The following is a 57,671-nucleotide window of genomic DNA, read 5'->3' as shown; positions in this document are numbered from 1 at the left end:
GACCCGCTGCGCCTGGCCGACCTGGTGGCCTATGGCTCGATGACGGCCGACATGGCCGAGGTGCTGCAAGGACTGGGCAAGGCCAAGGTCAACATCGTCATCTCCGGCGGCACCGGCTCCGGCAAGACCACCATGCTGAACGTGATCTCCGGCTTCATCAGCCCATCGGAACGCATCGTCACCATCGAGGACGCGGCCGAGCTGCAACTGCAACAGCCGCATGTGGTGCGGCTGGAAACGCGCCCGCCCAACATCGAGGGCAAGGGCGAGGTCACCCAGCGCGCGCTGGTGCGCAACGCGCTGCGCATGCGGCCCGACCGCATCATCCTCGGCGAGGTGCGCGGCGCCGAAGCGCTCGACATGCTGGGCGCCATGAACACCGGCCACGAAGGCTCGATGGCCACCATCCACGCCAACACCCCGCGCGACGGCCTGACGCGGCTGGAGAACATGGTGTCGATGGCTGCCGCCAGCCTGCCCACCAAGGCCATGCGCCAGCAGATCAGCAGCGCGGTCGGCGTCGTGATTCAGGTCTCGCGCCTGACCGACGGCAAGCGCAAGGTGATGTCGATCCAGGAAGTCACCGGCATGGAGGGCGAGATCATCACCATGCAGGAAATCTTCGCCTTCAAGCAGACCGGCCTGGCCGACGACGGCAAGGTGCTGGGCCACCACACCGCCACCGGCATCCGCCCGCGCTTCATCGAACGGCTGCGCAACTTCGGCGTCAACATCGGCTCCACCGTGTTCGACCCGTCGGGATACTGATCATGGACCTGCGGCTGCTGCTGTTCAGCATCCTGATCTTCGCCGCCGTGGCGCTGGCGGTGTGGGGCGCCTACACCGGTTGGAACAACGCGCGCGGCCCCGAGGCCGAACGCATCGCGCGCCGCCTGCGCAACGCCATCGGCGACAGCGGCAGCGAGCTGGCGGTGTCCATCACCAAGGAACGCACGCTGGCGCACGATCCCGGCATGCAGCAGCTGCTGACACAACTGCCCGGCATCCAGAAGCTGGACCGGCTGCTGCTGCAAACCGGGCGCGGCATGAACGCGGCCCAGCTGGTGGCGCTGATGGCCGGCTGCCTGCTGATCGGCTTCATTGTCGCCAGCTCGCTGCGGCTGCCGTGGTTCGGCCGTTTGATGCTGGCCTGCGTGACGGCCTCGCTGCCGGTGTTCGAAGCCATGCGCGCCAAGCGCAAGCGCATCCTGCGCATCGAATCGCTGCTGCCCGACGCGCTCGACATGATGGGCCGCGCCATGCGCGCCGGCCACGCCTTCCCCACCGCGCTGAAAATGGTGGGCGAGGAAATCCCCGATCCGCTGGGGGCGGAGTTCCGCATCGTGTTCGATGAAGTGAACTTCGGCGTCTCCATGCCGGACGCGCTGATGAACCTCGCCTTGCGCGTGCCCAGCACCGACCTGCGCTACTTCGTGATCGCGGTGCTGATCCAGCGCGAGACCGGCGGCAACCTGACCGACCTGCTGGCCTCTATCAGCGCCATCATCCGCGACCGCCTCAAGCTGCTGGGCCAGGTGAAGGTGATGTCGGCCGAGGGCCGCATGTCGGCCTGGGTGCTGGGCCTGATGCCGTTCGCGGTGGGCGGGCTGGTGTCGGTGGTGAATCCCGGCTCGCTGGAAGTGCTGTTCACCGATCCGGGCGGACGCAAGATGCTGACCGTGGCGGCGGTGCTGATGGTGATCGGCATGCTGATGATACGCCGCATCACCACCATCCGGATCTGAGGAGGCGGCGGCCATGACCATCATACAAATCATGTTCCTGCTGGTGGTGTTCATCGCCGTGTTTGCGGGCGTGGTGCTGGCGGTGCGCCTGTTCACCGTCAACCCGGTCAAGGACCGGCTGGAAGCGCTGCACGACCGCAGCCAGGTCACGCGCAAGAGCGCCGTGTGGATCGAGGCCATCGTCAACCTGGCCGCGCCGCTGGCGAAACTGTCGCTGCCGACCGAAGGCTGGGAAAACTCGCCGGTGCGCATGCGCTTCATCAACGCCGGCTGGCGCACGCCGTCGACGCCGGCGCTGTTCTTCGCCGGGAAAACCGGGCTGGCGGTGCTGCTGCCGCTGATCGTGTTCCTCTACCTGAGCAGCAAGGCCGTGGCCACCGACGGCAACGTCAAGCTGTTCTGGATGGTGGTGGCCGGCGGCCTCGGTTACTACCTGCCCAACGTGGTGCTGAATCACGTGGTGAAAACGCGCCAGCGCGACATCTTCGAATCCTTCCCCGACGCGCTCGACCTGATGACGGTGTGCGTGGAGGCCGGCCTGGCCATGGACGCCGCCCTGGCCCGCGTGGCCAACGAGATCGGCCTGAAAAGCGTGGTGCTGGCCGAGGAGATGCAGCTGGTGACGCTGGAACTGCGCGCCGGCAGCGCCAAGGACAAGGCCCTGCGCAACCTGGCCCTGCGCACCGGCGTCGAGGACGTCGACGCATTGGTCACCATGCTGATCCAGGCCGACCGCTTCGGCACCAGCATCGCCGACTCGCTGCGGGTGCAATCGGAACAGCTGCGCACCAAGCGCCGCCAGCGCGCCGAGGAGCACGCGGCCAAGATCTCGCTCAAGCTGCTGTTCCCGCTGATCTTCTTCATCTTCCCCAGCCTGCTGGTGGTGCTGCTGGGCCCGGCGATGCTGAACCTGTACCGCAACCTGCTGCCCGCCATGGCCGGCACCAATTAACAGGAGACGACATGACCTTGCGTTATTTGCTGGCCCTGATGTGCGCACTGCTGCTGGCTGCCTGCGGTGGCGGCGGCAGCGGCGGCGGTTGCACCGCCATCGATCCGAACCGCGACAGCAGCCTGCCCGGCTGCCCGACCACCACCACGCCCAGCACCAAGCCGACGCTGACCATGACCGTCACCGACGCCAGCGGCGCCGCCGTCACCACGCTGGCGCCGGGCGGCAGCGCCGTCGTCACCGCCACGCTGGTGGACGCCAACAACAAGGCGGTGCCGAACAACGCCGTCACCTTCAGCAGCACCGACAAAAACGCCGTGTTCTCCTCGGCCGGCGGCACCGCCGTCACCGACGGCAACGGCAAGGCCACCATCACCCTCAGCGCCAGCGCCGCCAGCGCGGCCGGCGGCTACGCGGTCACCGCCAACGCCACCCTGAGCGGCAACGCGCTGACCGTCAGCGCCAGCTACAACGTCAGCTCGCCGCCACCGGCCGCCGCCAGCCAGCTGGTGTTCGTGTCGGCGCTGCCGCAGACCATCGCGCTGAAAGGCACGGGCGGCGCCGGCCGCCAGGAAACCGCCACCGTCACCTTCAAGGTGATGGACAACAGCGGCAACGCGGTGGCCGGCCAGCAGGTCAACTTCGCGCTCAACACCAGCGCCGGCGGCATCACCCTCAGCCCGGCCAGCGCGACCAGCAACTCGGCCGGGGTGGTCACCACCAGCGTCTCGTCGGGCACCATCAACACGCCGGTGCGCGTCAGCGCCACGCTCGGCGGCGGCGGCATCGGCACCCTGTCCGACCAGTTGGTGGTGTCGACCGGCGTGCCGGAGCAGAACAGCTTCTCGCTGAGCGCCGTGATCCGCAACGTCGAAGGCGGCCAGTACAACGGCTGCACCGCGCCCACCGGCACCCTGATCAGCGCTCGCCTGGCCGACCACTTCCACAACCCGGCGCCGGACGGCATCGCGGTCAGCTTCACGGCCGAAGGCGGCAGCGTCGATGCTTCCTGCCTGACCGGCCTGACGCAAACCACCCAGCCCGATGGCACGGTGGTCACCACCAAGGGCACGCCGGGTGAATGCTCGGTGCGCTTCTGCCCCGGCAACCCGCGCCCGGCCGACGGCCGCGTCACCGTGCTGGCGTACGCGCTGGGCGAGGAAAGCTTCGTCGACAGCAATGGCAACAACCGCTACGACGCCGGCGAACCGTACACCGATCTGGGCGACCCGTTCCGCAACGACCGCGCCGTCACCGACGCCAACGCCAACGGCATCGATGACATGTATGCCAGCGGCAGCGCGGCGCGCGTGGCCGGCGAGCAGTACATCGATTCCAACAACAACGGCAGCTGGGACCTGAGCGGCAATGGCGTCTACAACGGCGTGCTGCAAAGCGCCGGCGCCGGCGGCAGCGCCAACACCGTGCATGTGCGGCAGTCGCTGGTGATGGTGCTGTCCAACAGCACGCCGGCGGTCAGCCTGCTGGAAAGCGCCAGCCCCACCGGCGGCACCCTGACGCTGGAAGCGTGCAGCAACGGCACGCCCTTCGTCAACACGCCGCGCACCTACCACTTCGCCATCCGCGACAACAACCCGACCGTGTTCGCCAGCAACCGCATGGCGCTGTATCCGGGCGATCCGCTGTGGCGCTACGACCGGCCCGGCAACCCGCTGCCGGCCGGCACCCAGATCCTGTTCACCGCCTCCAACGGCCTGCTGCAAAGCAGCGCCACCGTGACCGTGCCCAACACCGGCGCGGCCGATTCCAGCGCCTGGGTGTATGCCGTCACCATGGCCAGCGACGCCACCCAGACCGCCACTTACGTGTGCAGCAATGTCAGCAGCTCCGGCGTGCTGAACATCACCGTGACCACGCCCAACGGCACCATCACGCAATTCACCTTCCCGGTGTCTGACTGATGAACCAGCCGCCCGTCCCCTACGCCGACGGCCGCCTGCATGCGCGGCCGGACGTGCTGCGGCTGATGGACCACCAGCGCCAGCCGCCGCTGGAAGCGGGCACCCATCAGCTGTCGTTCGGCGACGGCCGCAAGGCGCTGCTGCACGTGCCGCCGGACGCCAACGCCGAGGGCCGCCGCCTGCACCTGCTGTTGCTGCTGCACGGCGCCGGCGGCCGGCATGGCGGCGGCGATCACATCGCGCTGGGTCACGCGGTGCGCCATGGCGCGCTGCTGCTGGTCCCGGACGCGCAGGACAGCAGCTGGGACTTCCTGCGCGGCGGCTTCGGCGCCGACCTGGCCTTCATCGACCGCACGCTGCTGTGGACCATGCAGCGCTATGAAGTGGACGAGCAGGCCATGGCGATCGCCGGCTTTTCGGACGGTGCCTCGTACGCGCTGTCGGTGGGGCTGATGAACGGCCATCTGTTCAGCGACATCCTGGCGTTCTCGCCGGGCTTCATGGCGCCGCTGCGGCGCGAGGGCCTGCCGCGCATCTTCGTCTCGCACGGCAAGGATGACCGGGTGTTGCCGGTGGCGCGCGGCGCGGCCATCGCGCAGCGTCTGGCGCAGGAAGGCTATGAGGTGGCGTACCAGGAATTCGACGGCGCCCACATCGTCTCGCCGGCGATCGCGCGCGCGGCGCTGCACCGGCTGGAAGAGTAGCTTACTCGGGCTGCGCCACGCACACGCGGTTGCGGCCTTCCGACTTGGCCACGTACAGCGCCTTGTCGGCCGCCTCCACCAGCATGCCGGCCAGGTGCACGCCGCGCTTGGGCGAGATGGTGGCCACGCCGGCGCTCAGGGTCACATGGGCCAGCGGGCTGCCGCTGTGCGGCATCTGCATGTGCGCCACCGCCTGGCGGATGCGCTCGGCCACCGCCTGCGCGCCCGTGACGTCGGTGTTCGGCAGCAGGATGCCGATCTCCTCGCCGCCATAGCGCGCCGTCAGGTCGCCCGGCCGCTTGGGCGTGAGCGCGCGTATCAGCTTGCTGACGGTGCGCAGCACCTCGTCGCCGGCGCTGTGGCCATACACGTCGTTGTACTGCTTGAAGTAGTCGACGTCGATCATGATGAACGCCAGCGTGTCCTCGTGCCGGGTGGCGCGGCTGAACTCATTGCCCAGCGTGACGTCGAACTGGCGCCGGTTGGCCAGCCCGGTCAGGCCGTCCTGCATGGCTTGCCGCTCCAGCGTGCGGTTGGCGCTTTCCAGCGCGTCGCGCGCCTTGCGCAGCTCGGCCTCGGCCAGCGCGCGCAGCTTGATCTGGTCCACCAGCCGCTTGCCGAAAAAGCCGATCAGCGCCGCCAGCACCACCACCCCGATCGAACGAGTGAAGGTATCGCGGCGCCAGCGCTCCAGCATCTCCTCGCGCGAAATGCCGGCCGTGACAAACAGCGGATAGTGCTCCAGCGGCCGGAAACTGTGCAACCGTATTTCGCCGTCGTGCAGAGACTGGAAAAAGGCGCTGCCGGCGCGCGCGCCGCCGGCCTGCCGCGCGTAATGGCGATACAGCTCGCTGTCGCGCATGCTGCTGCCGACCCGTTCGGCGTCAAACGGCTTGCGCAGCATCAGCACGCCGTTGTTGCCGACCAGCGCCACGGCGCCGCGCGCGCCGACGTCAAAGCTCTGGTAAAAACGGCGGAAATAATCGATGTCCAGGGTGGCCAGCACCACGCCGCCGAAGCTGCCGTCGGCCTTGTTCAGGCGGCGCGACACCGGCATGATCCACTTGCCGGTGTCGCGGCTGATCACCGGGTCGCCCACGTGCGGACCGCGCTCGGGATGGGTGCGGTGATAGATGAAGTATTCGCGGTCGGCGTTGTTGTAGGACTGGCTGAGCACGCCGCGCGAGTTGACGATCCAGCGGCCGTTTTCATCGTACACATACAGCCCCACCAGCTGTGGCAGATTTGCCACCTGCGCCGTCATCTGCCGTTGCACGCGCGCCAGCGCCGGCGCGGCCTGGCCATCGGTCTCGATGCGTTCGACCAGATCGGTCAGCGCGGTGTCGGCCGCCTTGATGGTGTCGTCGGCCTGCTGCGCCATGGCGCGCGCCACGTTGGCGCCCAGCCGTTCCATCTCCAGCAGCTGGAAGCCGCGCGCATTCAGGCTGCGCCAGACGTCGACCCCGACCAGCGACAGACAGACCACGCTGACGAACACCGTGGCCCAGAAAGTAATGGAAAATCGCTTAGACATAGGCGCGCGCAGGAGATGGCACTCCTGACGTTATACCGCAAAAATGGTGCCCCGTGGAACTAGCCCTGCGCCAGCATCGGTTGCAGCTTTTGCCACGCCAGCTCCGGCGTCAGCTTGACCATGCAGTCCTGGTGGCCGAGCGGGCATTCGCGCTGCTTGCACGGCGCGCAATCGAGGCGCAGCGAAATCGACGCCGCCAGGTCGGAAAACGGCGGCGCGTGATCGGGATCGGTGGGGCCGTACAGCGCCAGCACCGGGCGGTTCAGCGCCGAGGCGATGTGCAGCAGGCCGGAATCGTTGGCCACCACCGCCGCCGCGCGCGCGATCAGGGCGATCGCTTCCGGCAGGCTGGTGGCGCCGGCCAGGTTGAACACCGCAGCGCCCGCATTTGCCCCAGCTTGCAAGGCCGCCGCCACCTCGGCGCAAGCCTCCTGGTCCTTGGGCGAACCCAGCAACGCGATCTGGGTCGATGGGTCGCGCGCCAACACTGCCTGCGCCAGGCCGGCGAAGTGGCGCGCCGGCCAGCGCTTGGCGCCGCCGAATTCCGCGCCCGGCGCCATCGCCACCAGCGGCCGCGCCGGGTCGATGGCGTGGCGCGCCTGCACCGCCGCGATCTGCGCCGGCGTGGCCATCAGGCGCGGACGCGGCAAGGCCGCGCGCAGGCCCGGCCCCTGCACCGTCACCGGCGGCCTGGCCAGCGCCGCGTAGAACGGCACCATGGGGCGCGGCGGCAGCTCGTCGTGGTGCATCACATTGATCATGCCGTAGCGGCTTTCGCCCTTGTAGCCGACGCGTTTCCTGATGCCGGCCAGCCACGGGATCAAGGCGTACTTGATGGTGTTGGGCAGCACGTAGGCGTCGGCGTAGCCGCGCTTGCGCAGCAGGCGGGCGAACTTCCAGCGCTGACGCAGTTGCAGGGCGCCGTGGCGGAACGGCGTTTCCAGCACCTCGTCCACCTCCGCCACCTGCTTCCACACCGACGACACGCCGGGCGGCGCCAGCACGTCGATGGGGCGCTCCGGATGGGCCGCGCGCAGCAATTGCAGCAGCGGCTGCGCCATCACGGCGTCGCCGATCCAGTTGGGGGAAATAATCAGGGTGCGCAGTGCATTCAACGGGCTTCCTCCTTCGCATTCAGGCACAGTCCCGCCAACAGGAACAGCATCATCGCGTAAAACATATTGCTGCGCACCGACCAGAAGATCACTTCCGTCAGGCCGAAGCTAAAGTAACTCAGGACCAGCAGCATGCCGGCCAGCGCCGGCGCGCGGGCGCCGCCGCCACGGTGCATCTGGGCGCGGAAAAACAGGAACGGCATCAGCAAGGTGGCGCCCCAGGCCACCAGCCCGGCCACGCCGCCAAACACCGTGGCCTGCAGGATATCGTTGTGGAAGTGCTCGAACTCCAGCACATACGGATGGACCCGGCCGGACTTGACCAGCTCCTGCATCTCCGCCTTCACGGTCGGGATGGAGGCGCCCAGCAGCGGATGGCGCTCGATCAGTTGCAGCGCGCTGCGCCACAGCTCCAGCCGGATGCCGACGCTGGTGTAGCTCGGGCCGCCGCTGAAATACTGCTGCACGTCGCTGATGCCCTCGTCGATGCGCTCGCGGGCGCCGGTCTGCGGAATAAAGTAGGTGCTCACCAGCAAGGCCAGCGCCAGCAGCGCCAGCCCCTTGCGCAGGCGGCCGCGCAGCACATGGCCGTAGCGCACCAGCAGCACCACGGAAAACAGGATGGCGACCCAGCCGCCGCGGGTGCCGCTGGCGATCGAGCCGGTCAGGCCGGCCAGCGCGCCCAGGCCGGGCCAGATGGCGGCGCGGCCGGCGAAGTCCAGCGTGCCGGCCAGGCACATCAGGGCCATGCACAGCATGATGTCGCCAAAGGTGATCGAGTTGATCAGGCCGCCCGGGCGCTCCACCCCCATGCCCCAGCGCTGGTAGGCGATGAACACGGCGCCGGCCACGGCGCCGGCGATCAGGCCCCACCACAGCGCCTTGCGGCTGGGACGGCAGGCCAGCACGGTCAGCATCACGGTGGAGGCGGCCAGCATGCGGAACGGTTTTTCCAGGTCGCGCAGGCGGCCGTCGCCGCTGAGCAGGCCCAGGAACAGGGCCAGCAACAGCACCGCGCCAAACGCTATCAATACCCCGCGAATCTCAGTAAGATGGCGCAACAGCTCAGGCCAGCCCCGGCGGTGGTAGACCACGGCGGTGATCAGGAAGGCGAAGCTGCACAGGCCAACCCCCGGGCGGGTGATCAGCAGCAGGAAGGGGAAGGCAAAAATCAGGCTGTGGATAAAGACAGTGCTGGCGGTGGACTGGGCTGAGGTATTATTCATTCATATTATCGTTTATTGCAAAAAAGCAATCTGCTACAGCTCGCTATGCCACCCGTCCTTATTTCCGTCGTCATTACCACCTACAACCGGCCGGATGCCTTGAGCGCCGTGGTCGAAGCCTGCTTCTCCCAGGACGATCACCGGTTCGAAATCATTATCGCTGATGACGGCTCCGGCCACAACACGCAGCAGGCCGTGGCCGCGCTGGCGGCCCGTTCGCCGGTGCCGCTGCGCCATGTCTGGCAGGAAGACCTGGGCTTCCGCGCGGCCCGCGCGCGCAACCTCGGCACGCTCGACGCCCGGGGCGACTACATCGTCTTCCTCGACGGCGATTGCGTGCCGCAGCGCAATTTTATCAGCCAGCACCGCAAACTGGCGCAGCGCGGCCACCTGGTGCAGGGCAGCCGCATCCTGCTGAACCAGCCCGCCACCGCGCGCGTGCTGGGCCAGCGCATCGACTTGCAGGCGCTGGGTGCCGCCGACAAGCTGGCCTGGCGCCGCCGGGGCGACCTCAACAAAGTGCTGCCGCTGCTGTTCACCCTGCCGGACGTGGGCCGCACCAGCAAGCGCTTCACCTGGCGCCGCATCAAGAGCTGCAACCTGGCCGTGTGGCGCGCCGACCTGGAGCTGGTCAACGGCTTCGACGAAAGCTTCCTCGGCTGGGGCCACGAGGATTCCGACCTGGTGGTGCGCCTGTTCAACGCCGGGGTGATGCGCAAGGATGGCGCCTACGCCACCGAGGTGCTGCACCTGTGGCACCAGGAAAACGCGCGCGACCAGGAAACCAGCAACCGCGCCACCGTGCTCCAGCGCGCGGCCGACCGCACCGTGCTGGCGGTGAAAGGATTGCGCGCATGAAGCCGCATCACCCCGACGCCCCGCTGCTGAGCATCCTGGTGCCCGGCTACAACGTCGAGCGCTTCATCACCGACTGCCTGGAGCACATCGTCGCCCAGATGGGGGGCCAGCACGAACTGATCGTGGTGGACGACGGCTCCACCGACGGCACCGTGGCGCGCGTGCAGGCGGTGCGGGCGGCCCATCCGCGCCTGCAGATCCGGCTGGTGGAGCAAGTCAACCAGGGCATCTCCGACGCCCGCAACCGCGCCCTGATGGAGGCGCGCGGCGAATACATCCTGTTCGTCGACAGCGACGACCGCCTGCTGCCGCGTTCGCTGGAGGCGCTGGAGCGGGTGATCGCCGAGCGCCGCCCGGACGTGATCGCCACCGCGCTGCGCATGTGGCATCCGGACGCGCCGGACAAGGATCGCGACGTCTACATGAGCTACGAGCCGGAGCGGACCATCACCTGCCAGGACGCCATCCTGACCTCCTTCTTCAACGACCGCCACATGTACGTGTGGTGCAAGGTGTTCCGGCGCGAGATCTACGCGCAGGAAGCCATGCCGCTGTTCCCGTCGCGCCGCCTGTTCGAGGACGTGGCGGTGGTGCCGCGCCTGTTGCAGCGCTGCCGCAGCCTGGTGTACCTGCCGCACGTGCTGCTGGCGTACCGGCAGCACCCGGTCAGCATCACGCGCGTGATCAGCGAGCAGTGGTGCGTGGATTTCGTCTCGGCGCTGGCGGCGGTCAAGCCGCACTTCGAGCGGGCCGGCGTGAGCGCGGCGGTGCGGGCGCAATTCGACCTGGCGGTGTGCCACTTCTACATCGGCATGGTGAAGAACTCCTACCAGCTGCCGGCGGCGACCGGCGACGCGGTGCGCGGCAAAGTGCGCGGCATCTTCCTCGACAGCCTGTTCGGGCCGCCGCAGCAAGTGCTGGCCGGCATGGCCGGCCAGGGCAAGCAGTCGGCGCACACCGCGCGCCAGGTGCGGCGCGCGCTGGAGGGCAACCGCTGGTTCCACTTCCAGCAAACGGCGGTGCGCAAGCTCAAGCTGTGGCAACGCCTGGAACGCACCCGCGCCGCCCAGCGCTAACCATTCCGGGGTCAGGTCCTCCATTTCTACACGAGCCCAACCGTAGCCTCGGCTACGGTTGGGCTCGTGTAGAAATGGAGGACCTGACCCCGGAGTTTATTCCAGCATGCTGATGCGGACCAGGTCGGCCACGTTGTCGACCCCCAGCTTGCTCATCAGGCGCGCCTTGTGGACTTCCACCGTGCGCACGCTGATGCCCAGCGCCGGGCCGATGTCGCGGTTGTGACGGCCCAGCACCACCAGTTCCATCACCTCGCGCTCGCGCGGCGTCAACTCGTTCAGCAGGTTGGCGCTGCGGCTGCGGCGCTGCTGCTCGCTCTGGTTGTCGCGCGCCCGCGCCAGCGCTTCGTCGATGGCGGCGATCAGCTTGGCGTCGTCCAGCGGCTTTTCCAGGAAGTCCACCGCGTCCGCCTTGAACGCCGCGCGCGCCGTGCTGACGTCGCCATGGCCGCTCATCACCACCACCGGCATCGGACAGCCACGCGCGCGCAGCTCGCGCTGCAAGGTCAGCCCGTCCATGCCGGACATGCGGATATCCACCAGCAAACAACCACTCCAGCCGGCCTGCCAGCCCTGCAAGAAGGCCTCGGCGCCGGCGAACACCGCGGTACGGTAGCCGCGCACGCCCAGCAGCAAGCCCAGCGCATCGCGCACGGCCGGATCGTCGTCGACGATGAAGACGGTTAAATCATGCTGCACCATAGTTTTCCTGCCCTTCCACTACGCGGCGCGCCAGCGGCAGCGCCAATTTAAAAATGCCGTGATCGCCCACCTCGGCCCAGAGCGAGCCGCCGTGCGCTTCCATAATCGCCCGGCTCAGCACCAGGCCCAGTCCCATGCCGCTGGCCTTGGACGAGACAAACGGCTCGAACCGGCGCGCCGCCAGCTCGGCCGACACGCCCTTGCCGCTGTCTTCCACCGTCAGCTGCAAGCAGCTGTTCTTGCCGTGGCGCTTGCTGTCCAGCTGCTGCGCCGACACCGTGATGCGGCGCTCGCCCGCCGGCCGCTCCTGCACCGCGTCGAGCGCGTTGGCCAGCAGGTTGCGCAGCACCAGCTCGATCTGCAAGCGGTCGGCCAGCATGGCCAGCCCCGGCATCTCGTCCACCTGCAACACCACGCCATGCTCGCGCAGCGCGCCGAAGAACTGCTGGCTGACGCTGGACACCAGTTGCGCCGCCTCCACCGGCTCCAGCTTCATGGCGCCGGTGCGGAAGAAGTCGCGCAGGCGCCGCACCACGTCGGCCGCCCGGCCCGACTCGGCGATCATGCGCTGGATGGCGCTTTTCAGCATTTCGCCGCCCTCGCCACGTTCCACCAGGAATTCGCAAGCCTTGCCGTAGGCGCTGAGCGCCGTCAGCGGCTGATTCAGTTCATGCGCCAGCGCGGCGGCCATCTCGCCGGCCGCCGCCAGCCGCAGCGACTGCTTCAAGTCGTTCGACACCTGGCGCACCTCATCCACCACGATGCCGATCGAAAAACCCACCAGCGCCAGCATGGCGTCCAGCATCTGCAACTCCGGCACCTCGATGTTGACCGCGTTGTTCCACTTGACCAGCGCGCCTATCCCCAGTTGCAACACGAACACCATCAGCGCCGTGCCGTACACCCCCTGCCGCGTCGCCGCCCACAGCACCGGCAGGAACAGGAAGTAAAAATGCTTGAACTCCGAGGTTTCAATGGTGCCGAACACCAGGTACAGCACGCCGATCGACAGCGCCAGGTAGCCCAGCGTTTCATAGCGCCACACCGTGGCCCGCAGGCGCTGCCGCCCCTGCGCACTGGACAGCATCCACAGCAGCGGCATCGACACCAGCATGCCCACCATGTCGCCGATGCCAAAGCGCAGCACCACCGCCGCCCACGCGCCCGGCGGAATCAGCCCGGCCAGCGACAGCAGCGACATGTACACCACATCGTTCAGCAGCGCGCCCACCAGCAGGATCAGCACCCATTGGAACAGGCGGTGGCGGCTGTCGAACACGCCGCTGTTGCCAAACACCCGCCGCAACACCTCGCCGATGGCGCCATAGCCGACCGTCAGCCACAGCGACAGCAGCAAGGTCAGCCCCAGCCCAGCCGGCATGCCGCGCACCACCACCTCACCCAGCACCAGCGCGATCCACCACGGCAGCGCCGCGCGCCAGCCATACACCAGCCAGCACACCAGCCCCAGCGCCGGGTCCGGATTCCAGGGCGTGATGTTCAGGCCGTACAGCGGATCGATGTAGGTCGCCCAGTCAAATAGCAGGTACAGCGCGATGAACGCGGGGAATACCAGGTAACGGGGCACAGGAGAGGCGGTCATACGGGCCGGTTTGTATCGCAATGTATCATTATGCGTTGCCCCAGCTCATCTTGCATTGCTTTTCGCAGTACGCGTAACCCTTAGCACAAGCGCCTCTCCTCTATACAACAGTTCAATTATCTAAGCAGCAATTATTACGGGAAATCCGTAGATCTTTACCCCAATTTACATTGCGTTACACGGACACTACACTCGCGACTTGCCCACAAGGCCCTCCATTGGAAGAGTTCGATGACGCAGTCCATCACCATCCGCTCCGGCGCAGCAGGCTTTACCGGCCTGAAACAGCTGCGGGAAACGCTGAAATTGTCGCTCCGCGCGGCCGTGCACCGCAACGCCACCCTTGGCTGGCTGGAACTGCTGAACTCCCACCCCATGTTTGCCGAGCTGGTCAAAGCCAGGCCGCGCCTGCTGTACAAGATTTACCGCCCTTACCTGAGCAACACCATGCCGATCGGCCAGCGCCTGCACCTGCTGCGCGAGCACTACCAGCACATCTTCCGCCGCGGCCTCGGCCCGCTGACGGTGCAGGCCGCCCGTGGCGCCGTGCTGCTGGCCAAGGTCGAAGGCAAGAGCGGCCTGCCCTACCAGCTGCAATTGCGCGCCATCGAGCCGATGGAACGTGAGGGCGAGCTGGTGCTGCAACTGCTGCAAGGCGGCGAGCTGGTCTACAGCTGCGCGTTTTCCTTCGTCCACAGCGAGCAAGGCATGCTGCTGGGCGTGGGTTGCATGCAGGGGCCGCGCGGCGAGCACGGCCTGCAACTGATCAAGGATGCCACCCGCGAGCTGCACGGCCTGCGTCCGAAGAACCTGATGATCAAGCTGCTGGGCCAGTTTGCCCACGACCATGGCTGCGCCGCCCTGCGCCTGGTCAGCAACGCCAACCGCGTGGTGTGCGGCGCCACCCGCCAGGGCAAGGTGCATGCCGATTACGATACGCTGTGGCAGGAACTGGGCGCGACCGTGCGCGCCGACGGCGATTATCAGCTGGCCAGCGAGGCGATCTGCGCGCCGGACCTGGCCGCGATTGCCTCCAAGAAGCGTTCGGAGGCGCGCAAGCGCCATGAAACGCTGTGCGAAATGGCGCAAGCCATGACGGTCAGCCTGCACGCGCCGCGCATGGCCATGGTCGCCGTCATGGCGGAGCGGGCGCCGGTGCGAATGGAAGAGGAAGAGGATAAGTACGCACTAGCGTAAAGAAATCCGGTAACATGGGCTTTTCGTCCGAGGAGAAATACCATGCGCGTGGATATTTATTGCCGAGATGAAGCACAGGGCAAACACAGCTATCTGGCTGTACCGGAAGGCAAGCCGATTCCGGAAGAAGCCACCAACACCGACTGGCACGCCGAGGCCAAGCACGTCGAAGTCGACGACGAGCGCGACGAACTCCCCAAATACCACATAGAACATCCGCTGGCGCAGATCGGCGCCAAAGGCTACGCCATCACCGGCGTCAGCGCGCAGTTCTGAGGCGCCACCGGCGTGCCGTCACTCCGGCGCAAGCCGGAGTCCATGGAGCGCTGGCTCAGCATGGGTCCCGGCCTGCGCCGGGACGACGCTAGTATTCGACCGCGACGTCCTGCGCGCCCAGCACCTGCTTCAGCGCCAGTTGCAATTCGTCGGACGGCGCCACGCGCCAGGCTTCGCCCAGCTGCAACACGCAGCTGACGCCCTGCGGCTGGATGCGCGCCGACACCGGCAAGCCATCGGCCTGGCGATGCGGCGCCAGCACTTCGGCCACCTTCCTGGCGTCCACCGTGGTCGGCAACGCCATGCCCAGCTGCTTGCCGTGCTTGACGCGCGAGCTGATGATGTCAAACACCTTCTCGGCCGAAATCCGCAGGCCGCCCGAGAAGCGGTCTTCCGACACCTTGCCGATCACCGCCAGGAATTCATCTTCCTTGAACATGTGCTTGTTCTCTTCGAACACCTCGGCGTAGACGGTCACCTCTACCACCGCGCTCTTGTCGTCCAGCGTGACGATCAGCAGCTTGCCGCGCTGGGTCATCTGCGGACGGATGCCGGTGATCACGCCGCACAGCATGCGCGGATCGCGCGACGGCTCCAGATCGGCCAGCTTGGTGCGGGCGAAGCGGCGCGCTTCCGGCGCGAACGAATCGAACATGTGGCCGGACAGGTAGAAGCCCAGCGCGATCTTCTCTTCCGCCAGCTTCTGGCGGTCGGTGAACGGCGCGGCCTTCACATAGTCCGGTGGCGGCTCGAGATCGCTGTCGTCGCCGCCAAACAGGCTGACCTGGTTGGCCGACTTGGCCTGCTGGTCGGCATATTCCATCGCGAAGCCGACCGACGCCAGCAGCACGGCGCGGTCGACGCCGAGGCAGTCGAAGGCGCCGGCGCGGATCAGCGATTCTATCGTGCGGCGGTTGATCTGCTTCTTGTCCACGCGCTTGCAGAAATCGAACAGGCTGGTGAACGGACCGTCGGCCTCGCGCGCGGCGATGATGGCCTCGATCGCATTCTGGCCCGCGCCCTTGCACGCGCCCAGACCGTAGCGGATCTGCGTCACCTTCTTGCCGGTGACCGAAGGCGGCGGGCCATCCGGCACGAAGCGGAATTCCGACTTGTTGATGTCCGGCGGCAGGATGGTCAGGCCGCAGATGTCGATCGCATCCTCGACCAGGATCTTCACCTTCTCGGTGTCTTCCATGGCCAGCGACATATTGGCTGCCATGAACGCGGCCGGATGGTGCGCCTTCAGATACGCGGTGTGATACGACAGCAGCGCATAGGCGGCGGCGTGCGACTTGTTGAAGCCGTAGCCGGCGAACTTTTCCATCAAGTCGAAAATCTCGTCGGCCTTTTCTTCCGACAGGCCGTCCTTGGCGGCGCCGGCGCGGAAGATGGCGCGGTGCTCGGCCATCTCCTCGGCTTTCTTCTTACCCATCGCGCGGCGCAGCATGTCGGCGCCGCCCAGCGAGTAGCCGCCGACTATCTGCGCCATCTGCATCACCTGCTCCTGATACACCATGATGCCGTAGGTTTCGGACAGAATCGATTCGGTGCGCGGATCGGGATAATCGAATTTCTCGCCGTGCTTGCGCTTGCAGAAGTCCGGAATCAGGTCCATCGGGCCCGGACGGTACAACGCCACCAGCGCGATAATGTCCTCGAAGCGGTCGGGACGCGCGTCTTTCAACATACCCTGCATGCCGCGCGACTCCAGCTGGAACACGGCCACGGTTTTGGCCTTGGTCAGCAACTCATACGAAGGACGGTCGGTCAGCGGCAGCTTGGCCAAGTCGAAGTCTTTTTCTTCCGGATCGAGCGCCTTGATGTAGCGCACCGCGCGGTCGAGAATGGTCAGCGTGGTCAGCCCCAGGAAGTCGAACTTCACCAGGCCGACGGCTTCGACGTCGTCCTTGTCGTACTGCGACACCACGCCGGAATCGCCGGACTGGGTGTACAGCGGACAGAAGTCGGTCAGCTTGCCCGGCGCGATCAGCACGCCACCGGCGTGCATGCCGATGTTACGGGTAATGCCCTCCACCTGCTGCGCCAGATCGAGCAGTTGCGCCACCTCTTCCTCGTTTTGCTGGCGTTCCTTCAGCATCGGTTCTTCTTCGATGGCCTCGGCGATCGACACCGGCTTGCCCGGCTTGAACGGAATCAGCTTGGAGACGCCGTCGCAGAAGTTGTAGCCGAAGTCCATCACGCGGCCGACGTCGCGGATCGCGCCCTTGGCCGCCATGGTACCGAAGGTGGCGATCTGCGACACCGCGTCGCGGCCGTACAAATCCTTCACGTGCTGGATCACCAGCTCTCGCTTCTCCTGGCAGAAGTCAATATCGAAGTCGGGCATCGATACGCGCTCGGGATTCAGGAAACGTTCGAACAGCAGGTTGTATTTCAGCGGATCGAGGTCGGTGATCTTCAGCGCGTACGCCACCAGCGAACCCGCGCCCGAGCCACGGCCCGGACCGATCGGCACGCCATTGTTCTTGCCCCACTGGATAAACTCCGCCACGATCAGGAAGTAGCCCGGGAACTTCATCTTGATGATGGTGTTGTTCTCGAACTCCAGACGGTCCTCGTAGCGCTTGCGGTTGGCTTCGCGCTTGACCGGATCCGGGTACAGCTGGATCAGGCGTTCTTCCAGACCCTTCTTGGTTTCGGCGACCAGGAACTCGTCGATGGTCATGCCGGGGGTGGGGAAGTTCGGCAGCTGCGGCTTGCCCAGCGTCAGCGTTAGATTGCAGCGCTTGGCGATCTCCACCGAGTTTTGCAGCGCGGCCGGCAGATCGTGAAATAGCTCGCCCATCTCCTTCTGCGTCAGGAAGCGCATCTGCTCGTTGAAGCGCTTGACGCGCTTGGCGTTGGCCAGCATCTCGCCCTCGGCGATACACACGCGCGCCTCGTGGGCAATGAATTCTTCCTGCGAGATGAACTGCACCGGATGGGTGGCCACCACCGGCAGGCCCAGCCTGGACGCCAGCGAGACGGAATGGCGCACCTGCATCTCCTGGTTCGGCTGGCCGGCGCGCTGGATCTCGATGTAGAAATGGCCGGGGAAAATCTGCGCCCACTTGCGGGCGTTGGCTTCGGCCAGCGCCGGGTTGCCGTTTTCGATGGCCATGCCGACGTCGCCGAAGTGCGCGCCGGACAGGGCGATCAAGCCGTTGGCCGGATTATCGTCGGGCAGCAGCGCGTAGGTTTTGGAGGTGAGTTCTTGCAGCCACTCGGTGCGGATTTCCGCGCGGCCCTTGTATTGATTGGTCAGCCAGGCTTGCGACAGCAGCTCGCACAGCTGGAGGTAACCCATGCGGTTCTTGGCGAACAACATCAGGCGCGACGGCTTGTCGCGGTTTTCATCGTTGGTGATCCAGCAATCGACGCCGACCACCGGCTTGATGCCCTTGCCGCGCGCCGACTTGTAGAACTTCACCATGCCGAACATATTGGCCAGGTCGGTGACCGCCAGCGCGCCCTGCTGATCCTTGGCTGCCTGCTTGACCAGATCGTCGATCCGCACCAGGCCGTCGACGATGGAATATTCCGAGTGCACCCGCAAATGGACGAAAGACGGTCCCGCAGGGACAATTGCAGCGCCGCGCATTTCTTGTTCGTTTGCTACCATGTTCATAGGTGGGTTCAATACAGGTTCGATAACCCCCTATTTTACCGCGCATGGGTTCGCAGGACTATGTAAATACCAACCCGCCAGCCGCCTGCGCGGCCTTAATGAGTTTGCCATCAAAACTAGCGAGTGCAGCCCCCAGGCGCAACGCAAGCTCAAGGTAACAAGCATCATAAGCTGTGAGGTCATGCTGGCGCGCCAAGGTAATCACCTCACCATGATGGGTGGCAGCAAGGGCACTATCTATGCTGATCGAGAGTTGGGCCAATAGCCGCAAGAAATGCGTACTCTCCCCCTCTGTCACGACACGACGACGCTCTCCAACGAGCAAACCATTGGCGACCTCCAAATACCAAAGTGGCGGCACAACTACCGGCGTCCCCGGCATCGACAGTAAAGCTCTATCGGCACAAGCCCTTTCTGCCGGATCGGCACGTTTAAATATCCAGGAGAGCGTCATGGATGCATCAAGAACCAAACTCATGTTCTCCCCTCTGCTATCCAATCGAGAATTTGCTGCTCTTCCACCCCCTCAATCTTTTCAAACTGCCTCATTGCTTCAACCGCGTCTTGCGAGCGGGTATGCCACATCTGCATCCGACGCAAAATATCTCTTGTCTTGGCTTCCAACCCTTTTTCGTCTAAATAAAAGCCTGGATTTTCGGCCAATAATCCCTGGTCGGTTGTAAAAGAATCGGCATCACCAAAAAGCTCATCGAGTAATAGAAAGAGCGGCTCGGGCAGTGGTTCTTTCTCATCCAAAAATTGGTTGATGAACGTGCCGCTAAATTCCTGAGCAGATAATTGCTGACGCAGGAAAAGTCCAATGAGGTAGGAAAATTTATCAAACGCCGTCCGCATGATGCGCTCCCTCCAGTCGCTTTTCTGATTAGACATCTGAACGGCGGCAGAGTTCAGTCAAATTCGTCACCCTGCTCAAATTTTAGGCAAAATTAGGACTTGCCCGGCAATCGCGCGTATAATGTCGCCTTTCCCTTTTTTGATCCCCACACCATCATGCAAGCTAATACCGCTTTACAAGCTGAAGCGCATGCTGGCGCTGCAACCCAGCACGTCAACATCGCCGCCTACAAATTCGTCACCTTCGATAACACCGAAGCGATGCGCCCGCAGTACCAGGACATCTGCCAGCGCCTGGGCCTGAAAGGCACCATCCTGCTGACCCCGGAAGGCATCAATATGTTCCTGTCCGGCCCGCGCGGCCATATCGACGAATTCCTGGCCTGGGTGCGCAGCGACGCCCGCTTCGCCGACTTGGAAGTGAAGGAAAGCTTATCGGCCGAGCAATCGCACAAGCGCATGCTGGTCAAGATCAAAAAAGAAATCATCACCATGCGCATGCCGCTGATCAAGCCGGAAGAAGGCCGCGCGCCGTTCGTCGAGGCCCACACGCTGAAACGCTGGCTGGACAACGGCGTCGACGACAACGGCAAGCCGGTGGTCATGGTCGACACCCGCAACGATTTCGAAGTGGACGTCGGGACCTTCAACAACACGGTCGATTACCGCATCAAGAAGTTCACCGAATTCCCGGACGTGATCGCCGCCCATAAGGCCGACTTCGAAGGCAAGACCGTGGTGACCTTCTGCACCGGCGGCATCCGCTGCGAAAAAGCCGCCATCCACATGCAGAACATCGGCTACGACAACGTCTACCAACTGGAAGGCGGCATCCTGAAATACTTCGAGGAAGTCGGCGGCGACCACTACACCGGCGACTGTTTCGTGTTCGACTACCGTACCGCGCTGAACCCGAAACTGGAGCCGACCGAAACCGCCCAATGCTTCAACTGCCGCGCCGTAGTCACCCCGCGCCAGCAACTGTCGCCGGAGTATGTGTATGGGAAGTCTTGCCCGCATTGCTACGACAAGAAAAACGCCGGCTAATTTTCATCGTCCCGGCACTGCTTCTTTCGCCGGGACATAAATAAAGCGCCAGTCGGCGTAACTCTCAGCAGCATCAAACCCCGCCTGCTCATCCGCAAAATTGCCGGTTTTGACAGGCGTGGAGGTTGAGTGGCTGTACACCCCCATGATGCCGCCGTCAGGCGCCTGCACCAATCCCCAATCTGCTGACAATGTCATGGGATCCAGATAGATACGTCGTAGATGATGTACAGTCCCCGCCATACGTCTGTCGGTTAGTAAATCATCCAATTGCGTCGGAAATCGCTTGATCGCTCCAGGCGTACGCTCGTAATAAGCACCGATCGCCCGCTGGAACTCGCCGCCAATATAAAGCAGTTCCCGCTCCTTGATTCTTTGCTGCGCTGTTGACCACAACTGCCCCGTCGCCGCCAGAGTAACTCCCATGATCGCAACAAAAAACAGCAGCGCCATGTAAGTAAAGCCGCTCTGATGTCGCTTTTTCACGCTCGCCATGTCACAGATCTCTCAACGCCGTGCCATCGCTCGCCACGCCTGTGGCACCGCTATGCACATCGAAAACAGCCCCCTTCTCCGGATCATTCGGCGGTGTCACCGTCCATGTGTGGTTGCTTTCCGTGAAAGGATCAACCGGAATTTTTCTGAGATAACGACGCTTGATCAAATCATCCAAGGCCGCCGGATACTTTCCGGTATCGGAATAATGCTTGTCGATGACATCCCGGAGCGTAGTAAGGTTTTCCTTGAGTACTGCTTCTTTCGCTCGATCGACATTGCCGATATAGCGCGGAACAGCAATTGACAGCAGTGAGGCGATGATCGCCATCACGACCAATAACTCGATCAAGGTAAATCCCGTCTGTCGCTTCATTGGCTCCCCTTCACCACTGACGGTAAGGAACATCGTTTAGTCCATTACCAGGTTCCAGCGAATAAACGTCATACACATCGTTGCCTTCTTTAGGGTTTTCCGCCGTAGAGGCGTAGCTGCGTTTCCCCCAAGTCGATGAAGGAGGCGTGGTCGTATCTGTGGCAAAGGGATCGCGGGGAATCCGTCTGAGAAAATAAATGCGATCGCCAACTGGACTTCTGGCATCGATCACGCCATCGACCAGCACTTCCAGGCTGCGAGGATAGCCGGATTCGCCGGCAGCCACTGCAATGCGCCCCTGGTCCGCAGCTTTTTTGTACGCATCTAATGCTTCGCGCAACTCAAGCAAGTCTCGACGCAGTTCCTGCTCCTTATTCCGTTGCAGCGTCAACTCAACCATGGGAAAAGCCACACTCGACAATATGCCGACGATCACCACGGTGACCAGCAACTCCACGATGGTGAAGCCGGCGGCCGAACGCGAAACGCCGCGCGCCATACGCTGTCCGATCATTTAGTTAACAACCGTGATGGATAGCGGCTGCGGTGCCGATGGGGTGATCTGCTTACCTCCCATTACCACCGGAGCGCTCATCAGCCACTTAATTTCCGCCGGCTGCCGCGCTGACAGCGCACGCATCGTCAGGACTACGGCGTTATCTTCGCCAACAGCGCCATCCGTACCCGACCTTACAACGCTCACCGATATTTTCCCGCCAGCCTGGTCAACATTACTGGACATACTGGTCTGCGCATCACGCTGGCTGAAATATGGACCTTCAGAGATCGACACAACTTGCAACAGCGAGGGATCGTATCCAAGCTGGAATGGCAAGCTACGTACTCCACCATCAGACTTCAAGCGCACTGCGACTTTAAATTCCTCTCCAACCTTGGCTTGCGCAGGTCCCAGCAAGTTCAGGCTCAGAGCGCTAGGCGTCTTGGCGCCAGCCGCGATCTGCCCGCTAACATCGCGGGCCGGTTCATTGATATCAACGGAATCGCTCGCTAGCGATGCGCCGACCAGTAACGGCTTGGTACGCATCATATTTTCAGTACCCGACCAGAATTCACTATCCAATCCATCCGGACGCTCAATATTGCGAATCAGATGCGGCGTAATAGACAAGACGATCTCGGTCTTTGACCGGTCATCTTTCTGACTGGAGAACAAACGCCCCAGCATCGGTATATCGCCGACACCTGGAACACGGCTCGCGGTCGTACGATCCTCGTCGTTAATCAAACCACCCAGGATCTGTGTTTCACCATCCTTCAAGCGCAGCACCGTCGATGCAGAACGCGAACCTATCTGATAGGCCAGCGATCCGGCAGGCGTGCGCACCTCACGCACCAAAGAACTCACTTCAAGCGCCAGCTTGATGGCTACTTCATCCTGCAGATATACATTCGATTCCACTTCCAGCTTCACGCCGACATCCAGATACTGCGTGCTCTCGGACGACACACCGTTAGATGTCGTCGTGATATTCACGACCGGGACTTTATCGCCAATCATGATCTTGGCCTTCTCACGATTGCGGGCACGGATGCGCGGGTTGGCGAGTATTTTGGCGTCGCCAATCTCACGACGCAAGTTGACGGTAGCGCTAGGAATCGTGATGCCGATACGATCGGAATTCAGGCCACGCAAGTCACTCAGCGTAGCAACGCTGCCACGCGACAACGGCGTCAGCGTCATCTGATTCGGCCACTGGACACCGAGCTCTGTCAACCGTGAACGTTGGACCTCCAGCACCTCCACTTCCAGCATCACCTCTGGCTCATAAAGGTCGTGCATGGCAATCAGCTTTTCAGCTAGCCGCACAGCCTCAGGCGTATCGCGAATCACGACAAGATTAAGCTTTTCATCAATAGAGATATCCTTGGCCTTCAACAGATTTTTCAGCACAGACTGAATCTGGCGAGCATCCGCATTGGTCAGATAAAAACCTTTGACCATCAGCTCCTGATATTCCTTCAGCTTGTCTGGCGTGTTCGCGTAGATCAGGATGGAATTCTTGTTCAGAACCTTTTTCTCTAACCGATTGGTCTGCAAGAGCAACTCAATGGCATCCTCCAACGTCGCCTGGCGCAAGTAGATGGTGGTGCGCAAATCTGGCCGAACGTCCTTATCGAGCACAAAATTCACGCCGGTAGAACGGGCCAAAGCATCAAGTACGATTTTCAGGCTGGCGTCACGGAACTCCAGATTGATCGGTTTACGCTGGGCAGAAAAAAACTGCGGCTCGGCGATACGGGACTTCAGTATCTGCTCCTCAATTTTGCGTCTTAAGTCCATTGCGCTTGCATTGCCAGGACTTTCTTTCAAGACCATCTTCACTTGCGACAATGCGCGCTCCAACTCTCCCTTCCGCAGGTTTTCCTTGGCTTGATCAAGCAACGGCGCATAGCGCCTGCTGCGCTCAATCGAAGTCAAGCCCTCCAATGCGCGCTGATTTGCAGGTTCCAGTCGTTGCACCTGCAAATACAGCGCCTCCGCGCTCTCCAGCTTGTTCGCCGTATAGTCCGCATCTGCGGCAGACAACAACCTCGTCGTCTGCTCTGCTCGCCGATTCAAATAATCGGACTTAAATGCGACATTGCCCGGCTCCTCCCTGACAGCCTGTTCCAGCTTGCGCAAGCCCTCCTCTGATTTCCCCGCCGCGAGCAAGTCCATGCCTTCTTTGTGATAGCGGTCTCCGGCGCAGCCGCTTAACAGCAATGCCAGACACACCCATTGCAATCCTTCTCCCCATCGCTTCATTATTGACTCGCTTTTATTCAGTACCGACCGGCAGTAGCTGCTTGCTGTTCAAGGGAAGATAGACGATCACCAAATTACCGTCCTGCATACCTTCCAACCTGTAGTTATTATCAAAAATCTCGCCCTTGCTGACCGCAAAGGACTGCTCCCCCTTCACCAGGTACATCACCGACACGCCACCATCCAGATCCAGCTTGCCTGCAAAGCTGTACGGCAAAGGCGGCGCGACTGGCGCAGAGTCGAGCGTTGTAGCGGGTACTGGCTTTGCCACCGCAGGCGCGGCAGTTGCCCATGACTTCATCGCAAAAGGATTTGCGTCATTGGCGGCGACATAGGTCCGGGCCATCCGTTCCAGGGAAATTCCGCTGCTATCGTCAGCAGCAACAACTTGTTCCCGAATAGCTGGCCTCTTCGCGTTTGGCGCCACAACCTCAGTCGCAGCACTACCCTCTGCACGAAACACAGAATAGGAAAAGATCAGTGTTCCGCACAGCAGACCGTACAGTATCAAGCGTCGAAAGATGGGCTTCATTCACGCCTCAGAAACAAAGTAAACCGAAGCTCAGCCTCAACCACCACATCATCGGATTTTTGTCGATGAAAACTGATATTGTCGAGTGAAATGGTCGGGACATCAACCAAAGCTTGAATCACAAACTTCCGTATCGACACGTAGTCACCCTTAACTGGCAAAACTAATTCGTAGCGCAGAAGATAGTCAGCTTTTGTCGAAACCAGACGGTATTCTCCGCTGTCCAAATTAATACGGTGTTCACTCGCCGCAGCGTATAGTTTCTCCATCGCGTCAGGTACCGATGATCGCGCTGGAAAGGTACGATAAAAACTGTCCAGTTGTTCCTTGTTCTGCAACTCAGGCCGGCGCGCCTCTTCCACCATTCTCACTTGTGCAGGCGCCGATTTAGCAGCCTGTAACTGCACCAACGCCGGCACCAACAATATCGGTACAAACAAGACGGTAAGCGCCAGGAGTAAGATGGCGGCAACTCCGCTAGCACCTATGTAGCGAGCTGCACTGCGAATCGCCCAATCGATCCGCGCCACATCCAAACGCATCATGGCAATTGCTCCTGAGTTTTCCGAAGCCAGTCTGCCGCTACGACAAAACGGACGGGCTTTTGCGGATCCTGGATTTGCACCTGATGGCTCTGTATCACAACATCCCTTAACAGCGGGCTCTGCGCCAGGCGACGCTCATAGTTCAGCATGGTTGAGAGATCCCGCGTCTCGGAGGTAAAGCTGATACGGCCACGTTCCGCATCCGGCGCCACATCGAGCAGCACGACGTCTGCATCAACCGTATTCTCCATCTCGTTGAATAAGCGATCCCAAGGCAGCGCCAAGCGATCAATGACCCGATTGGCGTACTTGATCTCCTCGTCCTTTGCGGACAACACCTCGGCATTTTGCCTCGTCGCGCTGGCATCAGACTGCACACGCGCCAGCTTGCTTTGATGCGCGCGAATGACTGACAACTCCTGCTCAGTCTCCTCATACTTCCATACGCAATAGGCAGCCAGGACAACTGACAACAGCAAGAATATCTTTCCTGCTTGTTGTAGCAAACTAAGGTGGCCGGAAAAATTGAAATTCAGCTGGCGCACGTATCATGCTCCTTGCCGCTGATAGTCACAAAACGGACAGCGTCATGAGGAAGTCCCTGCAATAGGATTTCACGCTCCAATACCGTATCCATATCCATACAAGGCAGCGAGCGTATGCTGTGCCATTTCCCATCCTTGATACAAGCCAGCACACAACGCGACTCGTCAATCGATGCGAGCAAGGCGTGAGCCCCCAACCGCTTGCGATATCGGTTAAACATACCCATGAACATCGGCCGAACCGAGTCGAGACGCATGCCACCTTCGGTAAAAATGTCGCGCAACTCCTTCAGCAACGCTTGGTCGATGGCACATGCGACGCCAGGAATACCGTAGCCGCTCAAATCTGTCTGAATTTCCCAGTTGTCCGCAGCACTGCCGTACACATCTGCAAAGCAGGCTCGGCCCAGTGCGGATATCTCCGCTGTGGTTTTCACCTCGCTATGCCATGGAACCAACTGATAACGCGCGTAACAATCCGACACAACCAGCTCCACATTTGCACGCGGCTGGTCTGCTAACCATGTTTTCAAAGTGCTCAACGGAGCCCGCCAATTCGAGGCGGATGCTTCCGCATCAACTGCAATTGGCAGCGAGGCACCGCGCCGGGGTTTCCAGCCGCGTTCAATCGGCGTGACTATAATCCGCGCCGGATGCAGCTCCACATGCAGGCGCCTAGTCAACGAAGGTAACACGGTTAATTTCCTCTAAAGTAGTCCGACCATCCGCCATCAGGGCCAGCGCTGAATCGCGCAGGAAGCGCGTACCATTCGCACGCGCCGCTTCCTTGATATTGCGAATCGGTGCACGCGATACAATCAGCTCGCGCATTTCGTCGTTCAGCAACAGCACCTCGCCGATCGCGTGGCGACCTTTATACCCGCTGCCCCGGCAGTGGCCGCAGCCTTTTCCGCGACAGAAGTTCATTGAAGCCGCCTGCTCCGCGCTGATACGCGAAACGGCCAAGTCCTCAGCACTGGGCTTGTATGGCGTACTGCACTGAGTACAAATCAACCGTAGCAGCCGCTGCGCCAGAATACCGTTCAATGCGGAGACAAAGCTGTACGTATCCACTCCCATATGAAGGAAGCGGCCCAGCACATCGAACACATTGTTGGCGTGCACACTGGTGAGTACCAAGTGTCCTGTCAGGGCCGACTGAACGGCAATTTGTGCCGTTTCAGGATCACGAATTTCGCCTACCAGTATCTTGTCCGGATCGTGTCGCAAAATAGAACGCAATCCCCGGGCAAACGTCAGCCCCTTTTTCTCATTCACGGGAATTTGCAGCACGCCAGGCAGTTGATACTCGACTGGATCTTCAATCGTGATGATCTTGTCCTGGCCGTTATTAATCTCCGAAAGGGCCGCATACATGGTGGTGGTCTTGCCACTGCCAGTCGGTCCCGTCACCAAGAGCATGCCGTATGGCTTGTTGGCCAACATGCGAATCTCTGCCAGCGACAGCGGATCAAAGCCCAGCAAATCGAGGCGCAAGCCCTGCACCTGATCGGTTAGCGTGCGCTTGTCCAGCACGCGTATCACGACATCCTCGCTGACCAGGCTAGGCATAATCGAAACGCGATAGTCGATTTCCTGGCCTTTGACCGACAATTTGAAACGGCCATCCTGCGGGATGCGGCGCTCCGCAATATCCAACTCCGCCATGACCTTGATGCGCGAAACCACCTGCTCCGCCATGGCCAAGCCAGGCACAGCGATGATACTGGCCAGCACACCATCTATACGGTACTTCACCTGCAAACCGGTATGAGTAGTCTCGATATGAATATCGCTGGCGCCGATCTTCAGCGCATCATAAATAGTCGAGTTGACCAGTTTCACGACGGGACTTGTGTCCTCGGCTATCGACGCCAGCGACAACTTCTCTACCGAGTCATCGGATATCGCCTCTTCCGGCAAGCTCTGAGCATTACTATCGATCGCGCGCAGCGTCTCCTCATGCATGGCGAAGTAAGCCGCAAGATCCGCACGATGGGCTACCCGGTATTCAACGATAGGAGCAATCGTATCGATGAAGTTCTGCAAGCTGAGATCAAAGGGGTCAGCAACAATGCACACCAACACTGTGCCATCCCTCACTAGAAAGCAGTTGCGCTGAACCGCCGTGTGGTACGACAGAAGTTCAAAGGCTGGCGTTAGCTCGTACAGCGCTTCAATTACCACAACAGGCCAGCGCAGCGTCATGCCCAACCGGCGCGTAAACTCAGCGGGAGCAAGTACGAGGTCTTCTTCTAAAACGTCCGTCAAACGGCGATTAGCCGATAGCGCTTTTGCCCGGGCTTGCTCGATCACAGCGGGGGAAATCATGTCCTGCGAAGTCATTGCAAGCTATTGGCAAGTTCAAAAATAGGAAGGTACATCAAGACCACGATCGTGCCAATCACCAAGCCTATACCTATCATCAACAGAGGTTCAAACAGCTTGGTAAACCAGTCAACCCAACGGGCAATCTCATCATCATACAGGCCGGCAATCCGCTCCAGCGATTGGCCCAACTCGCCAGACCGCTCGCCGACGATTAACAGCCGGACACCCACATCAGTCGCCAGCCCATTGCTAGCAAACGCATCGGAAACCGCGCGCCCCTCACGCACCATGATCGCGGCATGGGTCAGCCCGCGTTGCAAGGCTGGCTGCTGTAGCAGACCACGAACCATTTCAAGCGCACCGACGAAGGGAATACCGCCATTCACAAGCATCGCCAACGTACGGGTAAAACGAGCCAGTTGATATAGCCGAATTTTCTTGCCAATCACAGGCAAGGACCAAAGCGTTTTTAGCAGACGGGCTTTGACGGAAGATCGGAAAAGTAGATACGTAGTGCCAGCAATGAAGCCCAAAGTCGCAACACCCGTCTGCCAACCATACGCTGAAATAAACTGCCCCCACTTCATGAGTACACGGGACATCCAAGGCAAATTACGCCCCAAGTCTTCATACACAAGACTGAACCGAGGTACCACATAACCAAGCAAGAAGAGCACAACGAGCAAACCAACAGCCATCAGCAACAACGGATAAACCGACGCAGCGACAACCTTCTCACGCACTCGGTTCAACTGCCGGTGATACGCCAAGTAGCGCCGCAATGCCTCCACCAGATCGCCAGTACGTTCCGATGTGCGGATCGTGGCGACGTACAACACAGGGAAAACTTCCGGCATGCTCGCCAATGCCTGAGAAAACGTCTTACCTTCTCTCAGCATCGTCAGCAAAGAACCAAGTATCTGATGGGACTCCTGCGTCTTTGACTTCTGTTCCAGAGCATCAACCGTCTCGACCAAGCTCAACCCTGCTTCCAACAAGGCAAGCAACTCCTCGCTAAACAAAGCTATGGAAAAGGAAGGCCCTACCTTAAAAGAAAAGCCGTCCAACTGACGGCTTACAGAGATAACCTGAAATCCCAACTCCAGAGCCTGGCGCCTTGAATCTTTTTCATCAACCGCTGCCAAAGATAACGTACGACTGCTCGTAGATGCGCGATACACCTTCAATTTGAATCGCATTAAGAATCCTTTGATGCCTGCACAAACGACAATATTTCAAATGAAAATTCGTCAATATTGACACCAGCAGAAAAAATCTTTTCCAAATGACGAGAATAAAGATTCACTACATCACTCGCAAGGCTTATCGTTTCTTCCTTACAGCATTAACAATATCCCCTGATGACTTATCCGCCAGGCAATCTCCTGCACCGATGATAGCACGAGCTTCTAGAACATGATGTTCAGGGTCAGCAGAATTAATCTCCACCCATGTGGCGTCAATTCCCTTAGATCGAATTGCATCATAATATTGTCGCTGACCTTTTATCGGAACCACAGAATCTTGTGGGTCGGCCAAAAAATAAAGAGGTGGCACGGGCTGCTTAAGCTTATCGATGTTAAGAATCGGGTCATAGGATTTTTTCATTTCCCTTTTCACACCAGCAGCAGTTAATTTTCCGGATTTTGTAAAATCCACAATAGATAACAAACCAGAGGCAATGACTGCACACTTAATATCTGAACGTCGGCTCAATATCCCAGTGGCAATCAACCCTCCGGCGGACTGTGCAGCCAAGGCAAATTTCGTAATTCCAAACCTCACCTTTAGCTCATCAAGGACAGCATTAATTTCCACTATCTCAGTTTCAGTGTGATAAGTTTTTAGAAAATCTCCAGTTGATCCCATCAAACCGGGGCGAGCGATATAAATAAAGGATGCATTTATTGCTTGAGATGTACGAAAAGCTGATTTTATCAGTACGTCTGGATTCAAATTTGGATACGTGATCTGTGGATTAACATCGCCGGGAATAAAAATAACGGCAGCTTTTCCCTCTTTAAAAGAAGCATAATAAAAATAGCATCCAGATTTTTTTTCATCAACATTAACCCAAAGCGCTCCTTTTTTTTCTTCACATTCACTGCGCTCAAGATTGTTTTTTGTTAAAATTGGATTGAAAAACATCTTTTCAGCCATCACATTTTTCAAATTTAAAATGATCAAGGAGAAAAAAAGTATTTTTGAAATCTTACTCAATTTTATCCATAAATATATCAAATAATAGAAATAACCACGCCCTTACCAACAGATCTATCCAATTCCATTAATTCAAAACCTTCCCCAACCACGATCTTATCGCAAACCTCATCCCAGCTTGGGAAAGAAATTTTCGTTTTTAAATATTCCCCTGGGTAGTGCATTTCACCATCCTCATAAGTATGAAATCCACTTACTAAATAATTAATTCCATCGAATTTATGGTGAGGGGCATACCCTGTTCTGATACCATTTTTTTTTGGATAAGGAACGTTATCACTTATATATACTTCTGCATAAATATGCGCCATATTAACAACCTTAAAAAGCGTGCTCAATAGATTTCACAGCTTTATTAAGTATATTTATCCCAGCTTGGCCGTTAACTGTAACCACACCACTTTTAAAAATAAAAGGGTCGATCTTACCTAAGGTAACAGAAAAATTACTTAATACGCTAGTCTTTACTTCAATCTTAATAACGGCCGCATAATCGGATGCGAAATCAGCAAATTTAACTACTTCATCAAGGCTAAAACCAAATTGCTTCATCTCACTCCCATTAGGACCAAAGGAGAATTTCTTACTTTTTATTAATGCATTGAATTCCTCAGGACTAACTGCACGGAATAACGTAGTAGTCTTTCTACTCGAGTTGAGAAATTTTATAGCATCCCCAGCAACATTCAACACACGCCCTACAGGCACTCCGTTCGAGGCGATCAACAACATATTTCCGACAACTCGATCAGCAGGTGTCACGCGCCAAGAATCTCCCGCACTTCGATCACCAGGAACCTCTACAACGGGAACCTCAATAAGCTTACCATCTTCATCTGTAACTTTCTCTAACCGATCAGCACCCAATCGCGCTGCCGAATCTTTAACATCTCCAAATTGCTCGCGCTCGACTCCACTTGAGCTGCACGCACAATTGACTTTCTTATGATCGTCAACAACCTCCTCGTCATCAAAACCGCTTGGATCGACCATGACCAGCGGATTATTTCGAGTATAAGAATAACGATTGTAAGATTGCAGATCCGTCGGATATGGCACTCCTGGGTCAGCACTTAAGAAACGTCCGGTAGATGGGTCATACACTCGACCGTTCATGTGAATCAGATCCAGCCCGTCAAGATGCTCGTGGTTGGTGTAGCCGCGATCGGTGTTCACGCCCGCAATAACGTTATTCGGATCCATCACGCCGGCGGGCGTGCGGCGTTTGCCGAACGGCTCGTACGCCATCCGCTCGATCACCGCCCCCGATGCGTTGGTCACCGTCGTGGTCGAGCCCAAATGGTCGCGGTGCATGTACAGCACGGTCTTATCGCCGGTGCCGCTCTGCTTGATCAATGCCACCACGCCACCGCCCGCCGTCACGAAATGGCGATGCTCAACGGTACCATTGCTCTTCACATCCTTCTCGTACAGCAGGCCGCCCGCGTTGCCTGGGTTTATGTAAGTCGTCGTGGTGCCGTCGGCCGTCATCTTGATGCGCTGGTGATCCGGACCATAGACGAAACTCGCCGTCGACGCCTGACTGGACAGCGTCAGCGGCATATTAAAGCTGGTCCAGGTTTCGGTGCGCCCCTTGGCCGGGATCACGTTGTTCGATGCGTCACGCTGCACCTCCTGAATCAGATTGCCCACGGCGTCGTAGCTGTACTGCCGGGTGCCACCATCTACCATCGCGATATGGTCCACCGCGTGTGGCCGCAGGTTGACCGCACCATAGGTGTACGTCCCCGTGTCGGAGCGGCTGGTGATGTTGCCGATGCTGTCGTAGCCATAGGTCTGTGTCACCACACCTGCCCCGCTGGAGTTCACCGTGTTGCTGGTCAGGCGGTTCAGTGTGTCGTACAGGAAGCTCTCCGACAAGCTTTGATTGGCGTCCGCACGCGTCAGCACGTTGCCGTTCACGTCATAGGTGAACGACAGATTCTGCACCGTGTTGCCGGCGCCGGCCGCGATGGTTTTTGTACGCCCCGTGGCCGGATCGAACACCTGCTGCGTCACCACGTTGTTGCCATAGGTCTGCTGCGTTAGGTGGCCTTCCGCATCCATCGCGTTCGCTTGCCAATACAAGGCGCTGGTGTCCGCGTTGCGAAGTTCTTTCACATACCCGTTGCTCGTGTAGATAAACTTAATTTTCAAGCCGGTTGGGTAGGTCATCGTGTCCAGCCGAAGGTTCGCGTCGAACGATCGCGAAGCGATGTATCGCTCCGTTGCCGATGTATTTATGGCTTCAGTGGTGACGTCGCCAAGCGAGTTATAGGTCAGATCTTTAACGTAGCCATTGTCCGATTTCACATGGCATAAACTCCCCGCGCGGCAGTCGTCATAGGCCCAGGTGCTCGTTAAATCCGGCTCAGTGCGGCTGGTCAACCGCCCGAGCACGTCGTAAGCATAAGTCGTGACCTGCCCTTTGGGAGAGGTCTGTTTGACCAGCGCCCCCACGGCGTTGTACTCGTAGAGCCAGGTACCCAGATCCGGATCGATCATCGACGTCTTATGGCCGTAGGCGTCATACGTCATCTGGGTGACATTTCCCTTGGGATCGGTTGTTTTCGACAGGTTGCCGTGAGCATCATATTCATACTTCAGCGTGCTTCCGACAGCATCCTCGACCTGCGCAATCAGGCCCACGTTGTTTTTAATGGTCGTCCGGGTCTGCCTCAGAGGATTGGTGACCTTAGTGGTGAGCCCGTCGTACTCCGTCGTAACGACCGCGCCGTCTGGCCCTGTCGTCTTCGTCACCCGATTAAGATCATCGTATTCGAAGTAGGTCCATTGCTGGGGTTGATTCGCATAGTACGGCCGGCTTGAACGATAGACGCGACCGAGCTCATCGTATTCGGTATCTTTCCGAATCACGCTGGTACCATCGAAGCCTTGGGTTTCGCTACGAACCTCGCGTTCGGCAAGGTCGAAATAAGTTTTCTGCCACGGCTCAAGATTTATCGCAGCATCACTGTTAACCGATCTTTGTATGACGTAGGCCGCATTTGCGGGACAGGTAGCCGTGCCATTGTTCACGCCGACGCAATATGAGTACACCCAACCTCGGTAGGTCACCCCTGCGGGAGGATATGCCGCCGATTTCCTGCCAAAACTATCGTAGGTGTAGCGGTAAATGTCACTGCTCGGAGCTGTATAGGATTGAATGACGCCAAAATCGGAGATATAGCTCCTGGATGTTTTTTGGTTTAATGAATCTGTCGAAGTCAGCGGAAATTGCGCGTATGTACCATAGTTGGTGCTGACTCCACGCGTGGTGATTGCAGCATTGCCGGTGGCACCAGATGTTATGGTCGTGTTGTTGAGGTTTCCACGGATGTCATACGCATATGTTGTTGCCAATTTAACACGAACATCGTCAGGCTCGACATATGTCGTGAACAACTGCCCATTCGCATAATACGTTTGCGAAGAAGTACGCTTGAGCGTGTTGCCTTGTGCCGCGCCCACCAAGGAAAGCATCAGAGCGACGCAAATGATTGATGGCTTTACTACTGCTTGAAATTTCGAATAATTCATCTTTTTACCGATATTTTTTGAGCGCGATGCCCCGGCGCGCTGTACATGGAGACGACTATTCCACATGCGCAGCGCCGCTTCAGATGAGAAGTAATGATCAAGGAGATACGCTGGTCTCGACAGTACTGAGAGGTCGACCGATATACCAATTGGCCTCGTCGTTCAGATAGGTTCTAACGGTCGTCTTGCTGTAACCACCCTCTGTCGAACTGGTTGTTTGGAGCGGATTGCCCCATTGATCAGGTTGGATCGTGACCTTGTTCCACGGAAGTACCGCTCCGTTCAGATCCCAAGTGTTGCTCAGGCTGACGCTCAAATACGGCAAGTAAGATTTGCACGCGCCAGTAACACAGCCACTCAGAGTTTTCGAGATCAAGAAGTCATAAGTGTTTTCATTTTTGCTGAGCTGCACGTCCCCTGCGCTCTTCACCAGCCAGGTAGTCGTGGAGGCAGCCAAGCCAACATAGGGCCAGTCTTGCCGGTAGACGGTTCGACTTTTTCGTTTCGATTCAATTTGCTGCGACTCCACCCACGCAAACCCAAGTAGATTTCTACCCATGCCAGAGGAAAATCCAGGGTTGTATTGGCCACTATAATTCGCTGCCCAGCCCAGAAAGGCAGCGCCCACACCCATCTGGGTTCTCGCACTGACGTTCTCCTTCAGGCCCCCGTATTTGTACGTGGTGGTTAATGTTCCGCCTATGCCATTTGGACTTGAGACCGCAGCCACGACATACAGCGGAATTTGCAGATCTCGCAACGGGTAAATCGATGCCGAAGCTGGGGAATCGAGCTTGGTGTACACGCTGACATCGGTCAGTGGCTTGTAGCTAATGTTCGTGGTACCGCCAAGTCCGCGGCTGATTGACGTCATCAGGTCAACCGCCGCGTTGTTAGCCAGCATTGCATGCCAGCGGCCATCCGCACTGGAGAAGCGCATTAAGTCGGTTTTGCCATCACCGTTATAGTCAGCGCTAAGGTCCTTGTTTTCGGCAGTGGCCGGTCCCGCCACGTCACTGCAGGCGAATCCGCTTCCGCTTGCCATGCACAGCCGCCATTGCCCGGTCGCGGCGTTAAACGCTGTCAAGTCGGTGCGCCCGTCGCCGTTGAAGTCACCCGCCACATTCCCTTGCACACCCGCCGCATGGGCCACTACCGTCGAGCAGTCGAAACCTTTCCCGGTCGCCAGGCACATTTGCCACTGGCTGTTCGCGCCGTTATAGGACATCAAATCCGTCAAACCATCGCCGTTAAAGTCACCGATGACATTGTTTTGCGTGCCGCCGCTGTGCGCGGCCACCGTACCGCAGGTAAACGCGTTGCCGGTCGAGAGGCACATCGACCATTGACCGCTTCCGAGGTACGCCATCATGTCGGTCCGGCCATCGCCGTTGAAGTCGCCAAAAACGCTATCGCCGGTGGTTGCCGCAACGGTGCTGCAATCGAACCCGGCGCCGTTGGACAGGCACAGTTGCCACTGGTTGGTGGCAAGGTAGCTGATCATATCGGTCCGGCCATCCCCATTGAAATCTCTGGCAATGCTGGCATCACTCCCCGCTTGCACGACTGAGCAATTAAAACCGGTGTCGTTGGCAAGGCATAGGTTCCATTGATTGGCGCTGCCGGAATAGACCATGATGTCGGATTTACCGTCGCCGTTGAAGTCGCCCACCAAGTTCTTGACGTCAGCACCGGAAACCAGATTCACGTCCGAACAATTGAAGGCGGTGCCATTCGACAGGCAAAGGTTCCAGACATTGCCGGAACCGCTATAGGCGAGGATATCGGCCTTGCCGTCGCCGTTGAAGTCGCCAGTTACGCTGCTTTGGCCAGCCACCGGGCCGGCCCAATAACCGCTGCCGTCACCCGCAAAATTGGGGACAGAGCCTTGCCACCCGAAGGTCATCGACGGCATGCAGTTGATGCTTTTGTCGCATTCCGTAATGCTGGTAACGCGACTGCGCTGCGTCGTCGGACTTTTGTCGTAGGCAATGCGATATTCACGTATCAACGGCTCTACCGACTGCCCGTCGTCTAGATACAGATAGCTCCGTACGGACGTTAACCTGACAGGATTTGCCGTCTTGTGCCCCATCTGGTACGTGGATGTTATTTCGGTGGACGCGAGGTTTTCGTAGCCAAATCGGACATTGTTAAGCTTAAGCCGGAGGCCGGCAGTTTTCAGAGAATAGTCAAAATCATCGTTTCTGGTGTACTCCACGCTAACAGGATAGCGCTGCGCCGAAACAGCGGAATCTGAATAATTAATCTGGTAATAATTGCCCTTCACGTCATAGACTTGATACAAGGACCAGGAAATATACCGTTGTCTGTCGGCAGAAATTACTGTGGCTGCCGCATCCCCGAAGGCCAGCTTTTGCCCGGATTTGGTCCAGACCTTGAACCGGGTTGGGCCCAGATAACTGGGACCATACGAGACAATTTTGGAGATGCCATCTATCTCGGTACGATATTCCGAACCCTCACCGCCAGGAGCACCGCTCACCAAAATCAAACGCTGCCCATTCATGCAAAACTGGTCGGCCGCCTCGGCATTCACGCCGCTCAACTGCCCGTCCTGTGCGACGCTGGTGCCGCAACGGGTGATAGTGGAAAAGCCATTGATCGACCACCCAACGCCCATCAGCCCGGTACCGGCGCTACTGCTGTACGTCAGCGACAGGTCCGGTTGGACACCGGCAACGCCAGGTGCGACTTGAATGGGTATGGTGAAGGTCGCGGCGCCGTTGGCCCCGACCGAAAATTGCGCCGGGGTTTGCATTTGCGCTGGCGCGGCGAAGGAAAAAACGGGAACAAGAACGAGCGGTAAAAGCGCACGCGGTACAAACCGGGGCATAACATCTCCTGAGGCACTGAAATTTACCAAAACGCAAATTCATTGCGTCAAGACTTTAGATTAAAGCAATGTCCAAATAGTAATCTTTTTCTTTAATTTAGGCAATTATTATTATTTTGGTTTCATGCTCTCAAAAAGGAAGCCACTTGAGATCATTACCGGATTCGGGAAATGCCATTCAGCGCCCCACCTTGCAGTCAGTTTAGGCGAAGGGTAGAAATGGCAGCAGCGCATTGGGCTGGCTATTGGGTGCGCTAAGAGATTTTCAGTACGCGGGACAGCCAGCGCAGCGGATCGAGTCCGTTCAACTTGGCAGCGTGGGAGCAGACTCGGGATGACGACGGCACGGTAGTCGGTCTGCTCCAAGTCGGTGAACAGCTAGTTCTTCTTGACTGTAATTGGACGGATGGCGATCTCGACGTGTTGATTACCCAAACTGGCATGTGGCCTTGGCAGTGCTGCTGCCGGTGACGACAGTGCGTTGCGTTGCCAAGCGTGCATAGCTATCAACCACGAGATGACCGCGTACGCTTCGTTGAAACCCACATCCTCCAGCGCTGGCTGGACAACGGCGTCGACGACAACGGCAAGCCGGTGGTCATGGTCGACACCCGCAACGATTTCGAAGTGGACGTCGGGACCTTCAACAACACGGTCGATTACCGCATCAAGAAGTTCACCGAATTCCCGGACGTGATCGCCGCCCATAAGGCCGACTTCGAAGGCAAGACCGTGGTGACCTTCTGCACCGGCGGCATCCGCTGCGAAAAAGCCGCCATCCACATGCAGAACATCGGCTACGACAACGTCTACCAACTGGAAGGCGGCATCCTGAAATACTTCGAGGAAGTCGGCGGCGACCACTACACCGGCGACTGTTTCGTGTTCGACTACCGTACCGCGCTGAATCCGAAACTGGAACCGACCGAAACCGCCCAATGCTTCAACTGCCGCGCCGTGGTCACCCCGCGCCAGCAATTGTCGCCGGAGTATGTGTATGGGAAGTCTTGCCCGCATTGCTACGGCAAGTAGTGGAAACGGCGTAAGCTGATCGGCCGCCGGGCAATCCGGCCGCCGATGTTATTGTCTGGCGCGTGGCACCAGCTGCTGTAGCGCCGCCTGATAAGCATTGCGGGCGGTCTGGTACACCGCCAATTTAGCCTGGAGTTCCGCCATCTGCTTCTCCACAAACTGTAGATTAGCAACCTGCGCTTGCGCCTCTTCACCAAGTTCGCTCAGCTTGTAGGTGACGCCGTCCACCGTCACTTCAATCTCATCATCCATGGTCAACGAAAATAGCTCAGTGCTTCGACTATATCGTCCGCACCCAGAGTGCCGGCAGCGGCCCGCAGACGCAACAGCGCCAGCAAATAGGTATAACGCGCCTGCGCCAAATCGCGTTTGCTGGTATACAGCTGTTGGCGCGCATTCAGCAAATCGACATTGATACGGACACCGCCTTTGATACTCTGCTGCGTCGCGGTGATCAGCAGTTGTGCCGACTCCACCGCACGATCCAGCGCCGCAATGCGCGCGACACTGCTCTTGACCAAACTGAATTCTTTGCCAACCTCAACCAGAATCTTATTCGTCTTCACATCCAGCTCAGCCTTGGCTTTCTCGAAGCCCGCGACCGCCTGACGCGTACTGGCACTCACCGCACCGCCGGCATACAGTGGGATATTCACTTGCACACCAATGCTGCGCGAAGTCGAATCCTGGTTCAACGTCGTCAGCGTATCGGACTTGCTCTTGCTATAGCCGGCCACAAAATCCACCCGTGGAAAATGGCCCGCCCGATTTTTGTTGATCTCCTGCCGGTTCGATTCGATGGCAAAACGTTGTGCATCCAGATCCGGATTCTGTTCAAGGGCAATCTTTTTCCATTCATCCAGCGAACTTGGCTCCAGTGGCCTGAGCGGAAAAGTGGCGCCCAGAAGATCGATCGCCTCCACCGGCTCGCCCACCATCGCGGACAACGCCGCCAGCGCGGTCTTCTGAACGTCCTGCGCCTCGATCAACTGCACCTTCGTCAACTCCAGTCTGGCCTGTGTTTCCAGCACATCGGTGCGCGTCCCCTCTCCCTGCTGGAACAGCCGCTGGTTAGCCAGCAGTTGCTCCTGCTGCGCATCGCGCTGGGCTTCGGCCAAGGCCACCTGCTCCGCGCTTTGCGCGGCATCGAAGTAGGCGCCGGCCACGCGTACCACCAGATCCTGCCCCATGCTCGAAAACTGCGACTCGGAATATTTGGTCTGCGCCAGGCCTTGCTTATAGCGCGCCAACGCGTCCAGGCTAAACAAGGTCTGCCGCAGTTGCACACCGGAGGAACGGCTGTAGTAAACCGGATGCGTAGTGGACTCGGTGCCTAGCAAGCCGGGCTGGGTCAGATCGGCGCGGATCTTACTGCCCGAATAACTGGCGCTCACCTGCGGCAGCAAAGCCGCACGGCCAATGACCGCATATTCCTTGCCACCCAGGCTATCCTGAAAGGCCGAGCGATAAGTCGGATCGTTGCGCAGTGCGGCATCATAGGCCTGCTGGAGATTCATTGCGCCTGCGGCGCTCCCTTGCAATAACAAAGCGCTGCACAGCGCACGGCACAGTACCGTTTTCGTCAAGCGAAAAGCACGGGAATGAAGCATGCTTAGTCCTCCGTCAATGCCGATTTGGCACGGTCAAATACGGGCTTCAGCAGGTAGTTCATCATTGTCCGCTGGCCAGTGATGATGAACACTTCCACCGGCATGCCCGGCTGAATATTCAATTTGTGCGCGGCGATCATCTGCGCGCCTTCCGGCGTCACCTTGAAGCGGACTTTATAATACGGCGGGACATTGGCGCGCTCGTCTACCGCGCGGTCAGCCGACACCTGAATCACTTGCCCCGGGATGTGCGGCGTCTTGTTCGCATTGAATGCCGAGAAGATCAGTTCGACCGGCAGGCCGTCGTGCACGCGGTCGATCAGATTGACCGGCAACTGCCCTTCCACCACCAGGCCGCCATCGGAAGGCACCACGTCCATCAGATGCGCGCCCGCGCCCACCACGCCGCCCTCGGTAAACACGTTCATACCGACCACGATGCCGTCCACCGGCGACTTGACGTCGGCATTGGCCAACTCCTGTTCCTGGGCGATCAGGCGACTGCCTTGCGCATCCGCCTCTTTCTGCGCATCGCTCAACGAGCTGCGCACTTCCTTTTGGAATTCCTGGGTGCGCTGAGAACGACGCAGCGCCAACTCCAGCACCTGGCTCTGATAACGGCCGATATTGCCAATATCCTCGGAATAGCCGCCACTCACCTGCGCATAAGTGCGTTCCTGATCAAGCAGCCGGCTACGCGGCACATAACCTTCTTTGGCCAGATCGCGCAAACCATCGAGCTGTTCCTTGAGGAAGCCCATCTGCGCTTTCTTGCTGTCGCGCGATTCGATCAATCCTTGGACCTGTTGTTTCAGGCCGGCGATGTTCTCATCGACGGCAGCCAGTTCGTCCTTGAGTGCCTGCCGGCGCGCGTGCATCAGTTGCGTCTGCAAGGCCATGATATCCTTGATGCGCGCATCGTCCTTGTATGGCGCCAGTTCGGCTGGCAGCGCAAAACTGGCAGCGCCGTCGCGTTCCGCCTCCAGACGCGCGACACTGATCACGCTGCTGAAATACTGGACCCGCGTGATCTCCGCCTGGGCCCGCACTTGCACCGCGTTCATCCGCACCAAGGTCTGTCCCGCTTTCACCACGGCGCCATCCTTGACCAGGATTTTCTCAACGATGCCGCCAGCCAGATGCTGGACGGATTTGCGATTGCCTTCCTTGGCCACCACGCCGCTCAGCGGCACCCCCTTGTCGAGCGGCGCCAGCATGGCCCACACCAGAAAGCCGCAAACCCCGACCAACACGATCAGCCAGCCCAGACGCGCATACGAGCCGGCATCCACATTGACCGTCAGCGGCGCGACATCATGCGAGACGACGTCCGCGGCTTCGTCTTTTTTATTGAGAAAATTACTCATGATTATTCCTGTTCCTTCACTGCCGCTTGTGCTTGCGCCTCAGCGGCCTGCTGCGCCATCATCGCCTGTGCCTGTGCCTGTGCCTGTGCCTGGGCCTGCTGTTGGGCCACCAGCGCACGCTGCGTTTTTTCCTGCAACGCGTTCAGCACCAGATTGCTCGGTCCAAACATATCCAGCGAACCGTCGCGCAGCAACAACAGGCGGGTGGTGATGCTGATGATGCTGGTGCGGTGCGTAATGAGAATGATGGTTTTGCCGCGCTGACGCAAATCGTTGATCGCCTGCACCAGGGCCTGTTCGCCAACATCGTCCAGATTGGAGTTCGGCTCGTCGAGCACGATCAGCGACGGGTCGCCGTACATGGCGCGTGCCAATCCGAGACGCTGGCGCTGCCCGCCCGACAAGCCACCGCCGCCATCGGCCAGCAGCGTGTCGTACCCCTGCGGCAGATGCAAAATCATCTCGTGCACGCCAGCACGCTGCGCGGCCAGCACCACCTGTTCGGCATCAATATCGCCGAAGCGGGCAATATTCTCGCTGACGGTACCGGCGAACAGCTCGATATCCTGCGGTAGATAACCGATATGCGGGCCCAACTCGGCCTTGTTCCATTGGAAAATATCCGCGCCATCAAGACGCACCGAGCCCATCATGGCTGGCCACACCCCAACCAGCAGCCGCGCCAGGGTCGACTTGCCAGCGCCGCTGGGGCCGATCACGCCCAGCACCTCGCCCGGTGCCAGAGCGAAACTCAGACCTTTCAGAACCGGCGCGGTGGTGCCCGGCGGCGCGGCCGAAACGGCTTCGATGGTCAGTTGTCCCAACGGCTTCGGCAAGGCCATGCCTGCCGGGCGTACCGGATTATTTTCCAGCAAGGCGGTCAGCCGCTCATAGGCGCTGCGGGTGCTGCTCCAGGATTTCCAGACACCGATCACCTGCTGCACCGGCGCCAGCGCGCGGCCGATCAGGATCGAGGCTGCAATCATCATGCCCGGCGTGATCTTGCCCTCGATCGCCAGCAGGGCGCCCAGCCCCAATACCAGCGATTGCAGGGCCACCTGCACAAACTTGGTGACGGCGCCCACCACGCCGGCCTTCTCGCTGGCCTCGGCTTGCAGGCGCAGGAATTTGCCATGCAGCTTAAACCAGCGGCCCATCAGATTGGGCAGCATCCCCATCGACTCGATCACCTCTGCATTGCGCAAATTGTTGGTGGCCAGATTGCTGGAAGCGATCGCCATCGTGTTGGCCTCGGCCAGCGGTTTGCGCGAGACGATCTCGTTAATGTAGGCCAGCGCGACCAGCACCACCGTGCCGCCCAAGGCAAACCAGCCCAGCGTCGACTCGAAGGCGAAAATCACAATCAGGTACACCGGGAACCAAGGCGCGTCGAAGAAGGCAAACAAGGCGTTGCCGGTCAGGAATTGACGGATATTGGTCAAATCCTGCAACGCCTGCCCGGCATTGCCGCCAACCCGCTTGAGATTTTGCTCGAACGCCGCCGAGTAGATGCGTTTGTTTAATTCCATGTCGAAGCGTGCGCCGACGCGCACCAGCACGAAGCTGCGCACCAGATCCAGGGCACTCATGGCGAGGTAGGCGATCAGCATGATCACGGTCAGCATCAACAAGGTCAGCTCGTTGCGGCTGGCCAGCACACGGTCGTACACCTGCAACATATACAGCGACGGCACCAGCATCATCATATTGCTGATCGCGCTAAAGCAACCTACCGTGTAGAACGTGCGCCGGAAAGTCAGCAATACCTGCTGGATTTCGTTTTTCGGTTTAAGAAGTTTTTTCATGGGAATGCGAATAACGTTCGAGGTGAGTCCGCGGCGGGCGAACGGTCAGGCGACAGATTATAGACCAAGTTCATCTAATAATGTGACGTACATCACAAATTTATACCATGCCGCAACATACCGCAACATTTCGCTCTCAATAGAAAAACCCCGCCTCCTTGCGGAAAGCGGGGTTTTTGATCATCCGAACCCGGTCAGCCGGGCTCGGAAGCGATCCAGTCCGGGGACTGAATTACGCCAGGGTGATCACGCCAGCAGCGGCGGTACCGGAGACGTTCGAACCCACCAGAACGATGGCTTCCAGCGTGGTGCCACCACCTGCGCCGTCAGCATCGTACACCACCAGGGTGTCGGTGCCGGCTGCGGCGGTGGTCCAGATACCGGTCGATGCTGCGTAGTTACCATGTACCAGCGACACGGTCGTGCCCGAAGCGGCAGCGATCGTGGTACCTGCTGCACCGGTGAAGGTGTTCAGGATGCCGCTCAGGTCAACGGTATCGCCAGCGTGCAGGCCGGTGACGACGTCGGCGCCGGTCAGCGCGGTGACGCCCGACACGATGGCCGCGCCGGAGAAGGTCTGGCCGGCTGCGGTTTGCACGATGCCGTCAACCACGCCAGCGACGTGGGTGCCGAAGGTGATGACGTCAGCGCCAGCGCCGCCGGTGATCAGGTTGGAGCCGGTGCCGACAGTGATGGTGTCCGCGCCGGTGCCGCCGGTGATAACGTTTTGGCCGTTGCCAGCGGTGACGGTCGCGCCGCCGTTGCCGGTGGTGATGCTGTTGTTGCCGTTGCCCACGGTGATGGTGTCGCCGCCGCCGCCGCCGGTGATGCTGTTGTTGCCATTGCCGGAGGTGATGGTGTCAGCAGCGGTGCCGCCGGTGATGGTGTCGCCACCGTTACCGCCGATCAGGTTGCTGGCCAGGTTGTTACCGGTCAGGGTGTTGGCGGCGGTTGCGCTACCGACGATTTTCAGGCCATTGGCGGTCGCAGCCGAAGCGTTCACGGTCACGGTGCCGGTGGTCAGGTGCGCGTCGATCACGGTATTGACGTTGGCAGCCAGGGCACCGGTGGTGATGCTCAGGTTACCCGCGCCCGAGGCGTTGACGTTGGTCAGCGCGGTAGCCGAGGTCAGGGCGCCGATGGTCAGGTTTTTGGAGGCCACCAGGTTCAGGGTCTCAACACCGGTCAGCGATGGGGCAGCCAGGGTGGCGGCGGCCGTCGAGTTGGTGAGGGTGACCACGTCCAGTTGACCAACGGTGGTCGCACCGGTTACGCCAACGGTGATCGCTTGCGCGCCGCCGGTCAGCGAGATGTTTGCAGCTTGGGCTGCGCTCAGGCCGGTGGCGGTGACGGTTGCGCCGTCCAGTACAACCGAGGTAATGCCAGCGAACTTGCTGACGTCAGCGCTAACGCCGTTGCCCAGTTGCAAGATTTCAAAGCCGGTGAACAGTGCGGCCGGGGTGGTGGCGGCATTGGCGCTGTTGGTGATAACCAGCTTGTCGGCGGTGCCAGCACCGCCGCTTACGGCAACGGTTTGGGCAGCAGCGCCGGTGGTCACGACATCCGCGCCCGAACCGCCCAGGTAGGACTGGCCCGAAGCCACGGTGATGGTGTTGGTGCCGCTCGAACCGGTGGCGGTGATCACAGCGTTGGCAGCCAGGGTGGTGGTGCCGAAGTTGACGCCAGCAGCGCCGGTCAGGTTGACGGCGGTTGCCAGGGTGGCGCTCAGGCCGGTCAGCACGTTGGTTGCCGAACCGCTCGAAACGATCTTCACGGTGGTGGCGTTCGAGTCGGTGTAGGTACCGGCGGTGATGCCACTCAGGTTGAAGGTTTCGGTGTGGTTAGCGGTGCTGTTCACCACGGTCACGCTGGCAGCCATGTTGGTTGCGTTCACGGTGGCAACAGCTTGGCCGGTGGCGGTGGTGGTGCCGGCATTGGTCAGGGTAACCGAGGTCAGCTTGTTGCCCAGGGTCGAACCGTCGGTGATCGAGTTGGTCGCGCCGGCGTTGCCGTTGATGGTGGCGCTGGTCAGGCCGGTGTTGGTGGTGGCGGTGACGTTCACGGCGGCAGCCGAGGTAGCAGCGGTCACGTCGGCGGCCACAACTGCGTCGGCGGCGTTCTTGGCGGCCAGTGCCAGCGCGTCGTTGACAGCGTCAGCGGAAGCGGCGACGGTGGCAGCGGCGGTGGCGGCGGTTTGCAGCGGGGTCACGATGTCTTGCGCGGCGGTACGAGCAGCTGCGGTCGAGGTCGCCAGGCCGTTTTGGAAGGCCAGGTCAATCGCGATTTTCTGAGCGCTGGTGATCGCGCCGGCCGACAGTGCGGTCTGGGTAGCCAGCTGGATCGACAGGGCGGTGGTGGAACCTGCGGTCGAGTTGGTTGCAGCGGCGATGGCGGTAGCCAGCGTGGTCAGGTTGGTGACTACGGCGTTGGCTGCCACCAGGGCTTTACCGGTGGTGTCGGTATTGCCGGTAGCGGCGGTGTTGACCGTGGTCGCTGCGGTCTGGGTCGCCAGGTGAGCAGCTTGATCGGCCGGCGACACGGCGGTCGAGGCGTTGACGGTGAACGAGGTGGTGTCGGTGATGGTGACCGCGCCGCCTTTGGAAGTCACGGTGGCGGTGCCAGCCGCAGCTACAGCGGTGGTGCCGGCAGCCGAGGTGTTGACGGTGGTGACATTGCCAGCGGCTTCAGTGGTGCCGCCAACGGCGATGTTGCCAACCGAGGTATTGACGGCAACGTTTTTGCCGCCATTGAGGGTAACAGCGCCCAGGCTGGAAGCCACATTGATGTCGGTGGTCGCCGAAGCGTTCACGCCAGCGATGGCGCCGGTGCCGCCCGAAACGTTCAGGGTGTTCACACCGGTCCAGCCCGAGATGTCGGCAGCAGCAACGCCGGTCGCGCCGGTGACGTTGACGATTTCGACGTTTTGCACGGTGGTGCCAGCGGTCGCCAGGGTACCGGTGGTGACGATGTTCAGGCTGTCGGTGCCGTTGCCGCCGTTGATGGTGTCCAGCGAACCCAGCGAATCAGCACCGGTGATAACTGGTGCATTGATGATGTCGTTGCCGGCGCCGGTCGAGATGGTGTCGATGCCGGTGGTCAGCACAGCGGTGACGGTAGGAATGCTCTGGGTCACGATCGAAGCCAGAGTCGAGGTCACGGTGGTGTTGAAAGCGGTGGTGTCGGTGGTCGAATCGACGATCGACAGCATGTCGCGAGCGGTTTGCGCTGCGGTTTTGCCGGAGTAAGCTACGATTTCAGCGGCGGTGTCGATCGCTGCGGTGAAGTTGCCGGCAACGGTGGTTTTGTTGGCAACGGTGGCTGCGTCGGTGGCGTCAGCGCCATCCTTGGTGGCAGCAGCCATGATTTGTGCGGCGGCTTCAGCGCGGGTCATCGCGCCGGTTTGCAGGGCGTTGGTCCAGAAATCCAGGCCGGCGACCAGCGGGTCACGGTTCAGCACGTGGTTGTAGATCGCAACGATGAAGCTGGCGTCGCTGCCGGTGCCGTACAGGGTCGACGATTCGGTGCTGCTGCCGAAGCTGTCCAGGATCGCCTTGACCGTGGAGTTGGTGCGCGCAACAGCGGCCAGACCGTCCATGGTGGTTGGCGCGTCAGCTGCGGCCAGGGCGGCGGTCATGTTGATCAGACCCGAACGGTCTGCAGGACGGCCAAAGTAAGCAATGTAAAGCTGCTCGGCTACTGCGGTGTAATCTGCGGCTACGGCCATGATGTATATCCTTTGAGTTAATGTGGTTTAAACCAAGTATCTGCATCCAGGCCCACACAGCGCTGCACGGGCATGGACGTTTTTTTGCAGAACAGGGAGTATATTGCCAGATAGGGAAAGCGGTGTTGTGACGGCCATCACAAATGCGGAGGAAAATGACGATTTTTTGTAATATTTTGTGTTTTTCTTCGCTTTCGATCGCGAATCAAATCCAGTCAAACGCCTTGATGGCGATTGGATGCCGCTTTTATAGGCAGTTCGCACCATCTTTTAAAAACCGTCCGCCGCATTTAAATAAGAGCGGCGCCCCGCCTCTCCCCCGGGGTAAAAATGGGCAGGAGAAAAACAAAGTGCCGCACGAGGCGGCACATTTAAAACCGGAACCCAGTGCCTTAATGCTTCCAGGTAGTGGCACCTTCCGCTGTGTATTTTGAGCTATTCAAGCTCTTAAAGACATAACCCGCCTGTTCGGCCTGATTTCCGCCCAGATAGCCCTTGATCGTGGCATCGGACACCCCGTCACTGGTCAACACGCCGGTCGCACCGATACTCCCGCGGGAATTCATGGTCAGCGCCGCATCGGCAGTGTAGACCGTCAGGCCGGTGGTAAATCGACGGGTGCCGAAATCCACGCTCAATTGCGCATCCTTAACCGCCGCAGCCACCGGATCTTTACCGCCCTCCTGTAATATAGCTTCGCTGCCAGTCAATACAAAAGCCGCAGTGCCCTCCTTCGGCATCACCAATTCGGTATTCTTCAAGCGGCTAATAGTATAAGCGCCCACCGTATAACCATTCTGGTACGTCCCATTGCGCATTTTGGCCAGCGCCTCGGTATCGGCAGCCATCCCGGCCACCGCCTGCCAACGTCCCCACTGAATCTCAGGCGGGCTGGGCACAACCGGCGGCACCACAACCGGTGGCGTCACGACCGGCGGTGTCACCACCGGCGGCGTCACCGGCGTCTCGGTCACCACCTGTGGCGGCACGGTGACACTGTCCGGGCCACTGCCACTGCCACTGCCACTGCCACTGCCACTGCCACTGCCGGTTGGCGCATTCTTGCCGGCGTTGATCAGGCTGGGCTCCTTCTGTGCATCCAGGATTACATCCGGCGTCAGCACTGGACTGACGGCGGCCACAGGCTTGCCGACCGGTTCGTCGCTGCGCGGCGGCACGCTCTGATCCGGCGACAGTGCCGGTCCGCGCAACAATTGCGGCACCTTCTGGCCGCGCTGCACCTGCAACAGCACATCGGCCTGGCCGGCGAACAATTCACGGCTGGCACTACCCTCGCAAGGACCGCTGCCCTCGGGACCACAGGCGCCGGCGAAGCCGCTCATCACGATGCCGCCCGACACCACCGCCACCCGCGACGTTTCGCGGTCGGTGAACACGATGAAGTCGGTGCCGCGCACGCCGATCGCCGCCACCGGGGTGTTGAAGCGGAAGTTCTGGCGCGCCTGCTTGACGGCAGTGCCGGAAATGCTGCGCGCCACGCCGTTCAGCAACTCCAGCTTGACGCGGGTGTTGCCGGGATTGGCCAGATCGACATGGTAGGTGGTCACCCGCGCCTTGCTGTTCGGGCGCAGGATCAGGAAGCCCTGGTCCACCGTCTTGACATACACATAGCCGTCGGCGCCGGTGGTCAGCTCGTCGCCCTCGTTCACTGCCGCATCGAGCGTGGCCGCGCGCGCGGCCAACTGCACCTGGCCGGTGACGAACACCACCTTTCCGGCCTCGCCGGCGGCAGCCACGGTGGACCAGAGCAACCCGGCACCGGCACTCAGCAAGACTAAAAGACGACGCAACATGATAAATTCCTCCTCAGCTAGCATTTTCCGCATTCTGGAGGTAAAGTATGTGACTCCGGTCACATTATTTCAATTGGATACAATTTGGAACGCGTCCGCGCCACACTGTACAGTTGCAAGAAAAATATTTCCTCAGGCACATAGTGCAGCTGGGGGCAAAGCGCTATACTTGCGCCTTATTTTATACCCGCCCGGCCGGGAAGCGGCGCTCCGCGGCGCCCCGGCGGGCGCCGATCAGACCTTGACCTTGGGCCAATTCATCTCTTCCGCACCCCTGCTCCGTGCCGGCATTGCCGCGGCGGCCTTTCTGCTGACCGCCTGGTCCCAGTGGCTGGCGCCGGCTGGCGCCCGCTTCGCCGACGAATGGCTGCGCGACCGCTTCATCGCCCTGCGCGCGGTGGCCACGCCGGAGTCGCGCATCCTGGTGGTCGACATCGACGAGAGCAGCCTGGCGCAATATCCGTGGCCCTGGCGCGCCCGCCTGGCCGACCTGATCGAGCTGCTGCTGGCGGATGGCGCGCGCGGCGTGGCGCTGGATATTTTGCAGGAAAAACCAGCCGACGCCGGCGGTGACGCCCGCATGGTCATGCTGGCCCGTCATGGCCCTGTGGTATTGGCCCAACTGTTCGATTTCGCCCGCCAGCCGCAGCCGCTGCATGGCGGCGTGCTGGCCGGCGGCGTGCCGGCCGCCAGCGCTGCCGGCGTGCCCGCGTACGGCTATCTCGCCAACCACGCGGAGCTGGCCCAAGCCGCCGTTTACACCGGCAATATCGGCGTCGTCCCCGACCCTGACGGCACCCTGCGCTGGGTGCCGATGTACGCCACCTTCGGCGGCAAAAGCTACCCCACGCTGGCGCGCGCCCTGTTCGATTGCTGCGCCGGCGGCGCGCCGCTGGCCATGCCGCCCGGGCCGCTGCGCATTCCCTACCGGCGCGCGTGGTCGGCCTACAACGCCGCCAGCGCGGCCGAGGTGCTGGAGCGGAAACTGGACCCGGCGCAGGTGGCCGGCAAACTGGTGCTGATCGGCTCCTCGGCGCTGAGCATCGGCGACCGGCTGGCCACGCCGCTGGGGGCGTCGACCGCCGGATTGCTGGTGCACGCGGCGGTGCTGGACACCTTGCTGGAACGCCAGGCCGGCCACGCGCCGGCGCCCTGGCCGGGCCGCTGGCTGGCCTTGCTGTTCTGCGGCGCCACCGTGGCGCTGGTCAGCTACACGCTGGCGCGACGCTCGGCCGCGGCCAATGTGCTGCTGCTGGCCGCCTGCTCGGCTGTATGGCTGGCGCTGGCCTACGTGATCGTGCCGCACGATGACGATTTCTCCAGCGCCGGGCCGTTGCTGTCCAATCTGTTCCTGCTGGCGATCGCCGTGCCCTTTCATTGGCAACTGGCCCAGCAGAAGTCGCGCCAGCTGCTGGGCACGCTGCGCCAGTATGTGGCCAAGGAAGTGGTCGACGAACTGCTGCGCAGCGACCTCAAGGACCCGCTCAAGCCCAAGCAGTTGCAGGTGACCACCCTGATCGCCGACATGGAAGGCTATACCACCCACGTCGAATCGCTGCCGGTGGAGGAGGCGGCCAGGCTGACCACCGCCTTCCTCGACTGCCTGACGCGCCCGGTGCTGGAAATGCACGGCACGCTGGACAAATACACCGGCGACGGCCTGGTCGCGTTCTGGGGCGCGCCGCTGCCGATCGCCGACCACGCCGACCTGGCGCTGGACGCGGCGCAGTCCATCCTGCGCGAGGTGCGGCGCATGAGCGCGCTGCGCGTCAGCGAGGGCAAGGCGCCGCTGCGGGTGCGCATCGGCATCGAAAGCGGCCTGGCCATGGCCGGCGACTACGGCACCGCCTTCCGCAGCATCTACACCGCCGTCGGCGACAGCGTCAACACCGCCTCGCGGCTGGAGCAGGCGGCGCGCGATTTCCCGCACGACGTCATCATCGGCGCCGGCACCGTGGCCCGCGCCACCCGCCACCGCTTCCGCGCGCTGGGCGAGCAGCGCCTGCGCGGCAAGGAAAAAAGCGCGCTGCTCTACACGCTGGAGGAGGCATGACGGCGCGCCGCCTGATCGTGGCGCTGCTGCTGGCGCTCGGCCCGCTGACGGCCGCCGCCACCGACGCCGAGGCGCCGCCGCCGGCGCCGCAGGACGAGCTGTACCTGGAGGCGATGCGGGCGCTGGCCGACGGCCGCGCGGAACTGGCCACCGACCTGTTGATGCGCTTTCTGGAGCGGGAACCGCAGCATGCCGGCGCCTGGCTGGACCTGGCCATCAGCCAGTGCGAGCTGGGCCATGCGGCCGAGGCCGAACGCCTGTTCGACGAAATCGTGCGCCGCTTCCAGCCACCGGACGGTATCGTCGAGGTGATCGCCGGCTACCGCAAGCGCGGCTGCCTGCCGGTCAAGGACCGGCGCGAGCGCATGGCGTTTTCGCTGGCGCGTGGCTACGACACCAACGTCAACCAGGGCGCCAGCAACGCCTTCTTCAGCACCGGCAGCGGCAGCAACACCATCGAATGGGAGCTGACCCCGGAATACCTGCCACGGCCGGACCGCTACACCCTGCTGTCGGGCGACTACAGCCGCAACCTGAACGACCGGGGGCTGCTGGGGTTTGTGCAGTTGCGCATGCGCCGGCACGACGACGTGCGTGAACAGGACACCCGCTCCTTGCTGCTGGGGCTGGAGCAGCAATGGCAATTGGGCGACTGGCGCGGGCGCGCCACGGCCGCCCTCAGCGCGCTACAGCTGGACAACCATTATTACCAGCGCCAGGCCCAGCTGCAACTGCGGGCGACGCCGCCGTGGCGTCTGTCCGAGCAACTGGATTGGTCGCTCACCGCCGGGCTGAGCCATGTCACCTATCCGACCCGGGCCCGCTACGACAGCAACACCGTCGAGCTGGGCAATTCGCTGAGCTGGCGCCGCGGCCCGTTCCAGGCGCTGGGCGGCGTGGGCGTGTTGTCGGACCATGGCCAGACCGGCCGCCTCGGCGGCAACCGCGACGGCTGGTATGGCAATGTCCTGCTGTACAGCCTGGTTGGCGACAACTACACCGCGCAAGCCGGCTGGACGCGTCAGGTGTGGCGCGGCAGCGAGGTGTATTCGCCGGGGGTGATCGATCTGGTGCGTCACCAGGACACGCGCCAGTTCAACGCCGGCCTCACGCTGGAGCTGGGCGCCCGCCAGAGTCTGCAACTGGAGTGGCGCAAGGTGGACAACCGGGAGAATATCTCGCTGTTTCAATATAATAGCCGCACCGTCCAGCTGACCTGGCGCTGGGATAATTATTGAGAAAGCTGCATGACGAACCGTAATCCGACACCCGCCGAGCCTGCGGCAGCGGCCGGCGCCGCGCCAACGCCATCGGCCGCCGGCGGCGACCTGGCGCCGCCAGGCACCGCTGCCGATCCGAATCAGCCCGTCAAGATACAGATCCATCTGCGGAAGATTCCACTGCTGGCCGATCTGAGCGATGAGGAAATCCTTCGCTTGCAGGCCGACATCCGCATCCGCCAGTACAACAAGCGCGACGTAGTGCTGCAGAAGGGCGCCGCCGGCGACAGCCTGTTGTTCCTGCTGAGCGGCCAGCTGCAAGTGATCGACGTCACCGAGGATGGCCGCGCGATCGGCCTGCGCATGCTGGCGCCAGGCGACTTCTTCGGCGAGATCGCCGTCATCAACGGATCCATGCGCTCGGCCTCGGTGGTGGCGCTGACGCCGGTGCTGGTGGCGTTGCTGCCGCGCGCCACCGCCCTGCACCTGTTCTCGCACTCGCCGTCGGTGGCCAACCAAATGCTGCGCTTCCTGGCCGAGAAAGTGCAGCGCGACTCCGAATTCCGCGCACTGCTCAGCATTCACAACACCGCCAAGCGCATCTACACCTTCCTTGAATTGCTCAAGGAAAAAAAACCGGGGGAAGAGCTGGAGGTGGTGGAAAACCTGCCCACCCACCAGGACATCGCCAATATGATCAACACCAGCCGCGAGACGGTGACGCGCACCCTGCTGGCGCTGGCCCAGCAGGGCATCATCAAGAAAGGCTCGCACCGCCTGATCATCATCGATTCGGCGGCGCTGCAAAAGCTGGCGCAGGGCTGAGGCGGCCTCAGGACGGCAGCAGTTGCCGTTCCGCCAGGAAGGCCAGCACCTGGGCGGCGCACTGCGCCGGGCTGTGGTGGACGGTGTCGAGCCGCACCTCGGGCGCCTCCGGCGCCTCGTACGGCGAGTCGAGTCCGGTGAAATGCCGGATCTGGCCGGCGCGCGCCTTCTTGTACAAGCCCTTGGGATCGCGCCGCTCGCACTCCTGCAGCGGCGTGTCCATGAAGATTTCAATGAACTGCCCCGCCGGCAGCAACTGGCGCACCATGGCGCGGTCGGAGCGGAACGGCGAAATGAAGGCGCTCAGCACGATCAGGCCGGCGTCGGTCATCAGCCGGCCGACCTCGCCCACGCGGCGGATGTTTTCCACCCGGTCGGCGGCACTGAAGCCGAGGTCGCGGCACAGCCCGTGCCGCACATTGTCGCCGTCCAGCAGATAGGTGTGCAGGCCGCGCTCGGCCAGGGCTTGCTCGACCAGGCCGGCGATGGTGGTCTTGCCCGAGCCGCTGAGACCGGTGAACCACAGCAGGCAGGGTTGCTGGCGCAGGCGCAGCGCGCGGCTGGCGCCATCGATCTTGAGCTCCTGCCAGACGACGTTGGTACTCATCTCAGGCCGGCGGCTGGTCGGACACCAGGCACACGTCGCCCTGCCAGCTGATATAGCCGTGCGACTTGATATGCCACTTGACCACGCCGGGTTCGATCTCGTCGGCCGAGGTGACCACCGGACTGTCGAAGCGCACCTCGGCGGCGTAGGCCTGGCTGTATTGCAGCACGCCCTCCTTGCTGCCGGCGGCCAGCAGCACGCGCCACGGCAACGGATTGTCGTTATCGTTGCGCGTATTGAAGCGCAAATACACTTGTACTTTTTCCATCATTATCCTTAAAACATCCTCGGCTCGGCTGGGCGGATCATACAGCGCGCACCGGGGACAGGCAAGCGACCCGGCGCGGGCCGGTGCTATAATCCGCCGCGATTTTTCTTTTGCACGGATGGGAACATGGGCAGCATTCAAGTCAGGCAACTGGGCAAGGCCTACAAGCAGTACCCGACCCGCTGGTCGCGCTTGCTGGAATGGGTCACGCCCTTCCTTGGCGTGCGCCATCGGCTCAAATGGGTGCTGCGCGATATCGACTTTACCATCGCCGCCGGCGAATCGGTGGCACTGATCGGCGTCAACGGCGCCGGCAAGAGCACCCTGCTCAAACTGATCACCGGCACCGCCCAGCCCACCCTGGGCAGCGTGACCACCCACGGCCGGGTGGCGGCGCTGCTGGAACTGGGCATGGGCTTCCATCCCGACTTCAGCGGCCGCCAGAACGCGCTGATGGCCGGCCAGCTGATCGGCCTCAGCGTCGAGGAAGTGGCGGCGCTGATGCCCGAGATCGAGGCCTTCGCCGACATCGGCGATTATCTCGACCAGCCGGTGCGCGTGTATTCGTCCGGCATGCAGGTGCGGCTGGCGTTCGCGGTGGCCACTGCGGTGCGGCCCGACATCCTGGTGATCGACGAGGCGCTGGCGGTGGGCGACGTGTTCTTCCAGCAGAAATGCTATGAGCGCATCCGCGGCTATTGCCAGGCCGGCACCACGCTGCTGTTCGTGTCGCACGCCATGAACGCGGTGTATTCGCTGTGCAACCGGGCGATCCTGATCAGCGCCGGCCGCATCGCGCTGGACAGCTCGCCGCGCGAAGTGATCGACCTCTACAACGCTCACGTGCTGCGCCAGCGCGACGGCCTGCCGCCGCCCGCGCCAGTGGCGGCCAGCGCGCCGCCGCTGCCGCCCCCTGCCGAGACCGAGACCGGGACCAAGGCCGGGGCCGAGGCGGGGACCGAAGCCGCGAGCGCTGCGACCGCCGCCACGCCGGTGCCGGCCGCCGCGCCGGCCACCATCGGCTCGTTCGAGCACGGCGGCGCCCGCATCGAGGCGGTCGGCCTGTACCTGGACGACCAGGAGGCGGCCACCGTGATCAGCGACCGCGCCGCCACCGTGCGCGTCGACGCCCGCTTCGGCCAGGCCTACGACGATCCGCACATCGGCTTCCAGATCCGCAACGCCCGCGGCGAGGCGGTGTTCATGACCAATACCTACTGCATGCGCCAGCGCATCGGCCCGGTGCGCGCGGGCGAGGCGGTGCGCGCCGAATTCTCGTTCAAGGCCAGCCTGGCGCCGGGCGACTACACCATCACCGCCGGCGTGGCCGAGGGCGGCGCCGGCGACGGCGATTTCCGCCAGACCCTGACCCGCCAACAGGACGCCGGCGCCTTCACCGTGCTGCGCAACCTCGACGCCATCGTCTGGAGCGGCGTCTGCAACCTCGACCCGATCGTCGAAGTCCAGCGTCAGGCGGCGACAATGTAATAAATTGCAAGCGCACCGGACACGCGCCGGTTTGCCGCTATAATCGCCGGTTTTGCCGCCGCCCTGTCGCGAACCGCATGAATCTACTGCTGACCACCTCCCAATCCTTCCTGCTGCTGGACACCGACAGCGGCCACGCGCGCCGCCTCGATGGCGGCCGCGGCCTGTACTACGGCATCGCCCGCCACGGCGAACACCTGTACGTGGCGGCGCGCCGGCGCCTGGTGTCGTCCGATGTGCCCGCCGCCGACGAACGCGGCGAAATCCTGATGTTCGACCGCCGGCTGCGCCCCTGCGGCAGCCTGCGCGCGCCGTTCCCGCTGCGTGACCTGCACGAGATCGCCTGGCACGACGGCAAGCTGTACGCCACCGCCTCGCACGACAACCTGATCGCGGTCTACGATGGTCAGCGCTGGGAGGAATGGTATCCGTTGGGCGGCCCCGGCGTGGGCGACCAGAACCACCTGAACTCCTTCATGTTCGAGAACGGCTTGATCTGGATTCTGGCGCACAACCGCGGCCCGAGCGAGCTGTACGCCTTCTCACTGGCCGAGCGCCGCCAGGTGCAGCGCATCGCGCTGGGCAACTGCGGCCACAATATGTGGCGCGAGCAGGGCCAGATGCTGACCTGCTCGTCGGCCGAAAGTCGCTTGCTGGGCGACCAGGGCTTCGAACTGCACACCGGCGGTTTCCCGCGCGGCGTCGCCTTCAACGCCACGCGGCGCTGCCTGGGCATCTCGGCGCTGATCGAACGCAAGGCGCGCGACTTCACGGTCGGCAAGGTGCGCGTCTACGACCGCGCCTGGCAAGCGCTGCACGACATCGACATGGCCGGCGAGGGGCTGGTGCTGGATCTGATGGAATTGCCGGCCGGCTTCGCGGCGCCGCCCGCCAGCGCCTGGACCCGTCTGGGCGCGGCGCTGGGCCTGTCGGCGCCACCGGCGCCGTCGCTGCACTTCGCGCCGCAGCCGCCGCACGACGACTGAGCGCGCATGCATTACAACTGGAAACATTTTAACGCTTGGCAGAATGGCAAGCATTACGCGGCGCCATGCTATACTGCGCCGGTTTGCGCCCGTGCCATCCCGGCCATGGCAACCTGCGCCGGCCACTCCTTATCCCATATGAAGACTTCGATTTTTCCGCCGTCCGCCGGCGCCCTGACCGCATGATGTCGCTTGCCATGATCAGCGGGGTGTGGCGCTACCGCGGCTTTGTGCTTGGCAGCGTCAAGCGCGAATTCCAAAGCAAGTACCGCAACGCCCTGCTGGGTGCGGCCTGGACCGTCCTGAATCCGCTGGCCATGATCGTGGTCTACACCGTGATCTTCTCCCAGGTCATGGGCAGCCGCCTGCCCGGCACCGGCACGCCGTTCGCCTACAGCATCTACCTGTGCGCCGGCGTGCTGACCTGGGGCTTGTTCGCCGAGATCACCAGCCGCAGCCAGGCGGTGTTCATCGAGAACGCCAACCTGATCAAGAAGCTGCAATTCCCGCGCATCTGCCTGCCCATCATCGTGGTGCTCAACGCGCTGGTCAACTTCGGCATCATTTTCGGCTTGTTCACCGCCTTCCTCATCGTTTCCGGCAATTTCCCCGGCTGGGTGTTCCTGGCCGTGCTGCCGGTGCTGGCACTGCAAATCCTGTTCGCCATCGGCCTCGGCATGATCCTGGGCGTGCTCAACGTCTTCTTCCGCGACGTCGGCCAGTTCTTCACCATCCTGCTGCAATTCTGGTTCTGGTTCACCCCCATCGTCTACCCGGTGAGCGCCCTGCCGCCCGCGGTGCGGGAGGCGCTGGTCTGGAATCCGATGGCGGCGGTGGTGGGCGCCTACCAGACCATCCTGGTGCACGGCCAGTTGCCGGCCTGGGACAGCCTGCTGCCGGTGACGGTGCTGGGCCTGGCCTGCTGCGCGCTCGGCCTCGGCCTGTTCCGCCGCCGCGCCGGCGAAATGGTGGATGAACTGTGATGAGCGTCGCCACTTTCTACCGGGCTTTTGAAGACCGCTATCGCGGCGACCGCGCGCTGATCAAGCAGCGCCTGCGCGCCTATGTGCCCTTCCTCGACGCCCTGGCCACGCTGGCGCCGCCTGGCCGGCCGGCGGCCGCGCTGGATCTCGGCTGCGGCCGCGGCGAATGGCTGGAACTGCTGGGCGAGCACCAGATCGACGCCCGCGGTGTCGACCTCGACGCCGGCATGCTGGCCGCCTGCCACGAGCGCGGCCTGCGCGCCGAGCAGACCGACGCCGTGGCCGCGCTGCGCGCCTGCGCCGACAACAGCCTGGCGCTGGTGTCGGCCTTCCACCTGGTCGAGCACGTGCCGTTCGAGGTGCTGCAAACCCTGATCGCCGAAGCGCTGCGCGCGCTGCAACCGGGCGGCCTGCTGATCATGGAAACGCCGAACCCGGAAAACCTCAGCGTCGGCGCCACCAGCTTCTACCTCGACCCCTCGCATGAAAAGCCGCTGCCGCCAATGCTGCTGGGCTTTCTGGCCGAGTACGCCGGCTACGCGCGCCAGCGCACCGTGCGCCTGCAGGAGCCAGCGCAGTTGCATGACGCCAGCCATCAGACCACCCTGATCGACGTGCTGGAGAACGTCAGCCCCGATTACGCCATCGTCGCCCAGAAAGCCGCGCCGGCCGAGGTGGTGGCGCCGTTCGAGGCGGCCTGGTCGCGCGAGTACGGCTACACACTGGGCAGCCTGGCGCAGCGCTACGAGCAGGACGCGGCCCAGCGCCTGGCCGAGCTGCACGCCATCGCCGGCCGCCAAGCCGAACAACTGGTCGCCGCCAACCAGCGCCACGCTCAAGCGGCCGCCGTAGCCGCCACGGCCGCCGCCGAACAGGAGGGCCGCCTGGCCGGGCTGACGCGCCACATCGCGGAACAGGACGGCCGCCTGGCCGGGCTGGCGCAACATGCCGCCGCGCTGGAAGCGATCCAGCAGGCGCAGATCGCCCAGCTGTCCGACCGCATCGCCGAGGCCAACCAGGCCACCCAGGCCGCGCTGCAACACGCGCACGCCATGCACCAGCAGGTGCAGGCCATGTTCAACAGCACCTCATGGAAGCTGACCGCCCCCTATCGCTACGCCGGCGGCCTGTTGCTGCGCGCCCGCGCCGGCGCCAAACGCGGCCTGCGCGGTCCCCTGCTGCGGCTGATGCGCGCCGTGCTGCGCCAGCCGCTGCTGAAGGGCGCCGCGCGCCGCGTG

Annotated in this window: 46 protein-coding genes and 2 pseudogenes (1 of these 48 running past the window's edge); 18 read left to right on the top strand and 30 right to left on the bottom strand. The window is 61.4% G+C overall.

Features of this window, described 5'->3' with window-relative positions; genetic code table 11:
- The 5 genes in view from GM676_RS23760 to GM676_RS23740 are tightly spaced (at most 13 nt apart) and all read left to right on the top strand, a layout consistent with a single transcriptional unit that may run on beyond the window.
- A protein-coding gene (locus GM676_RS23760) for a TadA family conjugal transfer-associated ATPase (RefSeq protein WP_155466601.1) crosses the window boundary here: on the top strand, positions 1 to 768 show its 3' portion. The gene continues 585 nt to the left of window position 1, outside the view; only the last 768 of its 1,353 coding nucleotides appear in the window; its start codon lies off the left edge, out of view; the stop codon is at positions 766 to 768.
- Positions 769 to 770: 2 nt separating this feature from the next.
- Positions 771 to 1,745 carry a type II secretion system F family protein gene (locus GM676_RS23755; RefSeq protein ID WP_155466600.1) on the top strand — a complete coding sequence of 325 codons (975 nt, stop codon included), beginning with the start codon at positions 771 to 773 and terminating at the stop codon, positions 1,743 to 1,745.
- 13 nt (positions 1,746 to 1,758) lie between these two features.
- On the top strand, positions 1,759 to 2,697 hold the full coding sequence (locus tag GM676_RS23750; RefSeq protein WP_155466599.1) for a type II secretion system F family protein: 939 nt from the start codon (positions 1,759 to 1,761) through the stop codon (positions 2,695 to 2,697).
- An 11-nt stretch (positions 2,698 to 2,708) separates the two neighbouring features.
- Positions 2,709 to 4,619 (top strand): Ig-like domain-containing protein, encoded by a 1,911-nt coding sequence (locus GM676_RS23745; protein WP_155466598.1) that lies wholly within the window; start codon positions 2,709 to 2,711, stop codon positions 4,617 to 4,619.
- Positions 4,619 to 5,323 (top strand): alpha/beta hydrolase, encoded by a 705-nt coding sequence (locus tag GM676_RS23740; RefSeq protein WP_155466597.1) that lies wholly within the window; start codon positions 4,619 to 4,621, stop codon positions 5,321 to 5,323. Before GM676_RS23745 ends, GM676_RS23740 begins: the two co-directional genes overlap by 1 nt.
- A gap of 1 nt (position 5,324) precedes the next feature.
- Here GM676_RS23740 and GM676_RS23735 read toward each other — a convergent pair whose 3' ends face one another.
- From GM676_RS23735 to GM676_RS23725, 3 genes are read right to left on the bottom strand one after another with little or no spacing between them, the layout of a single operon-like run.
- Positions 5,325 to 6,857, bottom strand: a complete 1,533-nt coding sequence (locus GM676_RS23735; protein ID WP_155466596.1) for a sensor domain-containing diguanylate cyclase — start codon at positions 6,855 to 6,857, stop codon at positions 5,325 to 5,327.
- Positions 6,858 to 6,916: 59 nt separating this feature from the next.
- Positions 6,917 to 7,972, bottom strand: coding sequence for a lipopolysaccharide heptosyltransferase II (waaF, locus tag GM676_RS23730; protein ID WP_155466595.1), 1,056 nt, complete (start codon positions 7,970 to 7,972; stop codon positions 6,917 to 6,919).
- Positions 7,969 to 9,198: an O-antigen ligase family protein gene (locus GM676_RS23725; RefSeq protein WP_155466594.1), complete on the bottom strand. Its 1,230-nt coding sequence runs from the start codon at positions 9,196 to 9,198 to the stop codon at positions 7,969 to 7,971. The genes waaF and GM676_RS23725 overlap by 4 nt, the downstream gene beginning before the upstream one ends.
- A gap of 45 nt (positions 9,199 to 9,243) precedes the next feature.
- Between GM676_RS23725 and GM676_RS23720 the strand changes: the two genes are divergently transcribed.
- Both GM676_RS23720 and GM676_RS23715 read left to right on the top strand, forming a co-directional pair.
- Entirely contained in the window at positions 9,244 to 10,056 is an 813-nt protein-coding gene (locus GM676_RS23720; RefSeq protein WP_155466593.1) for a glycosyltransferase family 2 protein, read from the top strand.
- The gene (locus tag GM676_RS23715; protein ID WP_155466592.1) at positions 10,053 to 11,132 is read left to right on the top strand and encodes a glycosyltransferase family 2 protein; all 1,080 of its coding nucleotides are present in this window, start codon (positions 10,053 to 10,055) and stop codon (positions 11,130 to 11,132) included. Before GM676_RS23720 ends, GM676_RS23715 begins: the two co-directional genes overlap by 4 nt.
- A 96-nt stretch (positions 11,133 to 11,228) precedes the next feature.
- Here the strand turns inward: GM676_RS23715 and GM676_RS23710 are convergent, their stop codons facing one another.
- Together GM676_RS23710 and GM676_RS23705 are read right to left on the bottom strand one after the other, a co-directional pair.
- On the bottom strand, positions 11,229 to 11,831 hold the full coding sequence (locus GM676_RS23710) for a response regulator transcription factor (protein WP_371866352.1): 603 nt from the start codon (positions 11,829 to 11,831) through the stop codon (positions 11,229 to 11,231).
- The gene (locus GM676_RS23705; RefSeq protein ID WP_155466590.1) at positions 11,821 to 13,437 is read right to left on the bottom strand and encodes an ATP-binding protein; all 1,617 of its coding nucleotides are present in this window, start codon (positions 13,435 to 13,437) and stop codon (positions 11,821 to 11,823) included. Before GM676_RS23705 ends, GM676_RS23710 begins: the two co-directional genes overlap by 11 nt.
- A 231-nt stretch (positions 13,438 to 13,668) precedes the next feature.
- Between GM676_RS23705 and GM676_RS23700 the strand changes: the two genes are divergently transcribed.
- Together GM676_RS23700 and GM676_RS23695 are read left to right on the top strand one after the other, a co-directional pair.
- Positions 13,669 to 14,634: a VirK/YbjX family protein gene (locus tag GM676_RS23700; RefSeq protein ID WP_155466589.1), complete on the top strand. Its 966-nt coding sequence runs from the start codon at positions 13,669 to 13,671 to the stop codon at positions 14,632 to 14,634.
- Between the two features lie 42 nt (positions 14,635 to 14,676).
- The gene (locus GM676_RS23695; protein ID WP_155466587.1) at positions 14,677 to 14,910 is read left to right on the top strand and encodes a DUF6139 family protein; all 234 of its coding nucleotides are present in this window, start codon (positions 14,677 to 14,679) and stop codon (positions 14,908 to 14,910) included.
- Positions 14,911 to 14,998: 88 nt separating this feature from the next.
- Here the strand turns inward: GM676_RS23695 and dnaE are convergent, their stop codons facing one another.
- Genes dnaE through GM676_RS23680 form a run of 3 tightly spaced genes read right to left on the bottom strand, consistent with a single transcriptional unit; the run spans position 14,999 to position 19,396 of the window.
- Entirely contained in the window at positions 14,999 to 18,541 is a 3,543-nt protein-coding gene (dnaE, locus tag GM676_RS23690; protein WP_155466584.1) for a DNA polymerase III subunit alpha, read from the bottom strand.
- 58 nt (positions 18,542 to 18,599) lie between these two features.
- Positions 18,600 to 19,019: a type II toxin-antitoxin system VapC family toxin gene (locus tag GM676_RS23685; protein WP_155466581.1), complete on the bottom strand. Its 420-nt coding sequence runs from the start codon at positions 19,017 to 19,019 to the stop codon at positions 18,600 to 18,602.
- Entirely contained in the window at positions 19,016 to 19,396 is a 381-nt protein-coding gene (locus GM676_RS23680; RefSeq protein ID WP_170304351.1) for a colicin immunity domain-containing protein, read from the bottom strand. Before GM676_RS23680 ends, GM676_RS23685 begins: the two co-directional genes overlap by 4 nt.
- A 156-nt stretch (positions 19,397 to 19,552) precedes the next feature.
- Between GM676_RS23680 and GM676_RS23675 the strand changes: the two genes are divergently transcribed.
- Positions 19,553 to 20,443 (top strand): sulfurtransferase, encoded by an 891-nt coding sequence (locus GM676_RS23675; RefSeq protein ID WP_155466575.1) that lies wholly within the window; start codon positions 19,553 to 19,555, stop codon positions 20,441 to 20,443.
- A 3-nt stretch (positions 20,444 to 20,446) separates the two neighbouring features.
- Here the strand turns inward: GM676_RS23675 and GM676_RS23670 are convergent, their stop codons facing one another.
- From GM676_RS23670 to GM676_RS23605, 14 genes are all read right to left on the bottom strand, one after another.
- The gene (locus tag GM676_RS23670; RefSeq protein ID WP_155466572.1) at positions 20,447 to 20,938 is read right to left on the bottom strand and encodes a type II secretion system protein; all 492 of its coding nucleotides are present in this window, start codon (positions 20,936 to 20,938) and stop codon (positions 20,447 to 20,449) included.
- Between the two features lies 1 nt (position 20,939).
- A complete protein-coding gene (locus tag GM676_RS23665; protein ID WP_229262837.1) occupies positions 20,940 to 21,347 on the bottom strand; it encodes a type II secretion system protein in 408 nt (135 codons plus the stop codon).
- On the bottom strand, positions 21,325 to 21,813 hold the full coding sequence (locus GM676_RS23660) for a type IV pilin protein (protein ID WP_155466569.1): 489 nt from the start codon (positions 21,811 to 21,813) through the stop codon (positions 21,325 to 21,327). Before GM676_RS23660 ends, GM676_RS23665 begins: the two co-directional genes overlap by 23 nt.
- 15 nt (positions 21,814 to 21,828) lie before the next feature.
- On the bottom strand, positions 21,829 to 24,081 hold the full coding sequence (locus tag GM676_RS23655; RefSeq protein ID WP_155466566.1) for a secretin GspD/PilQ domain-containing protein: 2,253 nt from the start codon (positions 24,079 to 24,081) through the stop codon (positions 21,829 to 21,831).
- Positions 24,082 to 24,094: 13 nt separating this feature from the next.
- On the bottom strand, positions 24,095 to 24,613 hold the full coding sequence (locus GM676_RS23650) for a hypothetical protein (RefSeq protein WP_155466563.1): 519 nt from the start codon (positions 24,611 to 24,613) through the stop codon (positions 24,095 to 24,097).
- Positions 24,610 to 25,158, bottom strand: a complete 549-nt coding sequence (locus GM676_RS23645) for a hypothetical protein (RefSeq protein WP_155466560.1) — start codon at positions 25,156 to 25,158, stop codon at positions 24,610 to 24,612. Before GM676_RS23645 ends, GM676_RS23650 begins: the two co-directional genes overlap by 4 nt.
- Complete coding sequence (locus tag GM676_RS23640; protein ID WP_155466557.1) at positions 25,155 to 25,703, bottom strand: PilN family protein; 549 nt, start codon at positions 25,701 to 25,703, stop codon at positions 25,155 to 25,157. Before GM676_RS23640 ends, GM676_RS23645 begins: the two co-directional genes overlap by 4 nt.
- On the bottom strand, positions 25,691 to 26,368 hold the full coding sequence (locus GM676_RS23635) for a hypothetical protein (protein ID WP_155466554.1): 678 nt from the start codon (positions 26,366 to 26,368) through the stop codon (positions 25,691 to 25,693). Before GM676_RS23635 ends, GM676_RS23640 begins: the two co-directional genes overlap by 13 nt.
- Before the next feature lie 10 nt (positions 26,369 to 26,378).
- Positions 26,379 to 28,049, bottom strand: a complete 1,671-nt coding sequence (locus tag GM676_RS23630; protein ID WP_155466551.1) for a GspE/PulE family protein — start codon at positions 28,047 to 28,049, stop codon at positions 26,379 to 26,381.
- Complete coding sequence (locus tag GM676_RS23625) at positions 28,046 to 29,233, bottom strand: type II secretion system F family protein (RefSeq protein ID WP_155466548.1); 1,188 nt, start codon at positions 29,231 to 29,233, stop codon at positions 28,046 to 28,048. The genes GM676_RS23630 and GM676_RS23625 overlap by 4 nt, the downstream gene beginning before the upstream one ends.
- A 124-nt stretch (positions 29,234 to 29,357) precedes the next feature.
- Positions 29,358 to 30,254 (bottom strand): alpha/beta hydrolase family protein, encoded by an 897-nt coding sequence (locus GM676_RS23620; RefSeq protein ID WP_155466545.1) that lies wholly within the window; start codon positions 30,252 to 30,254, stop codon positions 29,358 to 29,360.
- A 17-nt stretch (positions 30,255 to 30,271) separates the two neighbouring features.
- Positions 30,272 to 30,592, bottom strand: coding sequence for a hypothetical protein (locus GM676_RS23615; RefSeq protein WP_155466542.1), 321 nt, complete (start codon positions 30,590 to 30,592; stop codon positions 30,272 to 30,274).
- Positions 30,576 to 33,860: an RHS repeat-associated core domain-containing protein gene (locus GM676_RS23610; RefSeq protein ID WP_155466539.1), complete on the bottom strand. Its 3,285-nt coding sequence runs from the start codon at positions 33,858 to 33,860 to the stop codon at positions 30,576 to 30,578. Before GM676_RS23610 ends, GM676_RS23615 begins: the two co-directional genes overlap by 17 nt.
- Positions 33,861 to 33,891: 31 nt before the next feature.
- Entirely contained in the window at positions 33,892 to 36,651 is a 2,760-nt protein-coding gene (locus tag GM676_RS23605) for an FG-GAP-like repeat-containing protein (protein ID WP_155466536.1), read from the bottom strand.
- Between the two features lie 522 nt (positions 36,652 to 37,173).
- Between GM676_RS23605 and GM676_RS23600 the strand changes: the two are divergent.
- Positions 37,174 to 37,683: pseudogene (locus tag GM676_RS23600) on the top strand (rhodanese-like domain-containing protein); the annotation flags it as partial.
- A gap of 48 nt (positions 37,684 to 37,731) precedes the next feature.
- Here the strand turns inward: GM676_RS23600 and GM676_RS23595 are convergent.
- The 6 genes from GM676_RS23595 to GM676_RS23570 all read right to left on the bottom strand — a co-directional run bounded on the left by GM676_RS23595 (position 37,732) and on the right by GM676_RS23570 (position 48,003).
- The gene (locus GM676_RS23595; RefSeq protein ID WP_155466533.1) at positions 37,732 to 37,935 is read right to left on the bottom strand and encodes a DUF6447 family protein; all 204 of its coding nucleotides are present in this window, start codon (positions 37,933 to 37,935) and stop codon (positions 37,732 to 37,734) included.
- A gap of 2 nt (positions 37,936 to 37,937) precedes the next feature.
- On the bottom strand, positions 37,938 to 39,293 hold the full coding sequence (locus GM676_RS23590) for a TolC family outer membrane protein (protein ID WP_155466530.1): 1,356 nt from the start codon (positions 39,291 to 39,293) through the stop codon (positions 37,938 to 37,940).
- A gap of 2 nt (positions 39,294 to 39,295) precedes the next feature.
- Positions 39,296 to 40,660 (bottom strand): HlyD family type I secretion periplasmic adaptor subunit, encoded by a 1,365-nt coding sequence (locus GM676_RS23585; RefSeq protein ID WP_155466527.1) that lies wholly within the window; start codon positions 40,658 to 40,660, stop codon positions 39,296 to 39,298.
- Between the two features lie 2 nt (positions 40,661 to 40,662).
- Positions 40,663 to 42,465 (bottom strand): type I secretion system permease/ATPase, encoded by a 1,803-nt coding sequence (locus tag GM676_RS23580; protein WP_155466524.1) that lies wholly within the window; start codon positions 42,463 to 42,465, stop codon positions 40,663 to 40,665.
- A gap of 232 nt (positions 42,466 to 42,697) precedes the next feature.
- Entirely contained in the window at positions 42,698 to 46,189 is a 3,492-nt protein-coding gene (locus GM676_RS23575) for a beta strand repeat-containing protein (RefSeq protein WP_155466520.1), read from the bottom strand.
- A gap of 392 nt (positions 46,190 to 46,581) precedes the next feature.
- Complete coding sequence (locus GM676_RS23570; RefSeq protein ID WP_170304350.1) at positions 46,582 to 48,003, bottom strand: FecR family protein; 1,422 nt, start codon at positions 48,001 to 48,003, stop codon at positions 46,582 to 46,584.
- A gap of 247 nt (positions 48,004 to 48,250) precedes the next feature.
- Between GM676_RS23570 and GM676_RS23565 the strand changes: the two genes are divergently transcribed.
- From GM676_RS23565 to GM676_RS23555, 3 genes are read left to right on the top strand one after another with little or no spacing between them, the layout of a single operon-like run.
- On the top strand, positions 48,251 to 50,056 hold the full coding sequence (locus tag GM676_RS23565) for a CHASE2 domain-containing protein (RefSeq protein ID WP_229262836.1): 1,806 nt from the start codon (positions 48,251 to 48,253) through the stop codon (positions 50,054 to 50,056).
- The gene (locus GM676_RS23560; RefSeq protein WP_155466511.1) at positions 50,053 to 51,294 is read left to right on the top strand and encodes a tetratricopeptide repeat protein; all 1,242 of its coding nucleotides are present in this window, start codon (positions 50,053 to 50,055) and stop codon (positions 51,292 to 51,294) included. Before GM676_RS23565 ends, GM676_RS23560 begins: the two co-directional genes overlap by 4 nt.
- A 9-nt stretch (positions 51,295 to 51,303) precedes the next feature.
- The gene (locus GM676_RS23555; protein WP_155466508.1) at positions 51,304 to 52,101 is read left to right on the top strand and encodes a Crp/Fnr family transcriptional regulator; all 798 of its coding nucleotides are present in this window, start codon (positions 51,304 to 51,306) and stop codon (positions 52,099 to 52,101) included.
- Positions 52,102 to 52,108: 7 nt separating this feature from the next.
- On the opposite strand, the pseudogene cysC reads toward GM676_RS23555, so the two are convergent.
- A pseudogene (gene cysC / locus GM676_RS23550) lies at positions 52,109 to 52,699 on the bottom strand (adenylyl-sulfate kinase); the annotation flags it as partial.
- Between the two features lie 10 nt (positions 52,700 to 52,709).
- The gene (locus GM676_RS23545) at positions 52,710 to 52,976 is read right to left on the bottom strand and encodes a hypothetical protein (protein ID WP_155466502.1); all 267 of its coding nucleotides are present in this window, start codon (positions 52,974 to 52,976) and stop codon (positions 52,710 to 52,712) included.
- Positions 52,977 to 53,102: 126 nt separating this feature from the next.
- Here GM676_RS23545 and GM676_RS32825 point away from each other — a divergent pair, with 126 nt between their 5' ends.
- From GM676_RS32825 to GM676_RS31880, 4 genes are all read left to right on the top strand, one after another.
- On the top strand, positions 53,103 to 54,464 hold the full coding sequence (locus GM676_RS32825) for an ABC transporter ATP-binding protein (RefSeq protein ID WP_155466499.1): 1,362 nt from the start codon (positions 53,103 to 53,105) through the stop codon (positions 54,462 to 54,464).
- A 77-nt stretch (positions 54,465 to 54,541) separates the two neighbouring features.
- Positions 54,542 to 55,450: a hypothetical protein gene (locus GM676_RS23535; protein ID WP_155466496.1), complete on the top strand. Its 909-nt coding sequence runs from the start codon at positions 54,542 to 54,544 to the stop codon at positions 55,448 to 55,450.
- A 182-nt stretch (positions 55,451 to 55,632) separates the two neighbouring features.
- Positions 55,633 to 56,433 carry an ABC transporter permease gene (locus tag GM676_RS23530; protein ID WP_155466494.1) on the top strand — a complete coding sequence of 267 codons (801 nt, stop codon included), beginning with the start codon at positions 55,633 to 55,635 and terminating at the stop codon, positions 56,431 to 56,433.
- Positions 56,433 to 57,671, top strand: a 1,239-nt coding sequence (locus tag GM676_RS31880; RefSeq protein WP_211923282.1) for a class I SAM-dependent methyltransferase, incomplete at its 3' end; no start/stop codon positions are given. The genes GM676_RS23530 and GM676_RS31880, both read left to right, overlap by 1 nt.

Source organism: Duganella radicis (assembly GCF_009720825.1).
In the GTDB taxonomy this organism is placed as follows: Bacteria; Pseudomonadota; Gammaproteobacteria; order Burkholderiales; family Burkholderiaceae_D; genus Rugamonas; species Rugamonas radicis.
The sequence above is the reverse complement of the archived record's forward strand: the minus strand, read 5'-3'. Positions and strand labels throughout refer to the sequence as shown.

Excerpts from the sequence above, each read along its gene's own strand:
- GM676_RS23665 (WP_229262837.1), bottom strand. The coding sequence starts at position 21,347 with ATGTTCCTTACCGTCAGTGGTGAAGGGGAGCCAATGAAGCGACAGACG.
- GM676_RS23740 (WP_155466597.1), top strand. The coding sequence starts at position 4,619 with ATGAACCAGCCGCCCGTCCCCTACGCCGACGGCCGCCTGCATGCGCGG.
- GM676_RS23575 (WP_155466520.1), bottom strand. The coding sequence starts at position 46,189 with ATGGCCGTAGCCGCAGATTACACCGCAGTAGCCGAGCAGCTTTACATT.
- GM676_RS32825 (WP_155466499.1), top strand. The coding sequence starts at position 53,103 with ATGGGCAGCATTCAAGTCAGGCAACTGGGCAAGGCCTACAAGCAGTAC.
- GM676_RS23630 (WP_155466551.1), bottom strand. The coding sequence starts at position 28,049 with ATGACTTCGCAGGACATGATTTCCCCCGCTGTGATCGAGCAAGCCCGG.
- GM676_RS23660 (WP_155466569.1), bottom strand. The coding sequence starts at position 21,813 with ATGGCGCGCGGCGTTTCGCGTTCGGCCGCCGGCTTCACCATCGTGGAG.
- GM676_RS23700 (WP_155466589.1), top strand. The coding sequence starts at position 13,669 with ATGACGCAGTCCATCACCATCCGCTCCGGCGCAGCAGGCTTTACCGGC.
- GM676_RS23625 (WP_155466548.1), bottom strand. The coding sequence starts at position 29,233 with ATGCGATTCAAATTGAAGGTGTATCGCGCATCTACGAGCAGTCGTACG.
- GM676_RS23605 (WP_155466536.1), bottom strand. The coding sequence starts at position 36,651 with ATGCCCCGGTTTGTACCGCGTGCGCTTTTACCGCTCGTTCTTGTTCCC.
- GM676_RS23570 (WP_170304350.1), bottom strand. The coding sequence starts at position 48,003 with ATGTTGCGTCGTCTTTTAGTCTTGCTGAGTGCCGGTGCCGGGTTGCTC.
- GM676_RS23645 (WP_155466560.1), bottom strand. The coding sequence starts at position 25,158 with ATGATGCGTTTGGATGTGGCGCGGATCGATTGGGCGATTCGCAGTGCA.
- GM676_RS23530 (WP_155466494.1), top strand. The coding sequence starts at position 55,633 with ATGATGTCGCTTGCCATGATCAGCGGGGTGTGGCGCTACCGCGGCTTT.
- GM676_RS23535 (WP_155466496.1), top strand. The coding sequence starts at position 54,542 with ATGAATCTACTGCTGACCACCTCCCAATCCTTCCTGCTGCTGGACACC.
- GM676_RS23580 (WP_155466524.1), bottom strand. The coding sequence starts at position 42,465 with ATGAAAAAACTTCTTAAACCGAAAAACGAAATCCAGCAGGTATTGCTG.
- GM676_RS23725 (WP_155466594.1), bottom strand. The coding sequence starts at position 9,198 with ATGAATAATACCTCAGCCCAGTCCACCGCCAGCACTGTCTTTATCCAC.
- GM676_RS23720 (WP_155466593.1), top strand. The coding sequence starts at position 9,244 with ATGCCACCCGTCCTTATTTCCGTCGTCATTACCACCTACAACCGGCCG.
- GM676_RS23650 (WP_155466563.1), bottom strand. The coding sequence starts at position 24,613 with ATGAAGCCCATCTTTCGACGCTTGATACTGTACGGTCTGCTGTGCGGA.
- GM676_RS23750 (WP_155466599.1), top strand. The coding sequence starts at position 1,759 with ATGACCATCATACAAATCATGTTCCTGCTGGTGGTGTTCATCGCCGTG.
- GM676_RS23655 (WP_155466566.1), bottom strand. The coding sequence starts at position 24,081 with ATGAAGCGATGGGGAGAAGGATTGCAATGGGTGTGTCTGGCATTGCTG.
- dnaE (WP_155466584.1), bottom strand. The coding sequence starts at position 18,541 with ATGAACATGGTAGCAAACGAACAAGAAATGCGCGGCGCTGCAATTGTC.
- GM676_RS23705 (WP_155466590.1), bottom strand. The coding sequence starts at position 13,437 with ATGACCGCCTCTCCTGTGCCCCGTTACCTGGTATTCCCCGCGTTCATC.
- GM676_RS23555 (WP_155466508.1), top strand. The coding sequence starts at position 51,304 with ATGACGAACCGTAATCCGACACCCGCCGAGCCTGCGGCAGCGGCCGGC.
- GM676_RS23745 (WP_155466598.1), top strand. The coding sequence starts at position 2,709 with ATGACCTTGCGTTATTTGCTGGCCCTGATGTGCGCACTGCTGCTGGCT.
- GM676_RS23680 (WP_170304351.1), bottom strand. The coding sequence starts at position 19,396 with ATGCGGACGGCGTTTGATAAATTTTCCTACCTCATTGGACTTTTCCTG.
- GM676_RS23585 (WP_155466527.1), bottom strand. The coding sequence starts at position 40,660 with ATGAGTAATTTTCTCAATAAAAAAGACGAAGCCGCGGACGTCGTCTCG.
- GM676_RS23595 (WP_155466533.1), bottom strand. The coding sequence starts at position 37,935 with ATGGATGATGAGATTGAAGTGACGGTGGACGGCGTCACCTACAAGCTG.
- GM676_RS23675 (WP_155466575.1), top strand. The coding sequence starts at position 19,553 with ATGCAAGCTAATACCGCTTTACAAGCTGAAGCGCATGCTGGCGCTGCA.
- GM676_RS23685 (WP_155466581.1), bottom strand. The coding sequence starts at position 19,019 with ATGAGTTTGGTTCTTGATGCATCCATGACGCTCTCCTGGATATTTAAA.
- GM676_RS23735 (WP_155466596.1), bottom strand. The coding sequence starts at position 6,857 with ATGTCTAAGCGATTTTCCATTACTTTCTGGGCCACGGTGTTCGTCAGC.
- GM676_RS23715 (WP_155466592.1), top strand. The coding sequence starts at position 10,053 with ATGAAGCCGCATCACCCCGACGCCCCGCTGCTGAGCATCCTGGTGCCC.
- GM676_RS23670 (WP_155466572.1), bottom strand. The coding sequence starts at position 20,938 with ATGGCGAGCGTGAAAAAGCGACATCAGAGCGGCTTTACTTACATGGCG.
- GM676_RS23545 (WP_155466502.1), bottom strand. The coding sequence starts at position 52,976 with ATGGAAAAAGTACAAGTGTATTTGCGCTTCAATACGCGCAACGATAAC.
- GM676_RS23590 (WP_155466530.1), bottom strand. The coding sequence starts at position 39,293 with ATGCTTCATTCCCGTGCTTTTCGCTTGACGAAAACGGTACTGTGCCGT.
- GM676_RS23755 (WP_155466600.1), top strand. The coding sequence starts at position 771 with ATGGACCTGCGGCTGCTGCTGTTCAGCATCCTGATCTTCGCCGCCGTG.
- GM676_RS23560 (WP_155466511.1), top strand. The coding sequence starts at position 50,053 with ATGACGGCGCGCCGCCTGATCGTGGCGCTGCTGCTGGCGCTCGGCCCG.
- GM676_RS23610 (WP_155466539.1), bottom strand. The coding sequence starts at position 33,860 with ATGTGGAATAGTCGTCTCCATGTACAGCGCGCCGGGGCATCGCGCTCA.
- GM676_RS23695 (WP_155466587.1), top strand. The coding sequence starts at position 14,677 with ATGCGCGTGGATATTTATTGCCGAGATGAAGCACAGGGCAAACACAGC.